Source organism: Cohnella herbarum, assembly GCF_012849095.1.
Lineage (GTDB): Bacteria > Bacillota > Bacilli > Paenibacillales > Paenibacillaceae > Cohnella > Cohnella herbarum.
Genome location: NZ_CP051680.1, coordinates 6,240,687 through 6,298,357, shown reverse-complemented (window position 1 = coordinate 6,298,357; position 57,671 = coordinate 6,240,687). Strand labels below are relative to the sequence as shown.

The following is a 57,671-nucleotide window of genomic DNA, read 5'->3' as shown; positions in this document are numbered from 1 at the left end:
TTAGGCGCAAGCTCCTTCTCGAATCTTTCCGTATTTAGAACGATCCCTAGCACGCCCATGTACCAGCCCTGCCAGAACCCGTTCGGGTCGTTAAATTGCGCGTCGAGATCCTTCGCGTTCGGGGAAACGTAATTTTCAAGAATACCCTCTTTCCCCAGCGGCTCGTAAAATTCAACGGAACCGCCCACGAAAATATCGGCCTGCGGGTTCGCTTTCTCGGCCAATATGCGCGTGCTGGCTTCGCCCGCGTTTCCTAAGCGCAAGTATTCGATTTCGATACCTGTATCCTCTTTGAACTTCTTCGAAAGCTGAATAATATCGTCTTCGTTAAGAGCGGCGTACACGACAAGTTTATTCGATTCCGGGGAAGCCGAAGCCGATGGGGTCGGCTCGGGACTTGCTGTTTCAACCGCCGATTGCGATGGGGATTCGCTTGCCGCGTTCGTTGGACCGTCGTTCTTAGCGCCGCAACCCGATACCACCATAACCGCCATTAACATAACCGCCGTCATTACGCTTACGAATCTCGAGCTTGTTTTCTTGAACATTGTAATCCTCCTGATCCATGGTTATCTTTATTTGCGAGGAGCTGTCTAGACATCCTATGGCTCATTATCAGGGTGAACTGTCATCGTTGTATTACGCGTATATTAAATATGAATTAACAAGCATAAACGGCTTTCGCCGTCCTTAGGGATGGCGGAGGAACGTTATGTCGGAGGTGATTCAGAAATGAACATCGTGAAACCTATAAATTCTGAATCACTTAGAAAACCGCCCTTCTTAACGTGCAAGAAGAGCGGTTTGGCTTCCGAATATAACGATTACCGTTCCCGACGCACCCAAAATTTGAATACGTCGTTACGGAAATAATCATAAGAGAATAAGATAGGCACCCTGTCCTCGTCGTAATGCGTTTGTTTCAATAAAAGAACCGTAGATTCGGGTTTCACCTGCAACTTGCGGGCATTCCTATCCGAAGCCGGAGGGACGATCAACTCGGTGTTGGCAGCCACGATTCGAATACCGCAAGCATCTTCAAGAAACTTCATAAGCGAACCACGCAGAGGTATCCTCTGAAAAGCGTCCCCGAGCAAGGCATTAGGCATAATATTAATGTTAAACGAAACGGGCTCGTCGTCGGCCATTCGAATCCGCTCGACGACCGTTACGGGATCTTGGGGGTTAATCTGCAAGAAATCCGCCCATTCCTCCTTGCACGGTTCAACGCGGATGGACTCGTGGTGTTCCCCTTCCGTTAAGGCGGCCGAAGTAATCATCTCCGAAGTAGAGCTGAGCCGATCGATACTGCTGGGGATCGAAGCTAACGGACGAACGACGAAACGCCCTATTCCGCTGCGCACTCTCAGCTTGCCTTCCCGTTCCATCTGCTTGACGGCAGCCCGGAACGTCTCTCGGCTTACATTGAACTTGCGAGCCATGTCAGGCTCGGATGGAAGCATCGAACCGATCGGCAGCTCCCCTGTCCGAATTTGCCGTTCGAGCTCTTCCTTAATAATCAAATAGTTGTGTTTCATCCTATTACATCCATCTTTCTAGGCTTTAGTTTTGTATAAGCGCGTGTTCAAAAAGTCAGGTTTTCAGCACCGAGAAGGTTAGATGAAGCTAGGGACCGAGGAGCGGAGCGTAGGCAAAACCTACGTGAGCACCTACAAGGTTTCCGGAGGAAACCTACTTCGGGAGCGTATGCTCTAGGCCCGGCTGAATTCAAGATTCGATGTCGAATCCGCATCTTGCTTCGCTTCGTGATCAAAAGATGACTTTTTGAACTTCCTCTACAATCGAGAGTTCAAAGAGTCAGGTTTTCAGCACCGAGAAGGTTGGATGAAGCTAGGGGCTGAGGAGCGGAGCGTAGGCAAACCTACGTGAGCACCTACAAGGTTTCCGGAGGAAACCTACTTCGAAAGCATATGCTCTAGGCCCGGCTGAATTCAAGATTCGATGTCGAATCCGCATCTTGCTTCGCTTCGTGATCAAAAGATGACTTTTTGAACTTCCTCTATAAGGGATGTCTAGACAATGTAATCCTAGTGTTAGCATATCCCTCGTTTGTTAACGCAGATTCACGGTAAATCGAGTTTATTGTAAAATACCGCCCACAGCAAAAAACACCGATCCTTTTCGATCAGTGCTTGGGGCATTTTGGAATATGCGTATTCTTAAATCAGTCCCGACTCACCCGTTATCTCTGGATCATCCTCGTAAATCTCATTTGACTGTAGCCAAACTATATATCCTGTCTGACTAAGTGCATTTTGTACATTTAATTAAAGGGAGACATCGCTCACCAACAATCTAACGTCAAAAAATGCAACTAGATGCGCGAGTTTGATGTGGATGACCGGACTATCGGCAAACTAGTTGTACAAATTACATTTAGAATGTCAAAAGCCAGCGATAACCGAGAACTAAGTGTAGAAAATGCAATAAGATTGAACTGACATTGGCAGAAAACAAGTCTAATTCTAATTCCATAGTCCTGTTGCCTTGCCGCTTACCGGCTGCCCCCGATTCCAAACCGCAGTGCACTCCCGATCCTACAACTTAAACTTTTCTACGGCCGCTTCCAAGCCTGCGCTTCTCTTCTTAAGAAGCTCCGTCGTATCGGCAATTCTTTTCGCCGCTTCCAATTGATTCGACGACATCTTCCGAATGGAACCCGTATTTTCCGCAGCCTGTATAGAGATCCGGGAGATTTGCTCTACCGATGCGGCAACCTCTTCCGAGCTGGCTAGAACTTCCTCCGCGCCTGCGGATATATCCTGTATCTGATGATTGACGATCATGAAACGATCGATCGTGTGATTAAACAGCCTTTCCGCTTGGCCGGAGAGCTCTGTTCCTTTGGTCATCTCTATGCTCCCCGCCAACATTCTCTCGCCGATATGAATGGATTCTTGATGAATTTGTTGCAGAAGGGACGTAATATGCTGCGCGGACACGGAAGAAGCCTCTGCCAACTTACGCACTTCCCCGGCAACGACCGCAAAACCCGCTCCTTGTTCTCCCGCTCTCGCTGCCTCGATGGAAGCATTCAGCGCCAATAGCTTTGTTTGATCGGCGATGCTCGTAATCGATTGGAGTACCGGTCCGATCTCGCTCATATAGGCGTTAAGAATCTGTACGGAATTCGTAGTCTGCAAGGCAACATCCGACATCGTAGCTACTTGATCTTTCAGATTATGAATGGATTGTTGGCCTTCCTCGGCGATTTCCAACGCTTCCGCCGAAGCTATCGCCACGTTAGCGGACGCTTCCGAAACCCGCTGAATCGCAGAAGTGATTTCCTCCATCGATTTCGCGCTTTCCTCCGCTCCCGCACGCTGATGCAAAGCTCCTTCGGACAACTCGGCTATGGACCGCTCGAGCTTCACGTTTAAACTCACCATCTGTTCCGTTTCGGAACTGAACTGATCGGTAGACTCCACGAGATTGTGCGTCGTTGTCTTCATGTCCTGAACCACGTCGCCAAGCGTGACGCTAAGTCTCTCGCTCATCTTGGCCATGGCCGAGTATACTTGCCCGATCTCGTCATTCGAGCGAACCCGCTTGGCGTTCATGTGAGCTTTGGCTTCCGCGAGATCTCCGCGGGCGATGGCTTCCGCTCCTCTTACGATGACGCTTAACGGCCGCAGAGCACGGAACATATACCATACGACCAAGAGGAAGAAGATTAACGCAATTGCTCCCATCAATACGAATACAGGCAAGCTTTGCTTAATGACTTCTCGATATATCGTTTTCGACACGGATACATCCGTATCGATTCCGAGCGCTCCGATTACGGTTCCAGCCGAATCCCGAATAGGCGCATACGAAGAGATGTAGTCGCCGTACTCCGGATTCTCGATGATACCCGACTTAGCGGACTGCCCCTTCATAATCGCCGCTACCGCCTCCTTCGGCATATCGGTGACTTCTCCGATCGGAGACGCCGAATCCGACCCTTTCGGTTGACCGTCGATCAGAATAATCGGTTGTCCTTGGCCGTCGATTTGCACCGTATATACGTACATTGCTCCGATCTGCAGACGATACCGATTCAACTCTTCGCGCAGGCTCCAATAGAGTTCATTCTCCTGTACGTCCTGTAAATAGGCTTCATAGCTCTTCACGTTGAATTGTCCCGCATATGCCTCTGCCGTGTGGATGCTGAAATTGCCTATAGCCTCTTCGCTTGCTTCCTTCGTGTTCTGGATTTGCATGTAAATGAGGGTGGAGCAGAGGATAATGAGGATCGCCAAAATAACGGCGGATAACTTGAATACCAAGCGGCTTCTAAATCTGATCATGATGTCCAAACCCCTCTGGCGATCGTTGGCGGAAAGTCTACGATGACCGCATAATTCAATCTTCTTGTTCATTCGACAAAATTCCTGAGTTTTCCTTCTCGGTCTTCTCAATCGCACAAAACAAATTAGGGCTCTTCCTTTTCGTGGGGGTTCGGGGTGCGGAAACTGCGACAAGAAAAGAGCTACAGGAGAAGGCTCCTGAGCTCTTTTTGTTTTTGCATGATTACTGAGACCGAGTTAGACGGCTTTTCCTGGCTTTTCCGTCTATCTCCTCACCAACTAACCTACCTGAAACCGAGGTAGACGTTTTTTCCGCCTATCTCCTCACCAACTAGCCTACCTGAGACCGAGGTAGACGGTTTTTTGAGACAATCGATTAACTATGCGGAAGTTCGAATAATAGAAAAATCATTTACATTTTCAAAACTGTCCATAATAAATAGACAGCCTCTAAAATCGACAAATTCTTGCGCAGTGGCCAGTTTCAGCGAGAGTTACTCGAAATAATCGACTAATTCGGGTGAGGTGAGTAGTTTCAGCGAAAGTTACTCGAAATAATCGATTAATTCTGGCGCGGTGGCCAGTTTCAGCGAGAGTTACTCGAAATAATCGATTAATTCTGGCGCGGTGGCCAGTTTCAGCGAGAGTTGCTCGAAATAATCGATTAATTCTGGCGCGGTGGCCAGTTTCAGCGAAAGTTACTCGAAATAATCGACTAATTTTGGCGCGGTGAGTAGTTTCAGCGAGAGTTACTCGAAATAATCGATTAATTCTGGCGCGGTGACCAGTTTCAGCGAAAGTTACTCGAAATAATCGACTAATTCGGGCGCAGTGGCCAGTTTCAGCGAGAGTTACTCGAAATAATCGACTAATTCTGGACCGGTGACCAGTTTCAGCGAGAGTTACTCGAAATAATCGACTAATTCTGGCGCAGTGGCCAGTTTCAGCGAGAGTTACTCGATAAAATCGACTAATTCTGGCGCAGTGGCCAGTTTCAGCGAAAGTTACTCGAAATACGACTAATTCTGGACCGGTGACCAGTTTCAGCGAGAGTTACTCGAAATAATCGACTAATTCTGGACCGGTGACCAGTTTCAGCGAAAGTTACTCGAAATAATCGACTAATTCTGAACCGGTGACCAGTTTCAGCTAGAGTTGCTCGATAAAATCGACTAATTCTGGCGAGGTGGCCAGTTTCAGCGAGAGTTGCTCGATAAAATCGACTAATTCGGGTGAGGTGAGCAGAGTTAGACGTTTTTTCCGCCTATCTCCAATCCCTAGCAAGCCCCTTCCTGCCTTCTAAGTCAACCTGTACCAAGGCAAGCGAGAAAGCGGGGCTTCGACTTGCCGCGAGCATGGGCCGACGACGGAGCTGCCATCGTCTCCTTGCCACGTGCCCGGCGGGAACGCCACGGTTCGAACGCGTGCGCCCTTCTCGAGAACGGGAGCGACGAGGATGCGATCGCCCAGCATAAATTGGTCCCGAACCCGTTCATACCCGCCTTCCGGGAAAACATAAGCCAAATGCCGAATAATCGGCTCGCCCGTCTCGGCCGCATGCCGCGCCAAGTCCAGAATCGTCCGGCCGAACGATTCGTGAAGCTTCGCCGCCTCGACGCAGCAAGTCAAATGCTCCTCGTCGAGCACGCGCCAAGGCGCCGTCGAAAACTGCATCATCGGAAACAACGCCGAGCATTGGGCGTAACGGACGAACAGCTCCTGATCCAGCTTGAAATCCGAATTATTCTCGACGTCCCCGATCTGACCGCCGCCGATCATGTCCGGGCAAGTGAACGCATACCCCGCGAGCCCTTGCGCCAGCCCGTTCGGAATGAGAGACGCGAGACCGTCCAGCTGCCAGCTATGATTCTTGTCGGCAAGCCGTTGCACGAGCGGTTGCCCCGCGTTCTTCCAACACGCCCGATATTCGTTCAACGGATAGTTCAGCCCGACCTTAGCCCACGCCTCGCAATGCCCGTTCGGGTGTCGCGTAACGGCGCTCTGGTCGGACATGCGATAAAATTGCGGGTCGCCGGCGTCGAATTTGAAACCGTCGATGCCATAGTCGTCCATCAACAGCCTAAGTTCGCCTTCATACCACGCGACCGCCGCCTCGTTCGTGCAGTCGAGCACGGCGCTATAGCCGTTCCACCATCTGCGGATCGCTGTTTCGCCGCTCTCATCCTTGAGCAAGTAGCCTTCCCGCTCCAGCCGGCGGAAGTTCGCCGCGTTATCCGGGCTGACGAACGGACACGTCCACAGCATCGCCTTAAAGCCTAGCTCGTGCAGCCTGTCCGTCATCGCTTTCGGATCGGGGAATCGATCGGCGCGGAACTTCCACACCCCGTAATCCTCCATCCAATTATCGTCGATCATGATTACGCCCGGCGGCATTCCGTTCGCCAGTACGGCTTCCGCATAAGCAAGCGTCTTCTCCTGGGTTGGTTCGTACTGCAGTTCGATCCACAAGTTATATTGCGGCATGGTGAAAAAGAGTTCCTCGGGAATGGAACCGGAAGCCGGAAAATGCGCAGAAGACGCGGCTAGGAACGTATCCCGCAAGCTTCCCTTTCCTTCGCGATATACGAATTGTCCGGTTTCGCTCTCGAGAGAAAGCCGCCCATCCGCAAAGACGAAACGAATCGGCTCCTCCGACCAGACATATCTCCCTTTGTTCGAGAGAAGCAACGGAACGGCTTGATTGCCTCTTCCTTCGCTTATCAGGTCCCGCGCATGGTCGAATTCCCCGAACGGCATCCGAATCCCGTCATCGATATCTCCGCCCCACCAGTACTCCCCTTCCAGTCTATCGATTTCAAGTTTCTTTTTATCCATTCGCTTCCCCGCCCTTTTCGTTAACGACGTTCACTCTCCCTATTTTATACCACCTTCGGTCCGGTAGCTCCCCTTCCATCGCCAACGCGATTTCGGGTTCGTCCCCTCGCTCGGTATTTACTAGAGCCACGGCCAGATCGTAACCTCCCGCCGGAATATCTCCGCAAGCGAACCGCGACTCATAGGCATACTCCGATCCGAGCAGCCACTCCCCGGGTTCCGCATCCGCAAGCGTCCGGCAGACCGGAACGCCGCTGTCCCGATCAGACAACAGCGCGAACGAAAGCCTGTATTTGCTCCGCCAGTTCCGATTCTCGTTCGGAAGCTTGCCGACGCCGACGTTCTTCCACCTATGCCGGATGGCATACGCCCGACCCGCTTCCATCTCCACCGGATACGTCAACTCCGTCATTACGAACCGGTAGCCGCAACGCAGGGCGAAGTCGCGCACGAGATCGGGCGCGGCCGACACCCACAGCTCCGCATCCTCCGGATTCCGCAAGTCGAGCGTGTTGGCGCGCATCTCCATAGCGTCTTGAACGACTCGCGCCATCATGTCCCGCAGCGTCGGGAATCCGTCGCCTTCATACCATTCCGGACGGCCCGCGAACGTATGGTAGCAATTCTCGGCGAACACCGGCACGGAAGGCCATAACGCCGCGATCTTCCGTTTGTCCCCCGGCTTGAACCAGATCGGGCTGCCGAAGCTGTCGCGGCGGATGACGTAGCCAAGCTCCCGGATCGCCCATTCCTGCAAAGCGAAGCCGAAACTCCCTTTGCCGTATTGACCGCCTAGGAGTACGTGACGGAAATGATCGCTATATAATCGGACGATCCACTGAAACGCCCGCTTCTTTCGCGCTCCGATTAAATACCCGAGGTTGTGCATTTCCCCCCACCAACCGAGCCCTTGCGCATCGATGAAATCGACGATATCCGATTTGTCGTACTCGGAAGCGAACGCCTCCACGAACTTGGCGAACTTCGCCTGAAATACCGCATCCAGCACATAAGGCGTCCGGAACGAAACCCCGTTCTTCGTCTCGTTCGCGTAACCGTCAGCCCCCGCATCGAATACGAACTGCGGCGTCGCCTGCCGGTAAGCGTCCTTGCTGTCGACATAGACGCGGAAGGCCAGCTTTAAGCCGCGCTCCAGCGCCATGGAGATAAGCTTGCGATAATTATCGTCCGCTTGCCAAGCATAACGGCCTTCCTCCAGCTCCAACTGGGACCAGGGCACCCGAATGTACAAAATGCTAGCCATCCCGATGTTCGGATCCTGCCGCTTCCAATACTCGTCCGCATCGGGAAACGGCTTCTCGAATGCGTCAATGTAGACCACCCAGCCCATAGCCGGATTGCGCAGGAAGCGGTCGGCGTCTTCGATCGGATATACGGTTACGTCATTCTGAGCTCTCTCGAAGTCCACCCCATTCCACTCCCTTTACGAACCTTATTCTTTAACGCTCCCTACGACGATGCCTTTGACGAAATATTTTTGCAGGAACGGGTATACGATCATGATCGGCAACGCCCCCATGAAAATTTGCGCGGTGCGCAGCGTTTTCTCGCCGAGATCCTGCAGCGCCGCCAAGCTGTCCACGGAGATGATCTGCACGTTAATCGCGGTAATTAACGTAGATAAATACGACTGAAGCGGATAATTGGACGGAGAGTTCATATACAAAATGCCGTCGAACCAAGAGTTCCAATGACCGACGACCGTAAACAGCAGCACCGTGGCAATCGCGGGAATCGAGATCGGCAAGTATACTCTCCAGATGAGCGACCAGTGTCCCGCCCCATCGATGATCGCCGCTTCCTCCAAGTCTTTGGGCACGCTACGGAAGAAGTTCAGCAGCATAACCGTGTACCACACGTTAAGCGCCCCCGGCAGAACGAGTGCCCAGATCGAGTCAAGCAGCCCCGTCTCCTTCACGACGATATACGTCGGGATCAAACCTCCGCCGAAAAACATCGTAATGGCGAAAAACCATACGTATACGGTCCGAAATTGGAATTTGGCGTTCTCCTTGGACAGCGGATAAGCCGTCATGACGACCAACAGCATGTTGACGACGGTCCCGATCGCCACCCTTTTCAAGGAGACGACAAGCGATTCGAAGAAAGCCGCATTCTCGCTCATATATTGGTAGGCATTGGTCGTAAATCCTTTCGGCCATAAAGTGACCTCTCCGGCGGAAGCATACGTGTTGGAGCTAAGCGACACGGCCAGCAAGTGAACGAAGGGAAGAAAACCCATGAGCGTAATGGCGCTCAGCACGATAACATTAACGACGTGAAACGCTCTTCTGCTAAGCGATTCCTTATAAACCATATGCCCGACTCCTTCCGGTTAAAAAATTCTGTATCTGCTAAAGCGATAGGCCATGAAATAAGAAAGGGACACGAGGAGGAGCGAAATCCCCGACTTGAACAGTCCGACTGCCGCAGCCGGGCCATACTGGCGATCGAACAGTCCGAGCCGGTATACGAACGTATCGATAACGTCGGAGCCTCTGTAGACGACCGGGTTATACAGCAGCAATATTTGCTCGAAACCCGCGTTCAGAATATTGCCGATACTCAGCGTGGATAGCAAAATAATGATCGGCATCATGCCGGGCAACGTGATATGGAGCATTTGCTTCCATTTGCCCGCGCCGTCCACTTCGGCCGCTTCGTACAAGCTCGGGTTGATGCCCACGATGGCCGCGAGGAAAATAATCATGTTGTAACCCATGCCTTTCCAGACGTCGGACCCGACCAGAATGCCCCTGAACCACCCGTTACTCCCCATAAACATGATCGGGTCGACGCCAATCGACGACAGCAACCCGTTGACGGGCCCCCGAAGAGTGAAAATCTCGAACAGCACGCCTCCGAGAACGGTCCAAGACAGGAAAAACGGTAAAAAGACGCTCGTCTGGATCAGACGCTGAAACCAAGTCTTGCGCACCTCGTTAAGCAGCAGCGCCAACGCGAGCGGAATTGCCAATCCGAAAAGAATCTTGAAAAACGAGATGATGAGCGTATTCCACAGCACTTGCTCGAATCCGGGGAGATGAAACACGTACTCGAAATTGCGCATCCCGACCCATTTCGACTTGAAGAAACCGAGGATGGGCTGGAATTTCTGAAAAGCCATGACGATGCCCAGCGTCGGGCCGTAATGATAAGCCAGCGTAACCAGAACGCCAGGCAAGAGCAAGAAGTGCAGCGGCCATTCCGTCCTTAATCGGCGAATTACCGTGTTATTCATCAGTCGGTACCTCCTTCTAATGCTGCGAAAGGGGAGAGCCCAGGTGCAGTCCTCCCCTTTCGATCTCATTTCGATTATTGACGTTCCGCGTACCAAGCGTTGACCTCTTCCGCAATCTCGTCCCCGCCGAGTTTTTTCCAGCTATCCGCGTACTTGTCGAATTCGTCCGTTTTGCCGGAACCCATAATGATCTTTAAATACGTCTCGTCCGTCAACTTATCGAGCGAGCTGCCTCGTTCCACTTGAGTCGGCGTCGGCGTGCCGTAAAATTCGTTGTAAACGAATTTCTTCTCTTCCTTGATCTTGCGGGTAAGCCCCCAGCCTCCGTCTTCCTTGACCCGGCTGTTATAGAAGCCCCAAGCGGTCGTGTCGGGATCGCCGGACAAGAACTTCTTGGCGTTCGCGAACAGTTGCGGCGCCTCCGGATTTTCCGCGTCTATCGTATCTTGATTCGCTTTCAGGGCGGCGTTCACCCGCGTGTACAGATCGTCGATATTGAGCGGGTTGTAAATTCTCGGTTCGTACCAGTTGTACACGTAGCCGTTCTCCGGCTTGTTCTCTTCCTGGTACTTCGGCAGCCACATTTCATGATAGAAGTTCGCCATCTTGACGACGGCTTCCGGATGCTCCATCTTCTTATTCGCGGTCACGACCCAGTTCAGCCGAAGCCCCGGCACGAGCGTCAGACCCGGATTGCCGTTATAAGACGGCAGAGGGAACGGCTTCCATTCCGCCTTCGGATCCTTCTCTTTGCTCAGATTCAGAGGCCATTCGGGATCCCACCATTCGCCGAACGTAATGCCGACTTTGCCCGCCACGACGTCTTCGACGGCTTTGTTGATATCCTTGAAGGCGAACTCCTTGTCGAGAATGCCTTTCTTGTACCAATCGTTCATCTTCTCCAACGCGGCTTTCGTCTCCGGTTGAATTTCGCCCGGGATAAGCTTGCCGTCGCTGCCCTTCGTCCATGCTTTCGGATAGGCGCCCATCGTGTAAAATAAGCCCCTCGCGTCGAATCCCCACGAGATCAGTTCCTTGTTCATGGAGATGCCGTACGTATCGTTCTTGTTGTTGCCGTCGGGATCGTTCTTCACGAACGCTTCCGCGACCTGCTCTAATTCCTCCAGCGTCGTCGGCGGCTGAAGCTGCAATTTGTCCAGCCAGTCCTGCCGAATCCACAAAATCTGGGAAGACATGAACGGGTCCTCATAGGAAGGCAATCCCAGCAGCTTGCCGTCGTACGTGAACATCTTCAACGTTCTTCCGCCGTCCGACTCCAAGTACTTCTTCAGCGTCGGAGAAGCGTATTTCTCGTAAGCTTCGGTCAGATCGGCCAGCTGGTCCTGCTGCCTGAAGCTCTCGAAATCGAGCAGCTTGAGCGACATGACATCCGGAAGATCGCCGGACGATACGGCCAAGGCGAATTTCTGATCGAACTGTTCCGAAGGAACGGTCCACAAGTATTTCAAGTCGATATTGAGCATTTCTTTCAATTTAGAGACGTAGGCGTTTTTTTCAGGCGTTAGACCTTTCGGCGTCTTGGAATCCTGAGGCGGGTTAAACCCCATCACTTGGGTTACCGTAATCGGTTCTTCGTATTTGCCGAGAGGATCCGCCGCTGGAGTTTCGGCAGGCGCGCCGCCGCTTGCGGACGGACTTTCGCCGCTAGCTTGCGTCGATGCCGGCGGCTGTGAAGCTTGCTCTTCCTTATCGTTCGAGCTGCAAGCCGCTAGCAGAATCGTCGTGCTCAGCATCATCGCCGCCGCAAGGCCGCTTATCGTTTTTCTTGTCATGCGTTATCCCCCATCGATCGTAATGGTTATGGAAAGGTCGACCTTTCTGAGCCTCATTATAGGCGGTGCTGGTAAGCGGTTACAATTTCAATCTCTTTACATCGTTTTACTTTGTCGACTTCCTGCCGGAGGAGGCTAAGTCTTCCCGATATTCTTGAGGCGTCCGTCCCGTCATCTTGCGAAAAAAGGTCGAGAAATACGACGGAGAGCTGAAGCCCAGCTTATCCGCGATGTCGTTCGCCTTCATTCCAGGTTGTTCGAGCATCCGCTTGGCGGCTTCCAAACGGGCGGCATGGATATAATCGGACAAGTTCGTTCCCGTATGCTGCTTGTACAAACGGGACAAATAACTCGGATTAAAAAAAGTAACTTCCGCTATCCGGACGAGGGAAAGATCGCTATGCAGATTATCCTGAACGTAGCTTTGCAGCCGTCTAATGAGCGCATCCCCTTCCCGATCCCGTCGCTGACGTTTGTCCGCGCAAATTCGCCGTCCCAGCCCGACGAAATGCTCGGCCGCAGCGCTCCAGTCCGTAGGAATGTCGGTCATCGACATCTGCTCGACTTCGAGCGCGTCCATGGCGCCAAGAAAGACGAGCAGGAAGCCGTAATACTTTTCCGTCCCGGTCAAATAATGTTGGCCGATCTGCTCGCGAATATCCGCCAACAATTCCCGACAAATCCGCTCGAAAATGTCTTCTTCTTCGCCGTCCAGACTTTTTTCCAACTCGTGCAGCTTGCGCTTGAATTCAAGCATCGGGGTCACGCGCGTCTCCGCGCTTCTCGCTTCCAAGCCGCCTTGCGCGCCTAGATCGATGACCGCCGATGCGTGATTCGGGAACAACCGACGCTTCAGAAACTGCCGCAGCAAGTCGAACTCCCTGTGAACGCCCTCCCACTCCGCCGCTTGTTTCGCGATGACGAAAATCGGATTTTCTCCCGCCTCCTCCCCGCAATCTTGCTGGACGGACTCCAGAACCCCGCTCAAATACACGCTTAATCCGCGCCAATCGACGCTTCCGTTCTCTTCGTAAAACTTGTTCGCCTCAGGATCGGGCTGAAGGAACCAGACGATCAGTTCATGCCCGAATATCAAAGATTCGCGAACGACGGATTTCGCCATTCGTTCCTCGACGACGTGCTGAATAGAATAATAGGTTTGCAGCTTACGGCCGTAAGTGGCCTCAGGTCGCCAGCTATCCACTCGGCAGGCGAGCAGCAGCACCGGGTTCCGCGCGTCCAACTTCAAAGCAAGCCGTTCTCCGGCAGCGGAATCCCCCGTCCAATCGTCGGATTCCGCAATAAGATCCTTGACGTCCTCCCCGTGGAGAGCCGCTTCCAACAACTGCTTGCGGAATAACGGCCCCGTCAGCATGATCTGGCTGCGCGCCGCTTCGAGCATGCCTACCCGCGCGTTTTCCTCGTCCAGTTGCCGGATGCATTGATGGACGGCTTCAAGCAGCACGACATCGTCCTCGGTTTTCAAAATATAGAAATCCGCGTTCTTCCGAATCGCCGAATAGACGTAATCGAACTCGTCGTATCCCGTCAGGAAAACGACTTTGCAGGAAGGCCAGTAGTGCATCAACTCGTCGATCAGTTGCAGCCCGTTTTTCTCCGGCATGCGAATGTCGCTGATGACGATGTCCACCTTTGCCCGCTTGATCCATTCCAAAGCCTCGATAGCCGAATAGGCCTGACACACGTCCAATTCCGGATTCTGCTCCCGAAATAGCTGTCCTAAGCTGTCTACGATAACCGGCTCGTCGTCCACGATTAACAATCTGTACATGCCATTACGCCTCCTTGATTTCCGCTTTATTTCCACAAAATAATAAGCTCCGCCTTCAGACCGCCCAGCTCGCTTCTACTCACGAATACGCCGCTTTCCTCGCCGTATTTCAGACGCAGGCGCCGGCACACGTTGATCAATCCCGTCTTTTCGGCTTCTGCATCGGGCAGGCTTAGCTTCGCCTGTAACCCGGCTAACGTTTCATCGGACAAGCCGGTTCCATCATCCTCGACGCAGAGCGAGAAACGACGATCCTCGCAAGTCATGGTCAATCGTATCCGTCCCGGACGCGCGGCGTTCTCGAACGCATGCTCGAAGGCGTTCTCGATGAGGGGCTGAATAATCAGTCGAGGCACCATGAAGGATTTGCATGGCTCCGGCACATCGGACGCCGAGACGCGAATCCGATTCGAGAAACGGATCGCCTGAATGTCGCAATAGTTCATCGCATGGCGATATTCCTTGTCGAGGGGCACCTCGTCCTTGCCGCTGCGCGTAATCGCTTGGTAATAGCTAGCCAGCTTCTGCGTCAGAGTCGCTACCCGGTCGTATTCCCCGATTTTGCATAGCCGGTAAATATTATAAAACCCGTTATATAGGAAGTGAGGGTTGATCTGCGATTGGAGTTGTTTCAACTCGGAATTCTGCAACGCGAGCTGATGCTCGTAATTTTCCCGGATCGACCGGTTCAGCCGTTCCACCATATTGTCGAAGCCTCGGTACAAGTAATCGAATTCGGTTTCTTCCTTCCATCTCGAGGGGACGCGGACGTGATCCGGCTCCATCATGTTGAAAGCGCGGATCAGCTTGTGCAGCGGGCGGTGAATCATTCGATTGACGGAAAAAGCGAACGCCAGAATGACGATGCCGGACACGACGGACAGTACGAGGAACCAGACGCCGTACTTCTTGAGCGTTCCGGTGATTTCGTTCTCGTCGACGTACGTATAGATCGTCCATCCCATGGAGGGAACGGGATTCAGGCCGATCCGATACTGATCGCCGCCCGAGCGCAGAACCCAGCTATCCGTTTCGGGGTCGCCTTCACGATCTTTCGCTTGATCGCGAATGGCCGCGATGATCTTCGGATCGTAGCCGTCAGAGACAATGCCTTCGAACCTGCCGTCCGCCAACACCACTCCGGAATTCGGATAAGGCGCAAGACGATTTAACGTGCCCTGAAGCTTCGGAATGGACAACTCCAAATAAGAGACGATGCTCGCATTGTTCGAGAATTGCAGGAAAAACAGGCGGCCGTTCTCATAATGAATTAACGGTCTGGGCGTCAGCCCGACAAGCCCCTCCAGAGTCGACCACTCTTCGTTCGGAAGCTTCGCAATCCCTTGGTTCGTGGAGATGCTCTTGTTGTACGATTTGACCCAGATGCCCGCATTCACCACATATTCGCTGGAATTGCGGATCGTCGCGAGCCTCTCGCTAATTCCGCTGGCCATTCGGAATTCTTCGTACGTCTCCAATAGGCCGGATCGGAAGGCAAGCTTCTGCAAGTCCGAATCGGTCAGCAGTTGCTTCTGAAGGTTGCGGATAAAGAACAACTGGTCATTTAACTGGCTGGCGTAAAATTTCAAGTTATACGTGCTCGATTCCTCGTCCTTCTGGCGAACAAAATTCATGCCCATCGCGTTCATCCATAAGTTCACGGCGTATACGGGAATGATCAGAACGGTGAAAACGACAATGACCTTGATGTAAACGGAAAATTTGATCGCGCATCCCTCCTGCTGTTCTTTTCTTCGGCTAGTCATGTAAGCGTTTACGCGCAGTCCAATTCGAGTATATCACCGGACTTTCGCGCTCGAGTATTTCAATCTACCTACTTTCTTTGAATTTGTCTACTTGCTTTCGCTCCTTGTAGGGATTGATTGGCAGAGATAACGCATTCCATGGCACACAAGCATAAACGGTTACCGCCGTCCCTAGGGATAGCGGGTGAACGTTTATGTCGTAGCTATCAGATAAGTATGATGATATAAAACTTTATACTTTCTGATAGTTGCACAAAAAGAAGGGCTCGCCCTTAGGCTGCCCTCCACCTTATGATGCGGGAATATCCCGTCATTTTTTATATTTTTCCACATAGGAGATGAGACGGAAGAAATTTAGTACCTGCTCAAGCGACTGATACGTACTATGCTCATGAATGTTTCCGTTATCGTCCTCGGCTTCTCTTTTCAAGTGCAAATGCACAGGGTCAAAAGAAGTAATGTACGAGGGCGGACCATTATGATGGTGATTGTGAAATTTCATAATCAAGCTCTCATCGTCATTGTACCAATTGTACCAAAACTCACCGAGCTTCATGCCTCGAGGATGTTTGGCCGACTCTTCACAATGCAAATACGTTGAGTCATGAAAATTTATGATGAATTGAGGGTTAACTTCCCTGTCCTCATCCTCTTCGTAATTCACGCTATCGATAAGATCCGGATAGATGTCTATCAAAGAATCAATATCTGTCATTTCTAAATCTCTTAACGTGAAGTCAGCCACCCAATGCGTCTCTCCTTTGCATCAGGTACTCCCATACATCGAGGTCTAGACCGCCGTCACTGGCATTTCGGACACCTTTTTCAAGTTGTTCGCGAAGAAGTTCGATGGCGCCGTATTTCTCTTCGTAACCTTTTATTTTCCGTTCTATAAAATCCGATTCGGTCTCGGTGTTAGCTGTCAGACGTTTTTCCTTTGCTTCATACTTATCAACGACCTCTTTTACGCAAACCAATCTTCCAGACGGATACTTAAAAATAGTATCAGACGGGATTTCTACATGTTTTCCAGTATCGGGACGGACGACCCCTTCAAATCGATCTTGTGCGATCCAATTAGAAATGGTTGTTTGACTAACTCCGAAAAAACGTGCTATTTGACCCGTCGAGTACTGTAAAATAGGTTCAGCCTCAACTGTCGCTATTGAAGCGACTGAAGCAAGCGAATCAATGAGCTCCTGTTGAGCATGCTCGAATACGGATGCATCCAATAACGACATTTCATCTATTTCGCTTAGCGAACCACCTGTTTTACGTACTAAATTAGAAATTAACTTAAACATGATAAGATTTTCTTTAAGTTTGTCCGGCGAAAAAAAGATACGCGCGTACTCTTCTTTTCTCTCTTTTACGTCAAGAATTTCTGCTAATGACATTTTCATCACCTCACCCCCATCCTAGCACAAAGTAAAAGCATTCACAATTTGAATTAAAACAAAATCCAAGTGAAATCAAACCGATCTTTTCATAGTATTCATCATAGTTAAAGAAATATACCTAAATGGTGGAACAAAATCACCTGCCGGGTGACTCTGACTGCTAGCCAACGGAGGGAGCAACACGAGATTTATCTTTTAGCGGTTATTTCGATTTTCGCTAATCGTTTTTTCCATCAACCGCTATTTTCGACTACCTGAGTAAACTGCACATACCTGCATAACCCATAGCGGATTGAATACAAGGCAATCGCATTAGGTGGTTTAATATTTTAGGTTCATTACGCTATCTATTAGCTAACGGAACCAGTAGACGCTATTCTGCTTAAAAACGTTCTTTTCGATTTTTAACGGAACTAGGCGCTCTTATTTGGGAGTTTTCCAGCGAAAGCATGCCTATTGCATGTAAATAAAGGCTGCAGGTTCCGTTAGAATTTTAAACGCTTCTTTTCGACGAAATAGCGGCAGTGGCAGCCGTTAAAGAATGAATGCTCGATTGTTGTTCGCTGCAAAACCCTTTTAGGCAGCCTTAAGTTTCAAAAGAATCGTTACGACAGCAAATTCTTGCTGGATTTAAACCGTTGGCTCCTTGCGTCAGGACGCAGCACGACGGTGAACGCACACCAACTGCCTGTGCGCACTCGTTGTCGAAGCAAGACTGCGATAGCCCTTCATACCTGCACACCCCATAGCGGATTGGATATGTGTACTTTGCTCAGGAGCTAGATTCCGTAGTATCAAGCAAAAAATGTTTAATCACCCTACCGACAATCGCCGAAGATCATGATTCTCATCCCCTCAAGCGAGTGATAGGATAATAAGAGATTCATTGGTGACATGGGGGATACAAGACGATGTTAAGAAGGTTGGCGAAAGCGGTAGCGGCGGCGGCTCTCCTCTTCGCGTTGAACGGACTAATCAATTATTCGCTGATGAAGCCGCAGGACGGCGCGTCGGAATCGATCAACCAATTACGCGTTCATCTGGACGATGGCGTCTTTACTCTGCTGTTCGTTCTGATCGCGATCGTATTCTGGGCGATGTTTGCCGTTCTCCCTCGCGAGCGCGGCTACCTGTATCTCGGCGTCATCTCGTTGTTGACTTCTCTTCTTCTGTTCACGGAATGGGACCAGAAAGAGCTGCTGTTCGGGCCTTTTCCGGAAATTCCCTACAACGCCCTGGCGATCAAGAGCGGCATCGTATTCATGGGCTTTTCCTTTCTGGCCTATCTGCTCGGCACTTCAAAAAAACCGGCTACGCGAGTGTTGCTCTGGTGCAGCTGCATTCTATGGATTACGATTCTGACGCTTACGTTGGTATCGGCCGATCCATCGTTGTTCGTCCTCTTAAGTCGAATATTCTTCGTTGTAATTCTCTTGAACATCGCAATCTCGCTAGCGCAATCCTTATCCTTGCTTCGGCAGAAGGAATCTCAAGCGGAACTTCAACGAATCGCGGGCGGGTTCTTCATGTTCATGATCGTCCTGCTGCCGGATCCCGTTAAAGATTTGTGGGAAGCCATCGAGGGACGCAGTATCGGTTACCGGAGAGTCTATTGGGAGCAATGTCTTGAGGACACGCTTCCGTGGGCTTTGCTCTCGTTGGTGACGATGTTCGGGGTGATGTTTTTCCAAAGGTTCGTCCGCACGCTTAAGGACAAAGAGTCCGTGTCCGAAGAGCTTCGGGCGCGAAACGTCGAGCTTGGACATGAAGTAACGACCCGTCAACGGTTGGATCAGCTGTTGTCCGCAATGCTGAGGGCATACCGGATCGCCGATCTCGAGCAAAGCGTACTGCGGGAAGGGAAACTGTATTTCCTTCCGCATTCCTTTCTATTGGTGAAGTACGAAGAAGCGATAGAAGGGGTACAATCCATAAGTGCCGATGGTCTCTCTTCGCATGATGAGGACTATATTCGTTCGACTTTGCTAGCAATAGGAAAAAGGTTGTCCTCCGGAGAAACAATCGTTACCGGCTCAATGGTGTTGGGTGCAGCCGGGGGCACGGAGGAGAGGCGGTTGTTTTTGGCGGTCTATTCCACGGATGGCGGCTCGATCTCCCTAGAGGAACGGGACAAGTTCGCTTTATCGTTGATGTCGAAATACGTTTCGATCTTTTACGAATATTTTCAATTAATGGAGAACCGTCTCAAGGAAATGCAGCAGATACAGGGGGAACAGTCGCCCTGGTTGTCCAAGCTATTCATGCAAATCGCGGAAAAAGAAAGGAAACGACTGGCTTCCGATCTTCACGACGAGGTGCTGCAGGAGTTGCTTCATACCCGCCGCATCTTGGAGCGGACTTCGGACGATCGTCTTTGCAATGAAGACAAGGAGCAAATCAGGCTCGGGTTGGAGAACGCCGAGTACATGATTCGGGAAACGTGCCGCGAATTGATGCCCCCGTTCCTATCCGATCACGGCGTGTTGCACGCAGTTGCCAAGCTGGTAGAGAAAACCCGGCTGCGAGCCGATTTTCAGCTGGATTTCCACGCCGGGCCTGTCGCCGCATCGTTTAGCGACGAGTTGAACACGACGATCTATCGGATTGTACAAGAGCTGGTCAACAATGCCCTGAAGCATTCGCAAGCGGACCGAGTAAACTTGGATGTTGGACAAGAGGGAGATGTTCTGTATATCCGATACGCGGATAACGGCAAAGGAATGGAGACCGCGATGGATTTCTCTTCCACGAACCGCTTCGGATTAAAAGGCATTGCGGAGAGGATACGGATGATCGATGGAGAAATAACCGTTCAGTCCTCGCCTGGACAAGGGGTCAAGGTTTGGTGTTCCGTGCCGATTCCGAACTAGACGTCCAGATTCAGCCACTTCAGCTCGATCCCCTTCATGACCGCTTCTTGGCGGGAGGTTGCATCCAATTTCTCGAACAAGTGCGAAATCACGTATTCGACATTGCGCTGGCTCATGAATAGCCGGTCCGCGATGTCTTTATTTTTATGTCCTTGAGCGATCAGCTTTAATACGGCCACTTCTTTGTCCGATAGCGTTCGCTTCGAGCTTCCGTTTTCCCCTCCCGGGGTCGCGAAGCGGTTAAGGTGATCCTTGGTTCTCAGTCGTCTGGCTAGATGAAGCGGTAGCACGGTTAATTGCTGCATGGCCATATGCAAACAGCCGATAAACTCCTGCTCGCCGAGAGACTTCTCTAGAATGCCAGCGGCCCCGATCTCGATTAACCGATCGTAATGCTCCGAGATGTCTTCGCCGGTTAAGATCAGGATCGTCGCCTCCGGGTAACGCCGCAGCGTTGCTTCCGTTAATTCAAACCCGTTCATCTCCGGCAGCTTCAGATCGAAGACGAACAGGTCGAAGTCGACTTGTTCCATAAGGGCTAACGCATCCGCTCCGCTGGACGCCGTCGTTACGCCGAAGCCATGCTTCTCGAGGATGAGGGCGGTTCCGGCCAAGAACGTCCGATGATCGTCTACGAGCAAAATATTTTCCACGACGGACTCCTCCGCTCTCTCTTAGAGATATGAATTAACTATACTATATCGGCCGCGTTCCGGCACCGCAATCGTCCTCCCCCCCGACCGAAGTCCTCTCCCCTCCAAACCGAAAAATCTTTTGCGCGATTTGTCGATCTTATTTCGGTGAGTTTCCATTTGTTCCCGTGTTACCTTGAGAGCATGAAATCCAAAGGGGATGAGATTATATGGAGCAAAGGTTAATCTATCTTGATCGGCTGAAAATATTGCTGACTGTGCTGGTAGTTCTTCACCATACGTCCATTGTATATGGGGGTGCGGGGAGCTGGTATTATTACGAGAATCAGGACGATACCGCGGCTACGGCGCTGTTGTCTACGTTCACCGCGGTGAACCAAACGTTCTTCATGGGGTTGTTTTTCTTCATCTCCGGATTCGTCACGCCGGCTTCTTACGATCGCAATACGGCAGGGGGATTCCTTAGAGCCCGGCTGTTACGGTTCGGAATTCCTCTATTGATTTACATGCTAGTCCTCGAACCGATTCTCAGGTATGTTTCCACCGGGTATACGGGATCTTTCGGCAACTACTTGAAGGAAGAGGTGCTCCCTCATCCCATCCGGAGCGTGAGCGATTTTGCGACAGGGCCATTGTGGTATTTGGTCGCCTTGCTCCTCTTCTACGCTGCTTATATCGGGTTCCGCAAGTTGACAGGAAGGCTCGATGGTTCGAAACATCCTTTAGCGCTAACGCCACGGCTGATGATCAGTTATCTCGCTACGGTAATGGTCGCCAATTTCGTCGTACGCCTAGCCTATCCCGTCGGAACCGATTTCTTGAACCTTCAACTCGGGTATTTTCCGGCCTATATCGGTTTGTTCATGGCCGGCATCGCGGCTTATCGCGGCCACTGGATGCAACAGTTGAGCGAACGGACGGCTAGAAAGTGGAAATGGGCGAATATCGGCTTGATCCTATTGTTACCCGCGGGAATGATGGCAGGAGGAGCGCTCGAAGGGGATATTTCAACGTTCATGGGAGGGTCTAGCTGGCAAGCGATCTTCTATGCGATTATCGATCCTTTATTAGGTCTCGGGATTACTTACGCGCTGCTAGTATGGTTCCGCAACCGCTGGAACGGCGCGGCAACGAAGACGACAAGGTGGCTATCGTCCAATGCTTTTGTCGTATACATCATCCATGCGCCGATTGTCACTTATACGGCTTACGCTCTTAGAAATTTGGCGTGGCATCCTCTATTGAAATTCGGATTAACCGGCTGCGCCTCCGTGATCCTTTGTTTCACCATCGCGTCGCTCATTCGTCGGATCCCGGGAATCTTCGGTTTAGCTAGAAAGTCGGGCCGAGCGGAAGTATCCGGCTGATCTGATCGTAAAAAGACACCCCTCTACCGTTGCCTGAAGGCCTCCAAAATGCATAATGAAATAAATCTGCAGTCAGGAAAGACTTATATGTTAGACTCATCTTAACGACTCTTATCTACGCGGTCTTAAATGGAGGCTTAACGCATGCGTAAATTCAATTTCACCAGACCTTTGCTCATCATTGCAGTCGCCTTGCTAGCTAAATCCTTAGGCACCTTAGTAAGCGTTTCGCTAGGAGCAACGCAAGAAACCGCCGAAAACATCGGCTTCGCCGTCATGATGATCGCTGCGCTTCTTACTTTCTCCAAGTTGAACAAATCAAGAAATAAACAGTAGGTCGGGCCGGCCATATCTAATGTAGGTCTTAGGTTAAAACAAAACAAACCCCTTGAGCTCAGAAGTTTCCAATTCTGATCGCAAGGGGCTTGTTTTATTTCTTATTAAACAGATCTCGTTCCATCGCCTTATGGATTAACATAGCGAACATGCTGTTGGACCATGCAAACCATGATCGCGTGAACGTAGCGGGATCATCGGCATGAAATCCTTCATGCATATATCCGGTATCCGCATCCGTTGCTTCCATCATATCGATGATTGCAAGCATTTCTTCGTCGCCGGATGCCGTTAATCCTTGCATCGAAAGCGCTAAATGCCACACGTAATCCGGCGGCGTATGAGGACTTCCGATACCCTTAGCTGCTGTACCCTCGTAATAGAAAGGATTGTCCTTGCTAAGAATAAATTTGCGCGTATTCCGATAAATCGGATCTTCGTTAGAGGTATATCCGAGATAAGGAATCGACATCAACGACGGCGTCCCCGCGTCGTCCATTAAGCAATGATTGCCGTAACCGTCCGTTTCATAAGCGTAGATCCGTCCATACTTGGCATGATCGACAACGCCGTATAGCTGAATGCCATGCTCGATCTCTTCCTCGAGCACTGCCATTTCCTTAACGAACAGCTCGTCGCGGAACACATAGCGCGCAATCTCCTGCATTTGACGAAGGACAGCAACGACGAACATATTCGAAGGAATATTATAATGGAAGTCGCATGCATCGTCGCTTGGGCGGAAGCCGGACCAGATCATCCCGGTGTAGTTGACGGGCATGCCCTTGCCTTCGTTGCGCAGCGTGTCAATAGCCGGACAGTTCCGACGCATGAACGTATAAGGCGAGTTCTCGTGCCGCTGCTCTACTTTCCACAGATCAACCGTTTTGCGCATAACCGATTTAAAGTTTTCATCGAAAATTTCCGTTTTCCCGGTTTCTTTCCACAATAAATAGGCTAGCTGCATCGGGAAACAGATGGAGTCCAGTTCAAACTTCCGTTCCCACACCCAAGGGGACATATCCGTCTCGTCATTCGCATCCCAATGCCAATCGTTCGGCCCTCATTAAATGCATTCGCATAAGGGTCTTTAAGGATGTAAAACATTTGACGCCGAATCAAGCCGCCGATAATCCGTTGAAGCTCCGCGTCGTCCTTGGCAAAAGGCAAGTAGTGACGCACCTGCTCGACCGAGTCGCGCAACCACATCGCGGGAATATCGCCGGTAATCACGAAGGTCGTACCGTCATCCATTAATTTGGTCGTCGTCTCTAACGTATTGGGAAAACAATTCTTGAACAGCTTAAGCAGCTTAGGACGATTCGCCAGCTTCTGCTCGGCGGTTTGCAGCGCCTGCTCCACGCCTTGCGGGAGAGGGAATGACCCTAAATTAATCTTTGGTAATCTAAAACGTTCCAAAATGAACCCCTCCCTTATCCTTTAACGGCTCCGGCCGTCATCCCTTGCATGACCTTCTTCGAGAACGCGAGGTACACGATAATAACAGGCAATACGACGATAGCCATCGCCGCTAACATCTGCGTATAGTTGGCCGTATATTGTCCGTTGAAATTAGTTAATCCGATCGGCAAGGTTCGCAGATTGGCACTCTCGATGAGCACAAGCGCGAACGGGAATTCGTTCCATGCGCCGAGGAAAAATAAAATAACCGCGGTCGAAATGACCGGCATGCAAAGCGGAAGCACGATGCGCAACACCGTGTTGGTCGAGCTGCTGCCATCGATGACCGCAGCTTCTTCCACGTCTAGCGGCACCGTCTTAATGAAGTTCTCGAACAGAAAAATAGCCATCGATAAATTAAAGGCTACATAAGGGAAAATGAGCGTAACATGCTTATTCAGCAGTCCCAGCGCTTTGAATTCAATGAAGATCGGAATAAGCAAGCCGTGGATCGGAATAAGCATACCCGTCAGAAACATGAAGTAAATAACGTTGCGGAAAGGGAACTTAAACCGCGCCAAGATGTAGGCGGTGAAAAACCCGAACAATATCGTAAAGATAACGGTAAACAAGCTGACGAAGGCGCTATTCCAGAAATACGTGCCCATCTTCCCGATCTCGAAAGCGTCGATAAAGTTCTGGAATTGCGGCTTGGATGGTAACGACATGATGTTGAGACTAAATTCTTGCTCCGTTTTCAACGAAGAGTATAACATCCAAATCAAAGGAAAAATACACGACAATGATACAGCAAACATAAAGACGTTAATCGATATGCTCCCGATTTTATTGACTGCCTTAGGCACGATTTTTCCCTCCAAACAGTTGGCTAATAATAATCAACCCAACGCTTAACACCATAATACCGACGGAAATCGTACTGCCGTAACCAAGCTTGTACGCTTTGAACGAGGTGTCATAGGCGTACTGTGCCATTACGGTCGAGCTGCTGCCCGGACCGCCGCCGGTCATGACGAAAATACTATCGAACGCCTTCATATTCCCGGCAATACAGAGCATGATGGCGATTTTTATCGTAGAGGATAATAGCGGAAGCGTAATATAGCGCATTTTCTTAAACCCTGTGGCACCGTCAAGCTCGGCCATTTCATAGACCTCGTTGTTAATGCTTTGCATCGCGGCCAAGAAGATAATGAGGTAAAAACCGATGTATTGCCACACGATAGGTACGGTAACGGAATACATAACAAGCGAGGGATCGTCTAACCACGGCTTGATCCAAGACTCTAAACCAATGGTTTGCAGAAACCAATTTAACATCCCGGCATCCTGGTTATAGATCATTCCCCATAGAAATCCGATAACGACGGAAGACAGAACGACGGGAATGAAAATGACCGTACGGTGAAAGCCTTTCAGCTTCACGACCTTCGACATCAGGAAGATACTGATGACGAAAGCGATTCCGATCTGGCCGAACACGCTAAAGAATACGATAAGCAAGTTGTTCAAGAAAGCGTTCCAGAAGTAGCTATCGGTAAGTAAAGTCATATAATTTTCGAGCCCGATAAAGTCCATTTTCGGACCGCCGGACCAATTAAAGAAGCTGTATCGCACAGCCAGAATGACCGGAACGAGTACCATAAAAGCGAACAAAATCACGCTCGGCAACAAATAGATCAAAAACGTAACGCGTTTGGGGCGGATGGCCGACGAATCATTCATGATGGTCCTCCTTCAAGCTTTGAAAATAATATTCTCCTGAGCAGGGTGCCCAGGAGAATATCGCAAACCGCTCTTTATTTCTTCATTTCTTTATCGTATTCCTTTTGCATAGCCTCCGCCGCTTGCTCCGGCGTGTATTTGCCGATCATGAGCTCTTGAAGCGTCGTGTTCATGGACTCCGTCAATCCCGGAGACATACGCGTATCGTAGATCGGCGTATACTTCGTTGTTTCCAGCAATTGAACGAGCTGCTTGCTCATCGGCGATAACTCGATGCTTTCAATGTTTTCTACTTTACTGGAAGGAATATCTCCATACTCCAAGATCAATTTCGCAGCCGAAGAATCCGTTAAGCTTTTAATCAGCTTTTGAATATCGTCCAATTTAGCCGGATCTACCTTCGCATTGACCGCGTAAGCCCAACCGCCGCCGCCCGATACGCTGTTCTGCGCGCCTTTGGCGCCTTCGATCGCAGGGAATACCGCAAGCCCCGTTTTCTCCACGATGTCTTTCGGCGCGCTTGATTCTACGGCGTTCGCCGCCCAAGAGCCTTCAATGAACATCGCTGCTTTGCCGTTATAATAACTCGTTCTTTGTTGGTTATTATCGATACTGTTCATATCCTTATTGAACGCCCCGATTTTCACGAGGTTTTGCAACGCGCCCAAAGCTTGTACGAATTCAGGGTCCGTAAACTTCGCGCCTTCATTGGCAACTAGACTATTGAACCATTCCGTACCCGTAAATCGGTCTCCTAAAGTACTCATATAAGAGGAGTTCGCAACCCATTTCCCCTTGTTACCGAGCGCGATCGGCGTAATCTTCTGTTCAACCAATTTTTTAATGAGAGTCTCGAATTCCGTCCATGTCTTAGGGAATTCCGCGAATCCCGCGTTGGCGACCAATTCCTTGTTGTAATAAATAACATGAGTAGGTCCGCCCGACATTTGAACGCCGTATGTTTTACCGTCCACGATGTAAGGATCCAGACTTCCTTCAATGAATCCGTCTTTCCAAGCCGCATCTTTATTTAGCTGATCGTCTAACGGAAGAAGCAATCCGTTTTCTACGAATGTCGCTACCATCGATGGTTTAACGAGGAACAGATCCGGCAATTCGTTAGCCGCCGACAATGTTTTGATTTTGGTTTCATAGTTATCATGGGACTGAACTTCTTCATCAAAAGTAACGTCGGGATTCGCTTTTTTGAAATTCTCGATCAAATCCGCTTGGTGACTTGGCGGGGTGGCGTTTTTGTCATACATATGCATGAACTTGATTTTCGGCTTCGCCGCTTCCGAACCTTCGCTTGCGTTATTCGAACCGCAGGCCGCCAAAAGCACCATACTCGATACTAGCGCCGTCGACGTTAACGCTCTATAACTTTTCTTCATAACCTAACTCCCCCTACGCGTTTGTAATAGCTTCTTGCGATGATATTGTGAGTATATATTTGATAAGGGGTTAATAATGTACATATATCTATGAAAACATCCGTAAATCTATCCGGTTGCAAATTTAAGGCCGATTTCGATACTCTTTCGGGGTTAAACCCGTCGCCTTCTTGAAAATATGCGTGAAATACTTGTAATCGTTGTAGCCTACCCGTTCCGCCACTTCATAAATTTTCGCGCTAACGTCCTTCAACATGACTTTGGCTTTTTCCACGCGATACTTATTCAGCCACTCGGTAAAATGCTGCCCCGTCTCTTCCTTGAAGATTCGGCTAAAGTAATTCGGCGTCACGAACACCTGGGCTGAAATATCCTCCAACCTGATTTCTTCCGAATAATTCTCGTGTATGTACTTGATAGCGACGGCAACGATATTCTTATATCGCACGTTTTTGTACGCTTCGATCGCGTCGATGAATACGGCAAATAAACCGCCCAACCAACGCTGGATATCGTCCGTCGTCTCGTACTTTTCGATCTCGGCGTAAGGATTCAATTGTTTGCTCGCGCTTAGGTCTACCCCCATTTGTTCCAAGTGGGAGATCGCCAAGATAACCCATTTCAAGCTTATTTTCTTAATGTCCTCATACGAAACATACGATTGCGCAAACTGTTTAAACCGATTGTCGAGCAATTCGTCGATCTTCGCTTTATCCATCGTGCTCAGGTACTCCAATAATTCCTTCTCGTCCTCCGACGGCGACAGAATCGCTCGCTTGGACGTCTCCCCTTGAATAACGGATTCCACTTCTTGATAGGCAATCACTTGCCCTTTGCCCCGATACACCTTACATTGCATAGCGTATACGGCCTGACGGTAGCTCTCGTGTATGTCCGCCAAATCGCTAACGTATTGACCAACGCCTACCGTAACGGACAGCTTCATGTAACGGGCAATGCAACGTTGCGCTTCGTTGCAGATTTCCATGATGCGGTGTTTATTTTGCATATTGGCATTCAATAGCACATTAATGTTATCGAAATCGCTTTGACAGGCCGTGCATAGAAACACCGACGAGAATACTTCCTCCACGATGTTGTTAATGGAATAATGGATCAATTCGATTTCCCGATCCGAAACATGCTCCGTATTCAAGCGAAAATCATCGACGTCGACGACTACGACGCCGTATTCCGGCCCGACTAAGGGAATGCGCAACTGTGATGCTTTATTCAGCAGCGCGGCATTGATCTTCGTTTCCCCTTTTAACAGCTGGTTTAACCACTTCCGCTGAATGTAAGGGAAATTCTCGCGCATCAAGATCTGATTTTTCTGCTCTTGTTCAATTTGAATTTTTTTTTTGTTGATTTCGTCTCCGATTTTGCTAATAAGAGTCGTTAATTCGTCCGCGCCTACCGGTTTCATTAGATATTCGGTTACGCCGATCGTTAGCGCTTTTCTAGCGTAGTTAAAGTCGTCATATCCGCTTAAAATAATAATTTTTATGAAGGGATATTGCTGTTTCAGTTGCTGCGCGAATTCCAATCCGTCCATCTGCGGCATGCGAATGTCCGTGAGCACGATATCCGGCATCAATTGCTGGACCAACTCTAAAGCTTGTTTGCCGTTTTGCGCCTCGCCGACGATTTCCACTTGCAAAGCTTCCCAGTCAATCGAGGTTCGGATTCCTTTGCGAATTATGGACTCGTCATCTACGATCATCAGCTTGATCATGGTGTCATCTCTCCCCTAACGAATGGTTGTACCACTTTAACGACGGTTCCATCCGGCACGTTCATAAATTCGATACCGTATTGTGTCCCGAAATACAATTGAATACGATCATTGATATTTTTCACGGCGAACCCTTTATTATTCTCCCCGTACTGCTCAAGCAAGCGTTGGATTTCCTGCAGATTAACGCCGTCGCCCGAGTCGTAAATATAGAAAACGAGGTCATCTTGTTCCCGCTTAATGTCCACGCGAACGACACCCGGCTCACCCTTCTTCTCGATGCCATGCACGATCGCGTTTTCGACGATCGGCTGTAAAATCAACTTCACCGTCTGACAGTCCAACGTTTCGTCGTCTGCCGCGATTTGAAAATCGATCATATCTTCGTACCTCTTTTGTTGAATAACGACATAATAACGAAGATGCTCGACCTCGTCGCGGACCGTCGTGATTTCCCTGCCGCTATTCAAGCTAAGGCGGAACAATTTGGATAAAGCCTGCACCAGCTCGGACGTCTCGAACGCTTTCTCCATACGGCTCATCCAATAGATCGTATCCAGCGTGTTGTATAGGAAATGGGGGTTGATCTGCGCTTGGAAAGCCTTGAACTCCGCTTCTTTCTTATTGATTTGAGCGGTATAGACTTCCGAGATCATCTCTTGCAAACGTACCAGCATTTTATTAAAGCTGGTCCCTAATTGCGTAATCTCATCGTTTCCCGACACGGTAATGCGGGCGTTAAAATCTTCTCCTTCGACTTGGCTCATCAAACGGCTAAGCTTGCGAACCGGCAAAATAATTTGCCGTGAGAACAAATAAGCCATTCCGGCGCATATGAAAAAGGTAATCAGAATCGCGATAATAATAATCCGCGGTATTATCTGATTTTCTTGCAGCAAAGCCCGCACGGGTACGAGATGAATGACATGCCACTCAAGCGGCATAATCTTATCGTAAGTTACGACATACGGCGTCCGATCGATCTTAAGCTCCAAGTAACCTTGTTCATAATCCAGCTCTAACGGACCCCCGATAAGATCCGAGATCGTTTGGTTCTCGCTGCTCCCGTTCGTGGATGCGATGATGGAATTATTTTCGTTAAGCAGATAAAATCCGTCGATATCCCCGCTAAGCCGGCTCTCCAGCAATCGATTAATAGCATCTAGGTCCATATTCATTTGTAACACGCCAAGCGAACTGGATATATTGTTAATATCCTTAATCTTCCGCTCATAAGTGATGACCTTCTTTTTGGCGCCGTTCGCCAATTCGACTTCGTTAAAATACCACAGGGGCATCCCGTTACTGTCTAGAATTTCGGAAATTCTCTCCGGCGTTAACGGACGCACCGTCGTTCGCGCATTTAATCGATTGCCGTACAGGCCTTCGAGCTGAATAGAATGGACGAACGTTTTCGCATTCGGCAAATTCGTCAATAACTGTTCCGTTAATGATTTCTGTTCATCATAGACAACCGGGTCGACGTCCGTACTCATTTTCAGAAAATTCCTCACTTCATTCGATTGCATCATAAACAGCGACGTGTCGTTAAAATAATCGAACATGAATTCGAGATTTTGCCCAATCTGAGTTACCGTATTTAAGTCCGACACGCTAACCTTCTGACGAATGATTTCCGAAGATTTGACGTAAGACAGAATGCCGACTACCAACAACGGAATAAGAACCAGAATCAAAGTAAAAAACAAAATCTTATGCTGTAAACTAATAAATCGCTTGCCCGCTTTATGCGACACGATCACGCTCACCTCGCTCTAGATCGAATTCAAAATGCCGTCTTCCACCCTCATCTTCCCCTACATCCAAACAAAAAATGAATATAGCACGATTATTGGACATTTCCATAGTTTTTTTTATATTTCTTGCCTTAGAAGCATGATAAAGTTTATGCATGTCTATGTGTCGAGAGGGGACAATTCACTATGAATCCTATTGTTGTTTTATACGATCCAACGCTTCCTTACCAGGGTGACAAAATAAATGAAGACTCTCTACGGAAGCTTAAAGAGGGCGCCCGACTGGTTACTGCCGATGAGCTTGACCAAGCGCTCGTTTCGTTAGAGGGCGGATGTTTCGTCAACTTGCACGCACCCTACTTCCCTAAAGACAGCTGGAAGGGAATTGTAAGTTATTTAGAGCGTGGCGGCTCATTATTGAGCGCCGGAGGAGCGCCGTTCCGCATTCCGGCATACCGCGAGAATGGACAGTGGCAGGTCGAGGTTGAACAAACCTCCTATCACCAGCAGTTGAATATTCATGAAGCGATGCCTATTCTACCCGATCCTTTCGATCATTTCATAGGAGCCGTCGATAACCCCGTATGTTCCCCTTACATTCGCGGGCTAACGATCGAACCGACATTCAGCTTAATCCTGCATGTGACCAAGGAAACGTCATTGCCTCATGAAATGGGCTCTTTGGGACCGATGAACGCGCATATCCACCCTCTTGTTACCGCCGTTTCCAAGGAAGGCCGTACGGTGGGAGCTCCGGTCGTCCTGCTCGAAAATCATCGGGGAGTTTACTCGGGCGGCCGTTGGATGTTCGTCAATCAGCCTCTGCGAGCGTCGTTCTGGAACGCGGATGGCGGGAACGCGATATTGGCATGGGCGGAATATTGTTCCCGCGGCGTTACGGAAACATGGCTGAAGCCGGGATATGCCAGCTATGATCCGGGGGATCGCGCTAAGTTCAAATTCCAATGGCAAACTCTCGGAGATAGAGGAGAACGTTCCAACAAGGAATGGACAGTGAAGCTTACCTTCGGCAAAGACGAGGACGGGGAGCCCCAAGCCGAATGGACGCAAACCTATGTGTTGGCAGGCTCTCGCGAGCAGCAGTCGATTACGATTAACGTTCCTCTAGAGTTGCAAGCCGGGCAATACGCGATGCGCGCCGATCTCGTTTCGAACACCGGGGAACGCAAGACGATGCGTCAGGGAGTTTGGTGCTGGGATGAGCAAATGCTGCAGGAGGGCGAGCTGTTAACCTGCGATCGTGACTATTTCCGCAAAAGCGGCCGGCCGTTGCCGCTAGTCGGGATGACCTACATGACCAGCGACGTGGCGCGGAACTTCATCTTCTTGCCGAACGTTGCCGTATGGGATCGAGACATGGCGGCGATGAAAAACGCCGGAATCAACTATATCCGTACCGGCATTTGGACGGGTTATCGGAACATCATGCTGCTCGATGGCCATCCTTCAGAGGAAATATTGCGGGCGATTGACGCTTTCGTGATGACGGCGAAGAAACACGAGCTTGAGTTAACGATTTGCTTCTTCTCGTTCGCGCCCGAGCTATGGGAAGGTTTGAATCCCTATCTTGATCCGCGCAGCGTAGAAGCTCAGAAGCGTTTTGTCGGGTCGATCGTCTCCCGTCATAAGAACACGGCGAACGTACATTGGGATTTGATCAATGAACCGTCCATGTTCGATCCGAAGCTCATTTTCTCTAAAGGTCCGCGCAGCTCTCATGATCCTTACGAGAAAGCCGCTTATATCGAATGGTTGTCCAAGCGTCACGGCTCGATCCGCGAGCTTCAGGAACGTTGGGGGATGACGCCGACTCAGCTCCCAAGCTTCGATGCCATTATTCCGCCGGAAGACAGCGAGATTAACGGTGACATCCAGGATATGCATTCCGGCAAGAAGGGAACGCGTTGGCTCGATTATTCGCTATTCTCCATGGATATGCTGAACCGTTGGGCGAACGAATTAAACGCAACGATCCGCTCCTTCGCGCCGAATCAACTCATTACGATCGGGCAGGACGAAGGCTTAAACGCTCAGCGCCCATCTCCTTTTTTCTACGAGCAAGCTATGGATTACACGACCAACCATTCCTGGTGGCTGATGGATCAGCTCGTATGGGACGGCTTATTCGCCAAGACGCCGTTCAAACCGAACGTGATCCAGGAAACAGGCATCATGTATGTCGAAACGCCGGACGGGATGGCTAAGCGGAGCGAAGAGGAATTGCGCAATATCCTTGAACGCAAGTATGCCTATGCTTTCTCGACCGGGGGTGCGGGAGCCGTTCAATGGCTGTGGAATACTAATTACTTCATGAACAACGTAAACGAATCGAATATCGGGGCGTTGCGTGCGGATGGCACCGAGAAACCCGAAGCGAACGTTTCTTATGATTTCGGTCAATTCATGGGAGAAATCCGCGATTTGTTCGTTGAGCGCAAGCTGGAAGACGTCGTGATGATCTTCCCTTATTCGAACGACCTATCCAACCGTCGCTTCGCCGTCGAAGCAACGAGCCGCGCGACGCGAGTGCTCGCTCACGAGATGAACGTGCCTTTCCGCGCAATGGGCGAATATCAGCTTGAAGCGCTCAACGAACAACCCGCCAAGTTGATTATCGTGCCAAGCCCGCACAATTTCAGTAACGCGTCGATGGAACAGTTGCTTGACCATGTCGCCAAGCATGAAACTACGCTGCTATTTACTGGGCCGATCAGTCTAGATGAATACTGGCATAAGACAGTGAGGCTGAGCGAGGAGCTTGGTTCGCGTAAGGTAGGCAACGTATTGCGCGAAGAAATGTTCACGCTAGACGGCGAGAACGTATTGCTCTCCTACGGCGGACGCAAGATCGCCAAGCTGGCTAAAGAGGTTATGCTGGATGCGGGTTCATTAAAGCCAAAGTCCGCGCTGCAAGAAGTGAAGCTTGGCAAAGGACGGCTTCTCTGGTGCGGATTGCCCGTGGAAATGAACGATCGCACGGAATCGATCGCCGCATTGTACCGTCACGCGATCTCGCAAGCGGGCGTTGCGCCTGAGCTTGTCTGGGAGCAGGGCGGCGAATGCCCGGGCGTATACGGTCGCAAGCTTAGCTTTAAGGATGGCGAGCTGTTTATCTTCGTTTCCGAATTCGGCGCGGACGCCGACATTCGCATAACGAATCCGACTACGAAGCAGACGTATTCGTTCACGCTCGAAAGCGAGCGAACCGTGATGTTTACGGCAGATAGCCACGGCAAGCTACAAGCGGTGTATCGTCCTCATGAAGTGAACATTCGGAATCATTCCTAGATCGTTAGAGCACCAAGCCACGTAATACGGCTTGGTGTTTTTTCTATTTGCGGAGGAAGCTGCGCAGTAGGTCTCCGTAGATATTACCGCGACCGAGTTGGACGGGTTTTCCGCCTATCTCCTCGCCAACTCACCGAGGGAATGCGTGCTGCAAACCGCTGCGAGCGGTCTATTTGGTCGGTTATCGAGAGAAGCCCTCGATCGGCGTCCCATGGAGAATTCGCGAGGGACAGCGAGCATCTATATTGTTTAAAACAAATCGGCCAGCGATCTGCAGCTCTCCCATAAGGAAAGCGCTGATACACAAGCCGATTACTTGCAATCTTGATTATGAGGATGGTGTGTGCTGGGCTGTCCTACCGCTACCTAATCCCGGCTAGCGATTTTCGAAAGAAGACGAAGCATCTCCAGGTACAGCCATACTAACGTGACCATCAAACCGAATGCTCCGTACCATTCCATGTACTTAGGAGCTCCTTGCTGCGCGCCCGACTCGATAAAATCGAAATCAAGGACCAGGTTCAAAGCCGCGACGACAACGATGACTAAAGATATGCCGATGCCGATTAAACTGCTATCGTGCAGATAAGGAACCGTGACGCCGAACATCCCCAGAACGAAGCTGGCCAAGTAGACCAACATAATTCCCGCCGTAGCCGCGAATACGCCTAGCTTGAAGTTTTCCGTAGCCTTAATAATTCTTGATTTATAAGCGAGCAGCAATGCCACGAATATGCACATGGTCAGCAAAGCGGCTTGAAGAGTGATTCCATTGAACTTCGCCTCGTAAGTGGCGGATATCCCTCCAAGGAACACGCCCTCTAATGCGGCGTAGATCGGTACAAGATAAGGCGATGCTTTTGGCTTGAAGCTAATAATCAACGCGAGAATTAATCCGCCGATCGCTCCGCCGATCGCAATCGGCATAACGTTCCGGTCGTTGAAATACATCGACCAAGTAACGAAAGCCCCGCCCAGAAGGATTGCGAGCATGATGAACGCTTTATTAACCGTGCCGTCGATCGTCATTCTCTCGGAACCGCCGTAACCGTGCGAGCCTTCAAACGTGTTGTCATTCAAGGTGGGATTGCCGCTGCGCCCTATCACCAGAGATACACCTCGTTCGTTATTTTATTCCAATTATAGCATGAGTGACGAAGGGTTAGACAAGACCTGTTTTTTGACCCCTACCATCGGATTTGCCTAATTAACGCAATGAACTCGGTTTGTTCTCTTGGACTTATCGGCCATTGGACGATCTCCCGCTGAATGCGCTCCAAGTTCGAATACCCTTTCGCCAATCCGTTCAGACGGGCCGCTAAAGTCGAGTTGACCCACTCCTCCTCGGACGGATAGTATGCGCCGAGCTTTTCTATCGCGTTCGGGAACCTTTTCAGATAATACTTTTGGTGTCTAGGCTCGGCCGGAAAGAATTCCGCGTAAGGAGCGATTTCCGTATCGAGCGTTCCCTTATGAGACTCCATCCGAAGCTTGATCCGATCTATCGCTCCCCGCTGCTCCTCATCTCGGTAGAATAATAAGGACTGATATTGCCGTCCTTTATAACCATTAATATTACCGGGGTTATGGTTGTTCCAAAACACCTCTAATAATTCTTCATATGTAATGAGACGAGGGATGAAATCGACCTCGACCGTCTCGGTATGATCTCCCATTTTACGGTACGTTGGCCGCTTGGAAGTTCCCCCCGCATAACCGACGCGAGTTCCGATGACTCCCGGCAAAGAACCGAACAAAGCTTCCGGACTCCAGAAACACCCCATGCCCAGCGTTGCCGATCGGATATCGTCGTCTGCACCGCGATCGTTCATCGTATGGCCCCCCTTCAACCTTCAACCTTCAGCCTTAGCCAAGCGGTTTAGTCATAATCCTATTATATAGATCTTCCCCATAACTCGTAGGAGAAGGCTCCGCGTATGCCAGCTTATAAGAATGAGACCCTTCATTGTCCCGCGAGGGCGACAGGAATACCGCATGATTCAGTTTCGCGTAAGCCCAGCCGGCCAATTCATAGAAATGGGTCACGATATATACTCTCAGCCGCAATTCATCGCAGACGGAGAGCAGGTCCATCGCGATTGCCGAGCCCTCGCGTTCAGTCGTGGAAGCGAAGGGCTCGTTCATCAGCAGAAGACTGCGAGGGGTCAGATGATCCACGATCTGATCCAGCCGCGCCAGCTCTTCGTCCAGCTTGCCGCTGCGCATCGTTTTATCTTCTTCTCTGGTAAAGTGCGTGAAAATACGGTCGCACACACTGGCTCGGTAAGTTGAGGCGGGTACGAACATTCCGCTTTGCATCATCAGTTGCGCGAGTCCCAAGCTTCGCAAGAAAGTCGTCTTCCCTCCTTGATTCTTGCCGGTAATCATAAGTACATGCTTGCCATCCGCTTGTAACTCGTTCGTAACCGGTTGCCGTCCGAACTCGATAGCCAGACCTGGATCGTATAGCCCGGTAAAAGAAAAACATCTTTCTTCGGAAGTTAGCGGCAGCGGAAAAGCGACTTCACATCCCCGGTTGACCAAATCTTCGTACAAATTCATACAGCCCACGTAGAAGCTGCTCTCGTAACGCAGTAAATCCGTAAAGTTCAAGCACCTATCGATAAAACGTTTAAGGATTCGCAACACGTTCGACAGGGCGCTCTCCTCTATTTCTTTCACATCGTGCCCCAAGAGAAAAGAGCCCGATTTTCCCGACTTGAATCTATTCAACGGAAAGCTCGAAGCCGTCTCAATCCTGCGAAGCGTGAAACCCGTTCCTTTGAGGCCGTTCCCTATTCTAGCTCCGATACTTAAACGGCATTCCTGAACGGCTAGCTGAAGATATCGATGATGAGTACGGGCCGCGGACAGAAATTCGTTCGTATACGTTTGTTCGAGCATCTTAACTAAATCCGTCAAACCCTTCGACAGGAGGAGTGGTTTATTGGCCGCGCCGAGGTCTCGGAGTTCCCGGAGTTTGGTTAGCAGAATATCAAGCAAAGCCGTTGCGGTCGTAAGCTTATCCCTGATCGGAACGTTTCGCGAGAAACTAGGCTTCATTTGCGCCCGATAGGCTGCCGATTGAACATCTATGTCGGATACAATCTCATACATGCGATGAATAAGCGACGGGGTGCGGATCGTGTCTTTGACAACCTGTTGTCTGCGTAAAATAGTATTCTCATCTTGCAGGGGATCCAGAAGGAGTTTGCTCATCGTCGCGTATACATTAGGATCCTGACGGGACATGGCTTTCAGGATCGGTTCGAGATGTAAATCCTGCAGCAGTTGTTGTTCGTTGAACGGATGTTGGAGGGTCGGCTCATCGGAGCCATGCAGTAGATTCGGCTTCATGGCTGAATCCGTTCCTTGATTCTTTGTCGTGTTAAACCGTATTTCCCCACGATCGAAGAGGCGTGAACAAGGCCGTCCGCTCGCTGTCTTCGAATTCGGAACGTTCGCTTAGCCGAATCGAATTCATCGGTTGCGGCAACCAGACTTACGATCCGGTCGTCGGAGGACGCGAGTTCGAATACATGCGTGACATACATACACATAGCCCCCTGTCGCAGCAGAGTCCGCAGAACGTTGCCGCCCATGGCATAGGCATCGTGAGTCGTCGTCGTGAAGAACAGTTCATTTAATAAAATTACGCTTCTGTCGGTGGATTTATCTAATATAGGCTTAAGCCGGTAAAGCTCGTCTTGCAGCTTCCCGCTATAGGTTCCCGGCCGTTCTTGCGAAGGGAAATGCGTGAAAATACGATCAAAATCAAACAAAACCGCCTCCCGGCACGGAACCGGGCATCCAATGGAGCTTAAGTGAAGAATTTGCCCGATCGAGCGGACAAATGTCGTTTTGCCGCCTTGGTTCGGGCCGGTCAGCACGCAAATCCTTTCGTTAGATGCAAGATCCAGATGATTACCGACGATCGTTTGGTCTGAGCGCTGCGCGGAGGATGCCAGCGAAAGATCGTATCCCCCCTGGATATGGAGATCATTCGTATCGTTAATTTGCGGATAACAGTAAGCTAATCCTTTATTTTTCAGGGCATGAAAGTACTCCAGACAAGTGACGTAAAATTGGATTTCCCGGTCGAAAACCATCATGGACGATTCTATAAAGCGCGAATGTCTGGCGTAATAAGCCGGCAGTTTCCGGAAAGGATCGGGGTAATGTTTCCTAACCGCGTTCAGCACGTTCTTCTCCACATCGGATAATTGCAACCCGGCAGACAATCGCATATTGATAATCTCCGTATCCCCCTCCCCATGCAGAAAAACGTTACTTAGCGACTTGCAATAGTCCTGATCGTCGTCTTCCGCGCTTATGTTAATCTTGCCCCCTGCAAGGGACAAGCTGTATCGAATCCGACTGAATTGTTGATGTAACTCGTAGGTTTCCTCGGTCAGCAAAGTAAAATAGGATGTATTTATATATTGGGTGAGCCATTCATAGATAGATTTAAGCCCCCTAGACTGCAATTCGATAGCGGTCAGGACATGATGCAGTTCCTTGATGGCCTCGCAATAGAGATGAGCAGCATCGTTCAGCCACTTCATCCGCTGGTCTTGGTCCGGAAACGATTCGCTATATCCCGCGTACTCCCGAACTTTCCGCATATTTTGCGAGAAAGCGGCCATAACATTAACCAAATCCGCGTCGTCGATTTCCTGCATAATCGCGTGTCGGTAGCGGGTGGCCTCGATCGGAACTAGTTTATCGTAAAATAGCGGTTCGAGCCTGTATTCCTCTTTCCCTTTCACAATATCTTGGATAAGGGTATCCATATGAATATCACGGAAAAAATCGAACGATTGGCGTGGAAGCCCCTCCTCCATCCTCGATGGATTTAACGGATCGAACAGGATGCTAGGGTATTCCAATTCCATGTAAAACCGCCCCTTCCGTCAGCGCTTGATCGCATTACAACGAATCCACTTCCCGAAGATGATCTTCGATAATCGAGCGTATGATCTCGGATACGGAATAGTCTCCCCTATCGCAGCGCCGATCGATTTCCGCCCAATCCTTCTCCGTTAAAGTCAGCGATAGCTTTCTTGTAATGCCGATTGCCTTACGTCCCGCCCCTGATCGATTGCCCCCTTTGGAAACTCTCGATTCAGACGTTTCTTGATCGCTGTTCATATTCATCACCTCTGTTTATTTTGATTGCAATCGGACGCGAAATCAATTTGTGCTACTTAAATCAACGAGGACGCGATACAGAAAACAAAGAAGACGCCTATACAGGCGCCCTGGAAGCGGACATTCGGCTATTTACTTTTTCTTCTTCCCGGCCGCGTTTTCCTTATTTTCCTTTGCCCTGAACTTAACAAGCTCCCGGATCAGCTCCAGCGGAAGCGGTCTGTCCATTGGAAGCTGTATTACCGATTTCGACACCTCATAGGGCGACAATTGCTCCTTAAACGCTTCGAAAATCGTAAACGGCGGAGGAAACGATAGCGAATAATGTTTCGTGTACGCCGAATAGTAGATTAGCTTGCCATGGTACTCGAAAGCCGGTATCTGATAACTGATGATTTCCTCAGCATCGGGCTCGGTATCCCTAACCGTTTGCCTGATCTGTTCCAATCCCTCTTGTACCGCCTTCGGAAACGTGCCGATATAATCGTCCGCCGTCTGATAATTCGTCTTGGGTGACATCGTAATTCCTCCCTTTTTCGAATGATCGCCTCATTATAGGTAAATAATCGCTTTACTCCTAAATTCAAGCTTTTTATTCATTTTCCTGCAAGAACTTCTTCAAAATCGAACACGCCCTATCTATATAAAACGAAAAATCCCGCCTAATCCGATGACGCATCGATTAGATCGGGATTTTCTTTTCTCTTGCCGAATTTTGCTAGAATCCCAGCGTTCGGGCAAAAGCCAATGTATTAGCCAAAATAAGATCCTTGTTGGATAAAGACGATTCAGCGATTTGATTTCTCATCGAGTCTACGAAATCATTTACGTTATTTGCTTTTACGCTCTCGAATCGGTTATCGATGTCGGTTGATCGCAAATCCTTCATGAGCTTATCCTGGTCTTCGCGATAACCCTTGACCCAGTCTGGATTTTGCTGCAGCTTTTTGGCAAATTGAATGAGTATGCTCCCCGTATTTCCTCCGTTGGCGACTGCGTCTTGTAATTTCGAGTACGATTCAGGATCATACTTTTTCATTAAATCGCCTGCGCTCACATAATCCTCCGGCGCTCCTCGAGGTTTTTGAGGTAATTCAACGTAGGATACGCGGCCTGTCTCCGGGTCGACCTGTCTGGTAGTAGCAACCGCGGCCAACAATTTGATCGTATCCAAGAATTCCGACCCTTCTTCGGGTTGCATATAATTGTCCGCCAGAAACTTAGCTTGAGTTAGACCCGCTTCTATTAAGGCGGAACGCTCATCGGAGCTATAATCTACGTTGGCAGCAAACAGATTGGATTCAATCAGGCGATCTACCGCTTCGCGGACTTCCGGGCCTTTCCCGGCAAGTGCCTTGTCTAAAGAAGCTTTGATCTCTTCATTAAAGTACATTTGCGCAGGTTTATGCTCGATCGCTCCGATCGGCAGTTCGCGGGAAACGACATCGCTAAGCTCCACGGTATCGTGGCGAAGAAGCTGCGATAGATCGCCGCTTTCCATTCTAGGAGAGTCGGAAGTCGCTGTCGCAGAATATAGATTGGGTAGCGTGGAACCGGTATTGGCACTTATTTTCATTTTTGAGTCTCCTCCGTGATCATTTTATCGTATTCGTCGACATCTAAGCCGCTATCTTACCGCCTGCCGCATGATTTCTTCCCAAGTCGTCCCTTCCAAGCTCCCGAGGAGCAGATCCGCTTCGGAGAAATCCATCTGGGCCGTGACCGGGTTAGGAACGACGAGACCGTAAAGTCCCGCGGCTTTGGCTGCGCGAAGTCCGTTCATCGAATCTTCGACGGCGATAGCTTCCTCAGGCCTTACGCCCAACGCTTCCACCGCCAATCTGTACAGCTCCGGATCCGGTTTCACCCGCTTCACGTCGTCCGAGGATCGGATGACTTCGAAATAATCGCGGATCCCCTGCCGTTCCAAGTGCATTTCGATCCAAGCGCGATCCGAGCTGGAAGCCAGACCGATCTTCAATCCCAAGCGCCGCGCTTCCTCCAGCCGATCCAATGCTCCGGGGCGGAGCGTGACGCTTTTCACATTTTCGATATGCCTCGTTTTGTAGCGGTTCCGCAATTCCTCATGATCCAAAGTCCGTCCCGTTTTCATTTCCAGATCGCGGTAAGGATCGAAGCCTCCGACCGTTCCGATGCAGACCGCCCAAGTTTCCAATGGAAGCTCCTGCCCGTGTTCCGCATAGATGCTGCAGATCGTATCGTAAGCGCATGATTCCGTGTCCATCAACGTACCGTCGAAGTCGAATACGACTGCTCTAATCGCCATTCTTCCACTCTCCAGGTTCTCTATTTTTATATATAAGTCTATTTTACCTAAAAAAGAGACTTAGCGCTTCCTAAATTTAGGAGAATGCAAACTTTAATTATTGAATTCCCGAGCGCAAGAATTACGAATGCCAGATTGCCGCCGATTTTTCGTTGTACCCTCAAAATACTGAAAGCTGCGACGGCAATCAAGATTATTAACGTTTAATTTACATTAACGATGTAGGATCAATGAATTATATTCATCAAAAGAATAGAAAAGCCGCATTAGACGAAGGAAGAAGCAGGGTGATAAGGTAGATGGGAACCAATAATCCATTATATCTATAGGAATTATATAGTTTCCTGTTGATACGATGAACACTTTAACCAAAACGGAGGAGAAACGGATGAAGAAATTGAACTTGATTGCAGTATTCCTTATTTTTGCCTGGGCGTTGTCCGCCTGCGGCTCGAACGGCAGCGACGCCGACGGAGGAGGCCCCGCCTCATCGCCTCCTTCGACGGCGCCGACCGTTGGATCCCCCACTTCCACTGCCACTCCCGCTCCAACCGGTTCCGCACCGGATGCTGTCACCAAAATCATCGTAGGCACGGGCACGACGTATCCGAAAGTATTTTACATTGACGAGAACGGCCAACTGGCCGGGTTTGATATTGACCTGGTGAAAGAAATCGACAAGCGGCTGCCCGAATATGAGTTCGAGTTCCAGACTATGGAATTCGCAAGCCTGCTGCTCAGCCTGGAAACGAAAAAAATTGATTTCATCTCGGCGCAAATGCTGCGAACGACGGAACGGGAACAGAAATACTTGTTCAATAAAGAAGCATACGTGCATCGGCAAACCAAAATTATTCTCAGCAAGGACAACAACGCGCCTATTAAAACGCTAGACGATCTGCATGGCAAAAAGGTGCTGACCAATCCCTCAAGCGCCCAAGCCACACTGCTGGAAAACTATAATAAAGCGAACAACAACGCGATTGACATTATCTATCAGAATGGTGCGGCCAACGATACCGTAAGCCAGATTGCTAGCGGCCGTGCCGACGCTACGCTGGCAGCCGATTTCACGCTCCCGCTGATCGATCCGGAGGGCAAGCTGAAGTCGGTAGGCAAACCGCTGGACACAAGCGATGTCTTGTATGTATTCCGCAAGGACGACCCGGATGGACAGCGGCTGGCGGACAGCATCGACATAGCATTGAAGGCGATCAAGGCGGACGGTACGCTGTCGAAGCTGAGCATTCAATGGCTCGGGGCGGATTATACGAAGGAAACGAATTCGTAACTGTCCGGTCTGTTTGGCAGGCTGCCAGGTCAGACGGGAAACACCGGTTGATTCGGCTATGCGGGCTATGCGGGCTATGCGGGTTATGTGAGTTATGTGAGTTATGCGAGCTATGAGAGCTAATCCAGATGGAGGGAAAGCGATGGGAAAACAGAGGGAAGTGAAGCTGGGCGCGATGCTGCTGGGCGTTGGGAGAGGCACTTCAACGTGGCGGCATCCCGATGCGCAGCCGGATGCGAGCGTCAATCCGGGGATCTACAAATCGTGGGTTTGGAAAGCGGAAGAAGGTAAGCTGGATTTCATCTTTATTGCGGACGGTCTGTATATCGAAGAGAAATCGATTCCCCATCTGCTCAACCGATTCGAGCCGCTGACCCTATTAAGCGCACTCGCCTCGGCCAGTGAACGGATCGGTCTTGTCGGCACCCTGTCGACGACGTACAGTGAACCATTCACCGCAGCGAGGCAGCTCGCTTCGCTCGACATGCTGAGCGGCGGGCGCGCCGGCTGGAATGTCGTCACCTCCCCGCTGGACAGTACCTCGCTTAACTTCGGCAATCGCCGGCAAGAGCATCCCGAACACAATTTGCGCTACGAGATTGCCGCCGAATTTCTGCAGGTCGTCCGCGGATTGTGGGACTCCTGGGAGGACGACGCGTTCGTGCGCGACCGCTCGTCGGGCGTTTTCTTCGATCCTTCGAAGATGCATACGCTCAACCATCAGGGACGCTTCTTCACAGTGAAAGGACCGCTCAATGTCGCGCGTTCCAAGCAGGGGCATCCGGTTATTTTCCAGGCCGGTTCATCCGATGCGGGCAGGAATCTGGCCGCGCAGGAAGCGGAAGCCATCTTCACGGGAATCGAGCATGAGACATTGGAGGAAGCCGTTGCCTTCTACCAAGACATAAAAGGGCGCATAACGGCACACGGCCGAAATCCTGACGACGTGCTCGTCTTCCCGGCGATCGCGCCGATTCTCGGACAGACTCGCGATGCGGCGGAGCGCATCTATGAGGAGGTGGCGAACCTCGTCACGATCGACAAGGCGCTCGACTACTTGGGCCGCTTGTTCGAGCATCATGATTTCTCATCCTATGCGCTGGACGAATTTTTCCCGGAGCTGGGTGAATTGGGCCGCAACGGCTTCCAGGCGATGACGGACCGCATTAAGCGGGAAGCGCGGGAGAAGGGACAGACGCTCCGCGAAGTGGCGATTCAAGTCGCAACGCCGCGCGGCGCGTTCGTGATCGGCACGCCAGAGGACATCGCAGACCGTATACAGGAACGCTTCGAAGCCGGCGCTGCCGACGGCTTTGTGCTGGGCCCGGTCACGCCGCGCGGGCTGGAGGACTTCGTCGACTGCGTCGTGCCCATCCTGCGCCGGCGCGGACTGTTCCGCAGCGAATACGAGAGCGACACTTTGCGAGGCAATCTCGGTCTGCCGATACCGGCCAATCGGCATGCTCGGATGCTCGTTACCCCAGCAAATATTTTTTCTGAATAAGGAAGTCGCGGAACAGCCTCACGGCGGGAGAGAGGTGCCGCTTCTCTTTCCAACCCAATTCTACGGGCAGCGGTCCTTCCACGCTGTCGACGGAAACCCATGCGTTTCCACTCAGTTCCATGCTGTAGGCACGGGGCAGCAGGGAGACGCCGAGTCCCGCCGATACGAAGCCCGACACCGTTGGCAAATCCTCGGCTTCGTAGATGACGTTCGGCTGGACACCTGCACGAAGGAACAGCGCTTCGACGACATTCTTCAGTCCGCATTCCTTCTTAAGGCCAATGTAAGGTTCGTTCCCGATTTCCTCCAGACCGATGCGCTCCCGCCCATTCCAGCGGTGGTTGACAGGCACCGCCAGATCGAGCCGGTACGAGCAGACCGGGTGCCAGCGCAGGCCGGGATCTTCCCAGCGCGGAAGCGATATGCACAGATCGCTGACGCCGGCTTCGAGCTGGCTGCGGACGAAGGTATCCGTTCCCTGCTGCAGCTCGAAGCGGACACCGGGATGCTGCACCCGGAAGGTACGGATGAACAACGGAATGAGACGCGTACCCAGAATGTTGAGGAAGGAGATGGCGACAACGCCGGTATCCGGATTCGCCCAGGCTTCGAGCTCATCCTTGCCCTTCCTGATCTCTTGCAGCGCGCGTTCCACCCGTGAGGCGAACAGCTCGCCGCAAGCATTCAAGCGGATATTGCGTCCGCTTCGCTCGAACAGCGGCATTCCCAGCTCTTCCTCCAGCTTGGCTATCGAATGGCTGAGCGCCGGCTGGGTCATCGAGAGCGCCTCCGCCGCACGGGTTACATGCTGCAGCTTCGCTACAGCCAAAAAATATTCCATCTGTGTCAATTCCATAAGGCGGTTGCCACCTTCACTAAATCATGAATTTTATTCATTAATATTAGAAAAACAATAAATTAGACTGTGTAATTTGTCAAATTTTATAATAGGAGGAGAAGGCAGACGATAACCAGCGGGCCGCAGAGCCGACTGCCCCCCTGCACTTAACGCCGTCAATACGGCTGTGGAAAGAAGGTTCGCTATGGATTCCAAGCATGCCCCCTCCCCCGTGACGGCTGACCGATTGATGCGCTTGCTCGCCCTGACCCTGATCGTATCTGTCATGAATGCAACGATGTTTAATGTGGCGCTGCCCCGGATCAGTCTTGAATTCTCGCTCTCGCCTTCCAAGGCAAGCTGGGTCATAACAGCGTACATCGTCGTCTACGCCATTGGCACCGTCACCTACGGCAAGCTGGCCGACAGATACAGCCTGAGAAATCTGCTGACCTTCGGGCTCCCCATGCTCGCCTTCGGTTCGTTGATCGGACTGATGGCAGGCGCTTTCTGGATGCTGGTGCTGGCTCGGGTGCTGCAAGCCATGGGGGCATCCGTGGTGACTGCCGCCTCCATGCTGATTCCCGTCCGCTATTATCCGCTGGCAGCAAGAGGACGCGCTCTGGGAATGACGGCTACGGGAATTGCGCTTGGAACGGCTGCCGGCCCGATCATATCCGGCATCGTTACCAGCGTGGCCAGTTGGCGTTTGCTGTTCCTCCTCCCGCTACTTGCCTTAATCGCCCTCCCCTTCTTCCGACGCGAGCTTGACGGGGCTGCAGGAACGAAGAGGCCGACGGATGTATGGGGCGGTCTGCTGCTCGGCGGTTCGATCGCCGCGCTGTTGCTGGCCTTGACGAATTCGAGCCTTATGCTGCTTGCAGCAGGACTGCTGCTGACCGCGCTGTTCGGACTCCGCATTCGTTTCGCCCGCGAGCCTTTCATTCAGCTCGCGTTGCTGGGCAACACACGGTTCTCCTTCGCGCTGCTAATTACCGGCTTGTCCTCGTGCGCGGTATTCGGCATTCCCTTCCTGGTGCCGCTGCTGCTCGGCAATGTCAACGGCTTGTCCCCGCTGCATACGGGGCTCGCGATGTTACCCGCAGCGGTCCTATCCGCGTTATTGGGACGAAGAGGGGGGACCCTTGCGGACAAATATGGCATCGGGGTGCTGTTCTATACGGCGGCGCTGCTGTTCGCCTCGGGATTTGTCCTGCTCTCGTGGACGGCCGGATCTTCGCCGGGCCTCATTGCTTGCTTCCTCATCTTCGGCAGCGTAGGACAGACCTTCACCCAGATCGCGCTGTCCCATACGCTATCCGGGACATTAACTGCAGAGCAGACGGGTGTCGGTATGGGGCTGTACAGTCTGGTATCGTTCATAGCCGGCGCAGCGTCTACGGCGCTCATCGGTCGGACGCTCGACTTCGGCGCATCCGGTCGATGGCTGAATCCGCTCCATGGCGGCGGGGCCGGCCTCGTCTACAGCAATCTCTTCCTGGCGCTGGCGGCTCTTGTCTCGCTGACGGCGATTTTGTACGCGGTTTTCGCGGCCATGTCTCGCCGCGCCTCGCGAAGAGCAGGCGCCGAGTCTCCGGCGGGATGAGTTTCGGGCTGGGAGCAGGCGCTTAGCCTTAGGCGACGGTTATTTCCGGATTGGGAATAGAGCGCTCCCCCAAGAACGGCCCCACCATCGACGAAAAAAGTAATTACTCCATGATCTTGCCCCAACACATCAGCACAACAGGACCGCCCCATGAGGGACAGTCCTGAATGCCTTCAAAAAAACGCCAGTCTCGCAAATTCCGCCTAAGCCTGCAAAATATCCTTGATCCACACTTTCTTCCCGGACTTCGCGGATTCGACTGCGCCCAGCTCTCCGCGGGCGCCTACATCGACTCCCCGTGTCGGCTCATCCAGCAACAATATTTTCGGATTAGTGGCGAGCCACCGGGCAAGAACAATCTTCTGCTAATACTAGATTTCTATCGTCTCGATGATAGCTCCTTCTTTAAGCGTGTTGCCGATCGTGCATGCCCGCTCCACCACCGTCATCAGCTTCTTCTTGTAGGTTTCGTCCAACGTCGGAGGTAGCTTCACCCGCACGTCGAAGTTCGAGAATCTGTTCGTTCCGTCCGCCGCCTTCGTAGCAGCCACTTCTACCGCGATCGAAGACTTATCGTATTCTACCTTATCGTAGTCCATGATTTTCTGAAGAGAAATCGATACGCACAAGCCTAGAGCCGATTCCAACAATTCTCTCGGGGACAAGCCGCTTTGGTTAGGGGCCGTGCTTCCGATGATCTGCAAACCCGCTTCGTTGTGAATTTCGTTCTGATCTTCTACGATTCTGATCGTTGTCATATCGATTGCTCCTTTAGGATGAGGTGACGAGATGGCAAGCCACTCGCTGTTGAGGTTTAACTTCTCTTAAAATCGGTACTTCCGCTTTGCAGATGTCCGTCGCATAAGGGCATCTCGTATGAAAAACGCAGCCCGTAGGCGGAGATAACGGGGATGGAATTTCGCCTTTAAGGATCACCCGCTCGCTCAACCGGTTGCGCGTAAAATCGGGTACGGCCGAGAAAAGCGCCTGCGTATACGGGTGTAAAGGCTGTTGGAATAAGTCGTCCGTTAGCGCTTCTTCGACGATCGTGCCCAAATACATGATGCCGATGCGATCGGAGATGTAACGTACGACGCTAATGTCGTGCGTGATGAAGAGCAGCGTTAATCGAAGTTCCTTCTGCAGCCCCTTAAGGATATTCAGAATCTGCGACTGAATGGACACGTCCAGCGCCGAGACCGGCTCGTCGCAAATGATGATTTTCGGATTCATGATGAGTGCTCTTGCCAAGCCTACCCGCTGGCGTTGACCGCCGGAAAATTCATGCGGATAGCGAAAATAATGCTCCGGTTGCAATCCGACGATGTCCAGAATGCGGAACACCTGCTCCCGGCGTTGCTCCTTATTCCCCATCTTATGAATAAGCAGCGGTTCCTCCAGAATCGGACCGATCCGTTTCCTCGGATTCAATGAAGAGAACGGGTCTTGAAACACGAATTGAATGTCTTTGCGGAACTTCCGCAATTCATTACCCGACATTTTCGCCAAATCTTGGTCTTGATAGAGCACTTGTCCCGAGGTCGGGGGAGTTAAGCCTAAGATCGCGCGGCCCGTCGTGCTCTTGCCCGATCCCGACTCGCCGACCAAACCGTAGGTTTCTCCCGGATACAATCGGAAAGAAACGTTAGTCACCGCGTTCACGTACGTTTTCGTCCCGAACAGCTTCCCGAACGAACCGTGAACCGGAAACTTCTTCTGCAGCGCATTCACTTCGAGAATCGGACGATCAGCCTTTTCAACGTTACCCACTTAAGCCCCCCTCCCCTCTAAGCTATTGATTCGGGCGTAATGCCAGCACTTCACGCTATGCCCGACATCGGCCTTCTCCATTAAGGGCTCTTCGCTGAAGCATTTTTCATCGGCATACGGGCATCTCGTGGAGAAGCTGCAGCCGCGAGGAATATCGGACAAAGAAGGAACGGTCCCTTCGATCACGTGAAGCTTCTCGTGACGGTTTCCATCCATTCTCGGGATGGACTTGATCAGCCCCTGCGTATAAGGGTGAAGCGGTGAACGAAATAACTTCTCCGTCGTCGTGTCTTCTACGATTTGTCCCAAGTACATCACCTTAACGCTCGTGCAAATCTCCGATACGACGCCCAGATCATGCGTAATAAACAATACGCCCATCCCCAGGGTCCGGTTTAATTCAACGATCAGCTCTAGAATTTGCGCCTGTATCGTCACGTCCAGCGCCGTTGTCGGCTCGTCCGCGATTAAGAGCTTCGGCTCGCAGGACAGGGCCATCGCGATCATCGCCCGCTGCTGCATGCCCCCGGACAATTGATGGGGATATTCATCAACCCGTGTTTCCGGGGAGGGGATTCCCGTTGCCCTCAGCATATCGATGGCTTTGTTGCGCGCCGCTTTCTTGGACATTTTCTGATGCTGACGCAGCACCTCTTCGATTTGGTTGCCGATCGTGTAGACCGGGTTAAGCGAAGAAAGCGGGTCTTGGAAGATCATCGAGATCTCGTCGCCCCGGACGCCTCGCAGCCGGGAAAGCGGCACGGCTAGCAAATCCTCGCCGTCGAATCGGATTTCGCCTTCGTACTCGATCGGATCCGAGTGCTCGAGCAAGCGGATGATCGATTGGGACATGACGCTCTTGCCGCAGCCCGATTCCCCGACGATTCCGACGATCTCCCCCGGATGGATCTCGAAGCTGACCCCGTTGACCGCAGTTACCTTTCCCCGCTCCGTAAGAAAATGCGTCTTCAGATTTTTCACTTCCAGTAGAGGCACATGGCTCAAGGGTAACACCTCCGTCTCATTGGATATCATGACTTCTTCCGTTTCGCTTTCACGCGAGGATCCAGATAGTCCCGCAATCCGTCGCCGAATAAGTTCAAGCTGAGCACGGACAAGATAATCGCGACGCCCGGAAACACGACCATCCACCACGCTTTATAGATCACCAGCTTGCCCGCTTGCAAGATATTCCCCCAGCTCGCTTCCGGCGCCGGAATGCCTGCGCCCAAGAAGCTTAACGCCGCTTCCGAAATAATCGCCTCGGCAAACACGAAGGTCGCTTGTACGAGCAACGGCGATAACGTGTTCGGCACGATATGCAGCCATATAATACGCGAATGACTTGCTCCTTGGGCATGCATCGCTTCGATATACGTTTGCTCGCGAACGACAAGCGCCGTCGATCGCACCACCCGCGCGATATTCGGGGTGAATACGACCGTTAGCGCGACGATAACGTTAAATGCGGATGCGCCAAGAGCGGCCATGAGAGCGATCGCAAGCAATATGCCGGGAATGGCGATCAAGCCGTCGCAAATCCGCATCAGGATATGGTCCAGCACTCTGTAATACGTCGCGTAAACCCCGATGATCAAGCCGAGCAAAGAAGATAGCAACGCTACGATAAGTCCGACGCTGATGGACACCCTCGCGCCGTAAATAATTCGGGTTAACAGGTCGCGGCCGAACTCGTCCGTCCCTAACCAATGGCTCCCGCTGGGGGCAATAACCGATCCATAACCTTCATTCCGTACGGACCATAGGGGGTGAATAACGGACCGATGATGGCGATCAGAACCAATGCGATCATAATGGACGCGCCGATGAGCAGCCCGTAATTGGATTTCAAGCGGCGATAGCGTAACGCTCGTTGCTCTTTCTTTAATCTATCGCTGATCTGAGCTATGTTTTCTTTATCCCGAAGCGTAATCATGTGGATTCCCCCTCCCTATTTGCGGTCCAACCGAACGCGCGGATCGACGATGCCGTATAGCAGATCGATGAGCAGATTCAATCCGACGTAGATCACTGTAACGCTGAGAACGACGCCTTGGATAACGGCGAAGTCTCTTCTCGTGATCGAATTCAAGATTAATTGCCCCAATCCGGGAATATTAAAGATCGATTCCACGACGACCGCTCCCGTGACGAGAACGCCGAACGTCTGTCCGATTACCGTAAGAATAGGTAGGAAAGCGTTGCGGAAAGCGTGTTTCAGCAGCACCTTCGTTTCGCTCAACCCTCTGGACCGGGCCGTTTTGATATAATTCAAATTTAGCACTTCCAGCATCGAGGACCGGGTCATTCGCGTTATCAACGCGGCCTGGATCGCCCCCAAGGAAATGCCCGGAAGAATCAAATACTTCAGATGCTCCCATAACCCGCTACTCAGCGGTTCGTAGCCGGCAACCGGTAGCCATTGGAGCTTAACGCCTACGAAGAGCATAAGAAATAAACCGAGCAGAAAGCTTGGAACGGCCATTCCGAGCAAGGACACGCCCATTAGGGAATAATCCGTCGCGGAGCCCCTCTTATAAGCAGCAATAATCCCGAACGGGATGGCTAATAGAAGAGCTATGACTTGAGCGAGTATCGCTAAGGAGAGAGTCGGCCCGATGTGCTCGGCAATCGCTTGGCCTACCGGCTGTTGCATGTAGAGGGATTGCCCCAAGTCCCCCTTCAATAGATCGGAAACCCAGGACAAATACTGCTCGTATATCGGACGGTTTAAGCCGAGCTCCTTATTGAGCGCGTCCAGTTCTTCTTGAGAAGCCTCTATCCCGAGAATCGTAGCCGCCGGAGCTCCGGGCGTAATATGAATAATTAAGAAAATAGCGACCGTAACGACGAACAATACCGGAATTAGCGACAAAAGTCTTTTCGCGATGTACGCTAGCACGAGAACCCCTCATTTAACTATTTTGTAATGCCGATCGTTCAAGCCTAGACGGTTTCGGCTCCTGGCAATCGCATTAAACTTGCTTCGAGACCGAGTTGAAGTTGGCTTTTTCCACCCGTTTAGAGCTTTTGCAGTAAAACAATCAAGATTTACTTTCTTACGGAAGCCACGGACGTTATTTCGACGAAAACAGGTGTTTTGAAATTGTAACGGAACTGGGCGCTTCTATTTATGCTCATGAGGCATGTTTTCATTGAAAAATGCTGAAATAAGTGCGCTAGCTTCCGTTAGATTTTGAAAAGTGCCTATTTTAGCAAATTAACGTCTGTGAGTTCCGTTAGATTGGAACAAACGCAACTATCCGATAGGTCAAGCTTAAACGACTTCGCCGTCTTTGAGAAGGAGGTGCATTCGACTGCGCCCGCAAATAAACGAGAGGGCGTTAGCTAAGTTACATAGGTAACTTATAACACCCTCCGCTAAGCCGATTATTTTGCGATTTTGGCGTTCCACACGATCGGCGCTTCGAACAACTCGAAGTTTTCGACCGCTTTGTTCACGGCTACGATGCCGTTGTAATGTCCAATAACGGTGGAGGAGCCGATCTCATACAAGTAGCCTTGCAGAGTTTCCCATTCCTTCTTCGCGTCTTCCGGAGTCGCAGCTCCGCGGATCGCAGCCAGCGCCGCTTTGACTTTGTCGTCGTTCAATCCCGCCCAATCCGGGTTCACGGCCAACAGTTGCGGCGGAGTTAACTGATATCCCGTGCTCGCCACGAACAAATCCCATTTGCTGCGATCGTTCTTCGTTTCCAAGAAAGTAGGGAAATCGTAGTTATCGACCTTCACGTTAAATCCGACTTGACGAAGCTGCTCTTGGATAACCAATGTCGCGGCGTACATCTCCGCATAATCCTTCGTCGTAAGCAACGTGATTTCTTCGCCTTTATATCCGGCTTCTTTCAACAACTGCTTCGCTTTCTCCGGATCCGCTTGATTGTAATATTCCTTGCCGGCATCCGTCGCCCATTGCACTTGGTTCGCTCCCAAATATCCCGGCGCCAAGGAGTAAAGCTCCGGCTTCGCGAAGCTAGCTAACATGATCTCTTCGTTGTTCAGCGCCGCCAGTATGGCTTGACGGTATTTGACGTCCGCCAACAAACCTTCGCTCGTGTTCAAGAATGCGGTTAACGCGCCTCCCGGGAAGGAAAGCAATTCGAGGTTCTTGTCGGCCGCAAGCTCGTCGTAGTTCTCGATTGGAATGGCATCGGCAATATCGTACTCTCCGGTTTTCACGCCTGCGATCCGCGTTGCGTGATCCGTTACGAAATGGAAGAACAGGTTTTCCGTAGGCGCCTCTTTCTTACCGTAGAACCCGCTTGCCGTCTCTTGCGAAGATTGGTAATCGTTGTTCCTTACCAAGTGAATGTACTGATCTTGCTTCCATTCTTGGAACTTGTACGGGCCCGTTCCGATATACTCGGTAACCCCTTCCGCCGGTGCGGACTCGACGATCTCCTTCGGCATAATCGAAGGGAACTGAGCTTGGGAAGCGATGAGAATCAAGACGTCGGAAGCCGGCTTCTCTATCGTCAGCTTCACGGAGTAGGTATCCACGGCTTCGAACTTCGCGTTCGTCAGCAGCACCTTCGCGCGGGAGGATGTTACCAACCAGCGGTTCATCGATGCCACGACGTCTTCGGACGTCATCTCTTTGCCGTTATGGAACTTGACGCCTTGACGAAGCTTGAACGTATACGTTAATCCGTCAGCGCTCGTTTCCACCGATTCCGCTAGCACGGGTACCGGCTCGTAAGCGGCATTCAGCGTGTAGAGTTGTTCGAAAATATTGCCTGCCGTATCCAACGCGACGGACGACACGGTTACCGCGGAATCCAATGTCGGCGGTTGAGCCGTAAGCGCGATATGCAATTCGTTCTTATATTCTTTCTGCTCCGCGGGCGAACTAGCGCTTGCTCCGGCACTCGGGCTCGCCGTCCCGCTAGCTTCCGTTCCCTTATTGTTCGAATTATCCTTGGTGCACGCAACGAGTGCGATCGATAATATCAATGCGGTTACGAGTACGTTAATCTTCTTGAGCTTCATTGTAATCCCCCGTTTGGTTAATCTATTAGGCATTCATGATTCCGTTTTTTCATAAAACCAAGTTAATTTATCGGATTAATAAATTAATGTCATCTTAATACAGCATCCTACAAAAGTCAACATTTTCCGACATAGATTTTCCGACATAGATCTACTCCCCATAAGAGCATGACGAAAAAGAGCCGCGAAACCACCTCCCTCTGTCTTGCCAGGTGATTGCTCGCGACTCTTTGATAATGGCCGATATGTGCTTATTGTCACCCTTCAATAGTAAGTAACTGTACTGCTCCGGGTTTCCTCTGATTCTATATACTAAGTTGGCACGTTGTTGATATGAAGCATGAATCGTTCCATATAGATAAATCGCATTATCGCCATGTAGCGAGCTACGTTAGCGGCATTCAAATAACAAGAATGAATACAGACAACTTTATCCTTATACTCCGCAAATAAAGTAACCCGGCATTCGCCGGGTTACAGAAAGTTTCAAATCGGCGAGACTGTGCCCGCCTTTGCCAGCCGCTTGTGCCGACATCTAATCCTATTTATCTCCGCACGCTTGCGGGACTTACGGCTCGACAATCCGTCCCCGGGAGTTAAGCGCCCGGAGCAGGAGCGAAGCCGATTCGGCTCGCGTTGTCTGCGCTGCAGGCAGTAACTTCCCTCCCGAGCCGTTCAGCACTCCTGCTTGAATGAGGTACGCGGAGGATTTACTCGCCCATTTGGACACGATCGAGCCGTCTTTGTACTGACCTAGAATGCTGTCCGTATTAATATCGTTCGTAGGATCGAAACCTAACGCGCGCGCGAGAATGACCGCCGCTTCTTCCCGCGAGACGGGATCGTTCGGCCGGAATCGCCCGTTCGCTCCGTAGATCAGTCCGAGCGCCGAAGCTTCGTTAACCGCTTCTTCATACCACGCTCCCGCGGGTATATCGGCAAATGATTTGGCCGTAGCTCCGGAGCTCGCAGTTCCATCGTCCCTAAGCGCCCGCAGCAATTGAACGGCCATTCGCGCGAACTCGGCCCTGCTAACGGCCCGGTTCGGCTCGAACCGCTCCTCCGTGACGCCGTTCAATAGATGGCGGCTGACTAGAACGTCGATATCTTTGCGAGCCCAATGCTCTGAAAGATCCGAGAACGGATGGTTGTAAAGCAAGATCGCGTACTCGCCCAACTCCTTGACGTTAACGGAAACCCGATGCTGCTTCGAATCTATGATTCCTCCGACATAGCTCCATCCCTTAGAGGAATCTTTCTTATAAATCCCTAATCGGCGGACATCATTCGCGTCGACCGTTGCGGGATCGAAGGATAGCGAAAGCTTCATCGGTTTTTTCGGCTCCGCTTTATCGCTTGTCAGCGAATAGGAGGACGAATGCCAGCTATAACCAGACGGAAGAGCAACACCGGAATTTGGCAGTTCCTCAACCGTCAACTTCATTCCGTCGAGGAAAGTATCTTTCTCCGCGTGGAGCTTAAATCGACCCTCGAAAGCGTCCAAAATTCCTCCTTCGGCTCCAACCTTCCACTCTTTGGACGACTCGTTATTCGTGCCGCTCCCGGAAGGGCCTCCGCCGGAATTCGTGCCCCCGCCCGGACTGGTAACGCTGTCGGCGGAGGTTTCTACGATCTGGCTCGTTATCGCCGATTCATTGCCGCTTGCGTCGATCGCGACGATCGCCACCTTATACTTCGTAACGGACTTCAAGCCTTCGATCGCATATTTGTTAACGCCTTTCGCCACATCCGCGGTTTGTTCGCCGGTATCCGAGCCTTCCGGCTTCCACGTCAACCGTAGCTTCGCCAAATCTTCCGCTACGGGGTCGGACCAAACGGCGGCAAGCTTCCCTGCGCCCGATGGCTTTACGTTGAAGTTTTGAACCGAATAAGGAGGCGCTAGATCTACTTTGGCCGCAGGAATCAAGCTTAATGGAACACCCGAAGATTCATTGCCGGATTCATCGACGGCGTACGCCATGAATTCGTACCCGCCTTTGAAATCCAGACCGGTAATCGTTACCCATGATTTGTCTTTGGCCACATCAACAGAATGTCCGTACGCGGCTTCGCCCGCTTTCTTCCAATGAATTCTAGTTACACTGAAATCCAGATCTCTCGGCTGCTCCCAAACAAGCGATGCGGTCGTATCGGTTAGTCCGCCCGACAACTCCTCGACTTTAGCCGGAGGCGTGACGTCTTTCGCGACAACATCAACCTCCCGACTCGCTTCCTGACCGAGAGGGACTCCGGCATAGCTAGCCAGCTCCGCGCTAATCGTAACCTTGTACCGACCTTCGGCTACAGGCTGATCCGGCCTAAATACGAGTACCTTCGATAACGTATTTCCGCCCGGAACGGTAACGGGATCTTTCAATTGTACGGTGCCCGGTATTGCGACTCCGCCCGCACTATCCATAATAATGGAGCCGTCCCCTACCGATTCTCCCGACATCGGCTTGCTGAATCCGACCTCCAGCTTCGTCCCTCCCGGAGCCGCTTTCACATAATCAACCGCAGGCGGTAGGTAGCTCACCATCGGGATGTTGACGTCGAAGTGAGGCGGCGGCACGTCAAGATCGCCACTGTAAGCCGTCTCGTAACCGTCCTTCTCGTATCGAACCTTCCATTTCCCCTCCGGCACGTCCCATCCATACCGGCCTTGCGAATTCGAAATTTGAGGATTGATCTGGCCGTACCACTCGGCATCCCAGACTTTCCATTCATTCGCTGCGACATCCAAATTCAATGCCGTCGCCGATACCCCTTCCAGCACGTTCGCCTCATAGCCTTCGTATAGGAATCCGCTTGGATCCCAAATATATTTGGGGTCGGCAGCCGGTTCCTTGTACGGTTTTAATTTGCAACTGTATTGTTTCAACCGATCTTCAAGCTCTTTTAGGTCCGCTTCCAAAATATCGTCCAGCGTTTTGCCCGCCCATTGCGTTTCTCCCCAGTATAACAGCTTGCCGAGGGGCAAATGATCCATCAGTTTTTCGGAGGCTTTCATCAAAAGTTTGCCAATTTCGTGCGTCGTCATTTCGAATTTGATCGCTTCGGCGAACTCCGTATAGTACGCTGCGGCTTGCGGATCGCAAATGGCTTTAGCGGTCTCGATATTTTTATCGATCCGTTCGAATAGAGGCCCCTTAAGCGCATTGTTATACGCTTTCCATGCGCCGTAAGCTTTTTTTCCGCCATCCAAGCCCTTATATATATTCTTCAGAGAAAATACGACCTTTACCGCTCCCGCAGCGGAGGTCAGGGCGTTCGTTCCCTTCGATCGCGTAGAAGCTCTTTGCGGAAAATAAGCCGTTAACGTCAGCGAGGCCGGATCTTCTTCGCGGGAATGGCTGACGGAAACGCCGTATACGTCGCGGCCGGTCCGCTCGGCTCGTTGTAAATCTTGCGGACTCGGCGTATAGCTCTGGACTTCCGTACGGGTTATTCCGATTTCCGCGAACAAGTTCTCTTCCAGCTTTATTTCCAATTCCGCCGAGCCGGAGGGAACCGTTCTTCCGTCAGGCGTCTTCTCTCCGGCAATCGCGATCCACCCCTGCTGAAAATTCCGAAACTCGTCCGGCATTTCATCCCGAACGGCTTCTTCCGAAGGCATAGGTTCGGATATATCTTCAGGCAGGGATTTCGTCTCGTACGACACCCAGATCGGTCCGAGAATATCGGGGAACGACAACACCCCCGTATATAAGCCATCCTTAGGTTGAACGTCTATTTCATAGCTGCCCATTCGTACCTTCACGTCGTAAACTCTATTCGGATCCCGAAATTTCAGCGAATAGACGAACGGGTAGTTCGGGACAACGACATAAGGAAACACGGCCGTTCCGTTTTCCGGGTAGAACGTTTGTACCCTGCCGTTAAATTGGCGCATCGAAACTTCTATTAGCCCCGGATCGTTCGGATCATAGACGATGACGGCTCTTTGACCGGATACGCGGGCTCCATTCAGCGTCGTCTCCGTCCGCAAGCGGTGCTTAATTAAGTCGGACTCGACAAGCTCGGTTTGGAGGCTCCATGTTCCGGCCGGCGACACGGCCGCCCGACCGATCGCCTTATCGCCGTCGTAGACCGTTACTTCCTCGCCTGCGGGGGCGTTGCCGCTTAACTGAATTTTACTTTGGGACACTTTGCTCGGAGCGCGCAATGTCACCGGGAAGAGCTCGACGACGGACATTCCGATGTATTCCTCGCGCTTCCCTGCCCCCTCCGTATATTGAATTTTCGCGGATGTCCACACGTTTTTCACCGAAGCCCGTCCGTCCACCTTCATTTGAATCTGAACGTTGCCCCGACCCCCGGTCGCCACATTGCCAAGGGGCACTTCGACGATTCCGTCCGTCAGCTTCATCTCTTCGGCCATTCCGTTCACGATTAGCGTCCCGGGTATCGCTTCGAGTTCCTTCGGCAGTTCGATCAGCAGCTTTGCTCCATCCGCTCTACCCGCCGGAATTCCTTGGTTGGCGTAAT

The 57,671-nt window shown here is 51.1% G+C and carries 40 protein-coding genes and 2 pseudogenes (2 of these 42 cut by a window edge); 7 read left to right on the top strand and 35 right to left on the bottom strand.

Features of this window, described 5'->3' with window-relative positions:
• From HH215_RS26740 to HH215_RS26685, 12 genes are all read right to left on the bottom strand, one after another.
• Window positions 1–548, bottom strand: the 5' end (the start) of a protein-coding gene (locus HH215_RS26740; protein WP_169282657.1) for an ABC transporter substrate-binding protein. 580 nt of this gene lie to the left of the window's left edge; 548 of the gene's 1,128 nt are visible here — the first part of the coding sequence; it begins with the start codon at window positions 546–548; its stop codon lies off the left edge, out of view.
• A 276-nt stretch (window positions 549–824) separates the two neighbouring features.
• Window positions 825–1,538 (bottom strand): GntR family transcriptional regulator, encoded by a 714-nt coding sequence (locus HH215_RS26735; protein WP_169282656.1) that lies wholly within the window; start codon window positions 1,536–1,538, stop codon window positions 825–827.
• Between the two features lie 1,020 nt (window positions 1,539–2,558).
• A complete protein-coding gene (locus HH215_RS26730; RefSeq protein WP_169282655.1) occupies window positions 2,559–4,313 on the bottom strand; it encodes a methyl-accepting chemotaxis protein in 1,755 nt (584 codons plus the stop codon).
• Window positions 4,314–5,612: 1,299 nt separating this feature from the next.
• Window positions 5,613–7,148, bottom strand: coding sequence for a glycoside hydrolase family 31 protein (locus HH215_RS26725; protein WP_169282654.1), 1,536 nt, complete (start codon window positions 7,146–7,148; stop codon window positions 5,613–5,615).
• Window positions 7,141–8,577: a DUF4832 domain-containing protein gene (locus HH215_RS26720; protein ID WP_169282653.1), complete on the bottom strand. Its 1,437-nt coding sequence runs from the start codon at window positions 8,575–8,577 to the stop codon at window positions 7,141–7,143. Before HH215_RS26720 ends, HH215_RS26725 begins: the two co-directional genes overlap by 8 nt.
• Window positions 8,578–8,601: 24 nt before the next feature.
• The gene (locus HH215_RS26715) at window positions 8,602–9,486 is read right to left on the bottom strand and encodes a carbohydrate ABC transporter permease (protein WP_169282652.1); all 885 of its coding nucleotides are present in this window, start codon (window positions 9,484–9,486) and stop codon (window positions 8,602–8,604) included.
• Window positions 9,487–9,504: 18 nt separating this feature from the next.
• Entirely contained in the window at window positions 9,505–10,410 is a 906-nt protein-coding gene (locus tag HH215_RS26710) for an ABC transporter permease (RefSeq protein WP_254450237.1), read from the bottom strand.
• A gap of 74 nt (window positions 10,411–10,484) precedes the next feature.
• The gene (locus tag HH215_RS26705; RefSeq protein WP_169282651.1) at window positions 10,485–12,203 is read right to left on the bottom strand and encodes an extracellular solute-binding protein; all 1,719 of its coding nucleotides are present in this window, start codon (window positions 12,201–12,203) and stop codon (window positions 10,485–10,487) included.
• A 106-nt stretch (window positions 12,204–12,309) separates the two neighbouring features.
• Window positions 12,310–13,995: a helix-turn-helix domain-containing protein gene (locus HH215_RS26700; protein WP_169282650.1), complete on the bottom strand. Its 1,686-nt coding sequence runs from the start codon at window positions 13,993–13,995 to the stop codon at window positions 12,310–12,312.
• A gap of 26 nt (window positions 13,996–14,021) precedes the next feature.
• On the bottom strand, window positions 14,022–15,761 hold the full coding sequence (locus tag HH215_RS26695; protein ID WP_169282649.1) for a sensor histidine kinase: 1,740 nt from the start codon (window positions 15,759–15,761) through the stop codon (window positions 14,022–14,024).
• 310 nt (window positions 15,762–16,071) lie between these two features.
• Window positions 16,072–16,506 (bottom strand): toxin-antitoxin system TumE family protein, encoded by a 435-nt coding sequence (locus HH215_RS26690; protein ID WP_169282648.1) that lies wholly within the window; start codon window positions 16,504–16,506, stop codon window positions 16,072–16,074.
• Window positions 16,499–17,164: a hypothetical protein gene (locus HH215_RS26685; RefSeq protein ID WP_169282647.1), complete on the bottom strand. Its 666-nt coding sequence runs from the start codon at window positions 17,162–17,164 to the stop codon at window positions 16,499–16,501. The genes HH215_RS26690 and HH215_RS26685 overlap by 8 nt, the downstream gene beginning before the upstream one ends.
• Window positions 17,165–18,072: 908 nt before the next feature.
• On the opposite strand from HH215_RS26685, the gene HH215_RS26680 reads away from it, so the two are divergent.
• Window positions 18,073–20,031: a sensor histidine kinase gene (locus tag HH215_RS26680; protein ID WP_169282646.1), complete on the top strand. Its 1,959-nt coding sequence runs from the start codon at window positions 18,073–18,075 to the stop codon at window positions 20,029–20,031.
• Here the strand turns inward: HH215_RS26680 and HH215_RS26675 are convergent.
• The gene (locus HH215_RS26675) at window positions 20,028–20,684 is read right to left on the bottom strand and encodes a response regulator transcription factor (protein ID WP_169282645.1); all 657 of its coding nucleotides are present in this window, start codon (window positions 20,682–20,684) and stop codon (window positions 20,028–20,030) included. The genes HH215_RS26680 and HH215_RS26675 overlap by 4 nt on opposite strands.
• 209 nt (window positions 20,685–20,893) lie before the next feature.
• Between HH215_RS26675 and HH215_RS26670 the strand changes: the two genes are divergently transcribed.
• Window positions 20,894–22,051, top strand: coding sequence for an acyltransferase family protein (locus HH215_RS26670; protein WP_169282644.1), 1,158 nt, complete (start codon window positions 20,894–20,896; stop codon window positions 22,049–22,051).
• 144 nt (window positions 22,052–22,195) lie between these two features.
• Window positions 22,196–22,387, top strand: coding sequence for a hypothetical protein (locus HH215_RS26665; RefSeq protein WP_169282643.1), 192 nt, complete (start codon window positions 22,196–22,198; stop codon window positions 22,385–22,387).
• Between the two features lie 94 nt (window positions 22,388–22,481).
• On the opposite strand, the pseudogene HH215_RS26660 reads toward HH215_RS26665, so the two are convergent.
• The 6 genes and pseudogenes from HH215_RS26660 to HH215_RS26635 all read right to left on the bottom strand — a co-directional run bounded on the left by HH215_RS26660 (window position 22,482) and on the right by HH215_RS26635 (window position 30,420).
• Window positions 22,482–23,806 (bottom strand): annotated as a pseudogene (locus tag HH215_RS26660) (glycoside hydrolase family 125 protein).
• Between the two features lie 14 nt (window positions 23,807–23,820).
• Window positions 23,821–24,549, bottom strand: coding sequence for a carbohydrate ABC transporter permease (locus HH215_RS26655; protein WP_254450236.1), 729 nt, complete (start codon window positions 24,547–24,549; stop codon window positions 23,821–23,823).
• Between the two features lie 97 nt (window positions 24,550–24,646).
• Complete coding sequence (locus tag HH215_RS26650; RefSeq protein WP_169282642.1) at window positions 24,647–25,534, bottom strand: carbohydrate ABC transporter permease; 888 nt, start codon at window positions 25,532–25,534, stop codon at window positions 24,647–24,649.
• A gap of 74 nt (window positions 25,535–25,608) precedes the next feature.
• Window positions 25,609–26,928 (bottom strand): extracellular solute-binding protein, encoded by a 1,320-nt coding sequence (locus HH215_RS26645; RefSeq protein ID WP_169282641.1) that lies wholly within the window; start codon window positions 26,926–26,928, stop codon window positions 25,609–25,611.
• Between the two features lie 124 nt (window positions 26,929–27,052).
• Window positions 27,053–28,663, bottom strand: a complete 1,611-nt coding sequence (locus tag HH215_RS26640; RefSeq protein ID WP_169282640.1) for a response regulator transcription factor — start codon at window positions 28,661–28,663, stop codon at window positions 27,053–27,055.
• Complete coding sequence (locus tag HH215_RS26635) at window positions 28,660–30,420, bottom strand: sensor histidine kinase (RefSeq protein WP_169282639.1); 1,761 nt, start codon at window positions 30,418–30,420, stop codon at window positions 28,660–28,662. Before HH215_RS26635 ends, HH215_RS26640 begins: the two co-directional genes overlap by 4 nt.
• A 186-nt stretch (window positions 30,421–30,606) precedes the next feature.
• Between HH215_RS26635 and HH215_RS26630 the strand changes: the two genes are divergently transcribed.
• Window positions 30,607–33,729, top strand: coding sequence for a beta-galactosidase (locus HH215_RS26630; protein WP_169282638.1), 3,123 nt, complete (start codon window positions 30,607–30,609; stop codon window positions 33,727–33,729).
• Window positions 33,730–34,095: 366 nt separating this feature from the next.
• Here HH215_RS26630 and HH215_RS26625 read toward each other — a convergent pair whose 3' ends face one another.
• The 8 genes from HH215_RS26625 to HH215_RS26590 form a co-directional block, all read right to left on the bottom strand.
• Window positions 34,096–34,836, bottom strand: coding sequence for a Bax inhibitor-1/YccA family protein (locus HH215_RS26625; RefSeq protein WP_169282637.1), 741 nt, complete (start codon window positions 34,834–34,836; stop codon window positions 34,096–34,098).
• Between the two features lie 80 nt (window positions 34,837–34,916).
• Complete coding sequence (gene msrA / locus HH215_RS26620; RefSeq protein ID WP_169282636.1) at window positions 34,917–35,561, bottom strand: peptide-methionine (S)-S-oxide reductase MsrA; 645 nt, start codon at window positions 35,559–35,561, stop codon at window positions 34,917–34,919.
• 34 nt (window positions 35,562–35,595) lie between these two features.
• A complete protein-coding gene (locus HH215_RS26615; RefSeq protein ID WP_169282635.1) occupies window positions 35,596–37,086 on the bottom strand; it encodes a MutS-related protein in 1,491 nt (496 codons plus the stop codon).
• Window positions 37,083–38,624, bottom strand: coding sequence for a MutS-related protein (locus HH215_RS26610; protein WP_169282634.1), 1,542 nt, complete (start codon window positions 38,622–38,624; stop codon window positions 37,083–37,085). Before HH215_RS26610 ends, HH215_RS26615 begins: the two co-directional genes overlap by 4 nt.
• 34 nt (window positions 38,625–38,658) lie before the next feature.
• Window positions 38,659–38,880 (bottom strand): ribbon-helix-helix protein, CopG family, encoded by a 222-nt coding sequence (locus HH215_RS26605; RefSeq protein WP_254450235.1) that lies wholly within the window; start codon window positions 38,878–38,880, stop codon window positions 38,659–38,661.
• Window positions 38,881–39,012: 132 nt separating this feature from the next.
• Window positions 39,013–39,399, bottom strand: coding sequence for an iron chaperone (locus tag HH215_RS26600; RefSeq protein ID WP_169282632.1), 387 nt, complete (start codon window positions 39,397–39,399; stop codon window positions 39,013–39,015).
• 199 nt (window positions 39,400–39,598) lie between these two features.
• Window positions 39,599–40,456 (bottom strand): hypothetical protein, encoded by an 858-nt coding sequence (locus tag HH215_RS26595; RefSeq protein WP_169282631.1) that lies wholly within the window; start codon window positions 40,454–40,456, stop codon window positions 39,599–39,601.
• A gap of 51 nt (window positions 40,457–40,507) precedes the next feature.
• Window positions 40,508–41,167, bottom strand: coding sequence for an HAD family hydrolase (locus HH215_RS26590; RefSeq protein ID WP_169282630.1), 660 nt, complete (start codon window positions 41,165–41,167; stop codon window positions 40,508–40,510).
• Between the two features lie 388 nt (window positions 41,168–41,555).
• Here HH215_RS26590 and HH215_RS26585 point away from each other — a divergent pair, with 388 nt between their 5' ends.
• Together HH215_RS26585 and HH215_RS26580 are read left to right on the top strand one after the other, a co-directional pair.
• Window positions 41,556–42,458, top strand: coding sequence for a transporter substrate-binding domain-containing protein (locus HH215_RS26585; RefSeq protein ID WP_169282629.1), 903 nt, complete (start codon window positions 41,556–41,558; stop codon window positions 42,456–42,458).
• A gap of 142 nt (window positions 42,459–42,600) precedes the next feature.
• Complete coding sequence (locus HH215_RS26580) at window positions 42,601–43,962, top strand: LLM class flavin-dependent oxidoreductase (protein ID WP_169282628.1); 1,362 nt, start codon at window positions 42,601–42,603, stop codon at window positions 43,960–43,962.
• Here the strand turns inward: HH215_RS26580 and HH215_RS26575 are convergent.
• The gene (locus HH215_RS26575) at window positions 43,934–44,818 is read right to left on the bottom strand and encodes a LysR family transcriptional regulator (RefSeq protein WP_169282627.1); all 885 of its coding nucleotides are present in this window, start codon (window positions 44,816–44,818) and stop codon (window positions 43,934–43,936) included. The genes HH215_RS26580 and HH215_RS26575 overlap by 29 nt on opposite strands.
• A 187-nt stretch (window positions 44,819–45,005) precedes the next feature.
• Here HH215_RS26575 and HH215_RS26570 point away from each other — a divergent pair, with 187 nt between their 5' ends.
• The gene (locus tag HH215_RS26570; protein WP_169282626.1) at window positions 45,006–46,406 is read left to right on the top strand and encodes an MFS transporter; all 1,401 of its coding nucleotides are present in this window, start codon (window positions 45,006–45,008) and stop codon (window positions 46,404–46,406) included.
• Between the two features lie 371 nt (window positions 46,407–46,777).
• On the opposite strand, the gene HH215_RS26565 is transcribed toward HH215_RS26570, so the two are convergent.
• From HH215_RS26565 to HH215_RS26535, 7 genes and pseudogenes are all read right to left on the bottom strand, one after another.
• On the bottom strand, window positions 46,778–47,164 hold the full coding sequence (locus tag HH215_RS26565; RefSeq protein WP_169282625.1) for an OsmC family protein: 387 nt from the start codon (window positions 47,162–47,164) through the stop codon (window positions 46,778–46,780).
• A 13-nt stretch (window positions 47,165–47,177) separates the two neighbouring features.
• Entirely contained in the window at window positions 47,178–48,176 is a 999-nt protein-coding gene (locus HH215_RS26560) for an ABC transporter ATP-binding protein (RefSeq protein ID WP_169282624.1), read from the bottom strand.
• On the bottom strand, window positions 48,177–49,181 hold the full coding sequence (locus HH215_RS26555) for an ABC transporter ATP-binding protein (RefSeq protein WP_310735508.1): 1,005 nt from the start codon (window positions 49,179–49,181) through the stop codon (window positions 48,177–48,179).
• A gap of 26 nt (window positions 49,182–49,207) precedes the next feature.
• A pseudogene (locus HH215_RS26550) lies at window positions 49,208–50,112 on the bottom strand (ABC transporter permease).
• Window positions 50,113–50,127: 15 nt separating this feature from the next.
• Complete coding sequence (locus HH215_RS26545; RefSeq protein WP_169282622.1) at window positions 50,128–51,078, bottom strand: ABC transporter permease; 951 nt, start codon at window positions 51,076–51,078, stop codon at window positions 50,128–50,130.
• 488 nt (window positions 51,079–51,566) lie between these two features.
• The gene (locus tag HH215_RS26540) at window positions 51,567–53,183 is read right to left on the bottom strand and encodes an ABC transporter substrate-binding protein (RefSeq protein ID WP_169282621.1); all 1,617 of its coding nucleotides are present in this window, start codon (window positions 53,181–53,183) and stop codon (window positions 51,567–51,569) included.
• Window positions 53,184–53,751: 568 nt separating this feature from the next.
• Window positions 53,752–57,671, bottom strand: the 3' end of a protein-coding gene (locus HH215_RS26535) for an S-layer homology domain-containing protein (protein ID WP_169282620.1). It continues 4,510 nt past the right edge of the window; 3,920 of the gene's 8,430 nt are visible here — the last part of the coding sequence; its start codon lies off the right edge, out of view — the gene reads right to left on this strand; it ends in the stop codon at window positions 53,752–53,754.

Excerpts from the sequence above, each read along its gene's own strand:
- HH215_RS26735 (WP_169282656.1), bottom strand. The coding sequence starts at position 1,538 with ATGAAACACAACTATTTGATTATTAAGGAAGAGCTCGAACGGCAAATT.
- HH215_RS26730 (WP_169282655.1), bottom strand. The coding sequence starts at position 4,313 with ATGATCAGATTTAGAAGCCGCTTGGTATTCAAGTTATCCGCCGTTATT.
- HH215_RS26725 (WP_169282654.1), bottom strand. The coding sequence starts at position 7,148 with ATGGATAAAAAGAAACTTGAAATCGATAGACTGGAAGGGGAGTACTGG.
- HH215_RS26715 (WP_169282652.1), bottom strand. The coding sequence starts at position 9,486 with ATGGTTTATAAGGAATCGCTTAGCAGAAGAGCGTTTCACGTCGTTAAT.
- HH215_RS26710 (WP_254450237.1), bottom strand. The coding sequence starts at position 10,410 with ATGAATAACACGGTAATTCGCCGATTAAGGACGGAATGGCCGCTGCAC.
- HH215_RS26705 (WP_169282651.1), bottom strand. The coding sequence starts at position 12,203 with ATGACAAGAAAAACGATAAGCGGCCTTGCGGCGGCGATGATGCTGAGC.
- HH215_RS26700 (WP_169282650.1), bottom strand. The coding sequence starts at position 13,995 with ATGTACAGATTGTTAATCGTGGACGACGAGCCGGTTATCGTAGACAGC.
- HH215_RS26695 (WP_169282649.1), bottom strand. The coding sequence starts at position 15,761 with ATGACTAGCCGAAGAAAAGAACAGCAGGAGGGATGCGCGATCAAATTT.
- HH215_RS26685 (WP_169282647.1), bottom strand. The coding sequence starts at position 17,164 with ATGAAAATGTCATTAGCAGAAATTCTTGACGTAAAAGAGAGAAAAGAA.
- HH215_RS26680 (WP_169282646.1), top strand. The coding sequence starts at position 18,073 with ATGTTAAGAAGGTTGGCGAAAGCGGTAGCGGCGGCGGCTCTCCTCTTC.
- HH215_RS26670 (WP_169282644.1), top strand. The coding sequence starts at position 20,894 with ATGGAGCAAAGGTTAATCTATCTTGATCGGCTGAAAATATTGCTGACT.
- HH215_RS26665 (WP_169282643.1), top strand. The coding sequence starts at position 22,196 with ATGCGTAAATTCAATTTCACCAGACCTTTGCTCATCATTGCAGTCGCC.
- HH215_RS26650 (WP_169282642.1), bottom strand. The coding sequence starts at position 25,534 with ATGAATGATTCGTCGGCCATCCGCCCCAAACGCGTTACGTTTTTGATC.
- HH215_RS26645 (WP_169282641.1), bottom strand. The coding sequence starts at position 26,928 with ATGAAGAAAAGTTATAGAGCGTTAACGTCGACGGCGCTAGTATCGAGT.
- HH215_RS26640 (WP_169282640.1), bottom strand. The coding sequence starts at position 28,663 with ATGATCAAGCTGATGATCGTAGATGACGAGTCCATAATTCGCAAAGGA.
- HH215_RS26630 (WP_169282638.1), top strand. The coding sequence starts at position 30,607 with ATGAATCCTATTGTTGTTTTATACGATCCAACGCTTCCTTACCAGGGT.
- msrA (WP_169282636.1), bottom strand. The coding sequence starts at position 35,561 with ATGAACGATCGCGGTGCAGACGACGATATCCGATCGGCAACGCTGGGC.
- HH215_RS26615 (WP_169282635.1), bottom strand. The coding sequence starts at position 37,086 with ATGAAGCCGAATCTACTGCATGGCTCCGATGAGCCGACCCTCCAACAT.
- HH215_RS26610 (WP_169282634.1), bottom strand. The coding sequence starts at position 38,624 with ATGGAATTGGAATACCCTAGCATCCTGTTCGATCCGTTAAATCCATCG.
- HH215_RS26605 (WP_254450235.1), bottom strand. The coding sequence starts at position 38,880 with ATGAACAGCGATCAAGAAACGTCTGAATCGAGAGTTTCCAAAGGGGGC.
- HH215_RS26600 (WP_169282632.1), bottom strand. The coding sequence starts at position 39,399 with ATGTCACCCAAGACGAATTATCAGACGGCGGACGATTATATCGGCACG.
- HH215_RS26595 (WP_169282631.1), bottom strand. The coding sequence starts at position 40,456 with ATGAAAATAAGTGCCAATACCGGTTCCACGCTACCCAATCTATATTCT.
- HH215_RS26590 (WP_169282630.1), bottom strand. The coding sequence starts at position 41,167 with ATGGCGATTAGAGCAGTCGTATTCGACTTCGACGGTACGTTGATGGAC.
- HH215_RS26585 (WP_169282629.1), top strand. The coding sequence starts at position 41,556 with ATGAAGAAATTGAACTTGATTGCAGTATTCCTTATTTTTGCCTGGGCG.
- HH215_RS26580 (WP_169282628.1), top strand. The coding sequence starts at position 42,601 with ATGGGAAAACAGAGGGAAGTGAAGCTGGGCGCGATGCTGCTGGGCGTT.
- HH215_RS26575 (WP_169282627.1), bottom strand. The coding sequence starts at position 44,818 with ATGGAATTGACACAGATGGAATATTTTTTGGCTGTAGCGAAGCTGCAG.
- HH215_RS26570 (WP_169282626.1), top strand. The coding sequence starts at position 45,006 with ATGGATTCCAAGCATGCCCCCTCCCCCGTGACGGCTGACCGATTGATG.
- HH215_RS26565 (WP_169282625.1), bottom strand. The coding sequence starts at position 47,164 with ATGACAACGATCAGAATCGTAGAAGATCAGAACGAAATTCACAACGAA.
- HH215_RS26540 (WP_169282621.1), bottom strand. The coding sequence starts at position 53,183 with ATGAAGCTCAAGAAGATTAACGTACTCGTAACCGCATTGATATTATCG.